Source organism: Kitasatospora sp. NPDC059160, from assembly GCF_042755465.1.
GTDB lineage: Bacteria > Actinomycetota > Actinomycetes > Streptomycetales > Streptomycetaceae > Kitasatospora.
This window is the reverse complement of sequence record NZ_JBHZCN010000076.1, coordinates 1-48,268: the sequence shown is the minus strand read 5'-3', so window position 1 is coordinate 48,268 and position 48,268 is coordinate 1. Positions and strand designations below refer to the sequence as shown.

At 75.2% G+C, this 48,268-nt stretch carries 42 protein-coding genes; 21 read left to right on the top strand and 21 right to left on the bottom strand.

Going from position 1 to position 48,268, the window contains the following annotated elements; translation table 11 throughout:
* Positions 1-201 precede the first annotated feature (201 nt).
* Complete coding sequence (locus ACFXOZ_RS28775) at positions 202-1,116, bottom strand: PfkB family carbohydrate kinase (protein ID WP_380593223.1); 915 nt, start codon at positions 1,114-1,116, stop codon at positions 202-204.
* Positions 1,117-1,529: 413 nt separating this feature from the next.
* Between ACFXOZ_RS28775 and ACFXOZ_RS28770 the strand changes: the two genes are divergently transcribed.
* Both ACFXOZ_RS28770 and ACFXOZ_RS28765 read left to right on the top strand, forming a co-directional pair.
* Positions 1,530-2,600 (top strand): NUDIX domain-containing protein, encoded by a 1,071-nt coding sequence (locus tag ACFXOZ_RS28770; protein ID WP_375892402.1) that lies wholly within the window; start codon positions 1,530-1,532, stop codon positions 2,598-2,600.
* 101 nt (positions 2,601-2,701) lie between these two features.
* Complete coding sequence (locus ACFXOZ_RS28765; RefSeq protein WP_380593222.1) at positions 2,702-3,556, top strand: DUF4184 family protein; 855 nt, start codon at positions 2,702-2,704, stop codon at positions 3,554-3,556.
* On the opposite strand, the gene ACFXOZ_RS28760 is transcribed toward ACFXOZ_RS28765, so the two are convergent.
* Positions 3,532-4,896, bottom strand: coding sequence for a dipeptidase (locus ACFXOZ_RS28760; RefSeq protein ID WP_380593221.1), 1,365 nt, complete (start codon positions 4,894-4,896; stop codon positions 3,532-3,534). The two genes, ACFXOZ_RS28765 and ACFXOZ_RS28760, sit on opposite strands and share 25 nt — an antisense overlap.
* Before the next feature lie 167 nt (positions 4,897-5,063).
* Here ACFXOZ_RS28760 and ACFXOZ_RS28755 point away from each other — a divergent pair, with 167 nt between their 5' ends.
* Positions 5,064-6,365 carry a geranylgeranyl reductase family protein gene (locus tag ACFXOZ_RS28755; protein ID WP_375892396.1) on the top strand — a complete coding sequence of 434 codons (1,302 nt, stop codon included), beginning with the start codon at positions 5,064-5,066 and terminating at the stop codon, positions 6,363-6,365.
* Between the two features lie 134 nt (positions 6,366-6,499).
* Here the strand turns inward: ACFXOZ_RS28755 and ACFXOZ_RS28750 are convergent, their stop codons facing one another.
* On the bottom strand, positions 6,500-8,770 hold the full coding sequence (locus tag ACFXOZ_RS28750; protein ID WP_380593220.1) for a glycosyl hydrolase family 18 protein: 2,271 nt from the start codon (positions 8,768-8,770) through the stop codon (positions 6,500-6,502).
* Between the two features lie 265 nt (positions 8,771-9,035).
* Positions 9,036-10,019, bottom strand: coding sequence for an ArsR/SmtB family transcription factor (locus ACFXOZ_RS28745; RefSeq protein WP_375892392.1), 984 nt, complete (start codon positions 10,017-10,019; stop codon positions 9,036-9,038).
* Positions 10,020-10,111: 92 nt separating this feature from the next.
* Here ACFXOZ_RS28745 and ACFXOZ_RS28740 point away from each other — a divergent pair, with 92 nt between their 5' ends.
* Positions 10,112-11,476 carry an MFS transporter gene (locus ACFXOZ_RS28740; protein WP_380593219.1) on the top strand — a complete coding sequence of 455 codons (1,365 nt, stop codon included), beginning with the start codon at positions 10,112-10,114 and terminating at the stop codon, positions 11,474-11,476.
* Positions 11,477-11,550: 74 nt separating this feature from the next.
* Here the strand turns inward: ACFXOZ_RS28740 and ACFXOZ_RS28735 are convergent, their stop codons facing one another.
* Positions 11,551-11,955, bottom strand: a complete 405-nt coding sequence (locus ACFXOZ_RS28735; RefSeq protein WP_375892389.1) for a RidA family protein — start codon at positions 11,953-11,955, stop codon at positions 11,551-11,553.
* A 64-nt stretch (positions 11,956-12,019) separates the two neighbouring features.
* Positions 12,020-12,817 carry an ATP-grasp domain-containing protein gene (locus tag ACFXOZ_RS28730; protein ID WP_380593218.1) on the bottom strand — a complete coding sequence of 266 codons (798 nt, stop codon included), beginning with the start codon at positions 12,815-12,817 and terminating at the stop codon, positions 12,020-12,022.
* A gap of 207 nt (positions 12,818-13,024) precedes the next feature.
* Between ACFXOZ_RS28730 and ACFXOZ_RS28725 the strand changes: the two genes are divergently transcribed.
* A complete protein-coding gene (locus ACFXOZ_RS28725) occupies positions 13,025-13,798 on the top strand; it encodes an enoyl-CoA hydratase family protein (RefSeq protein ID WP_380593217.1) in 774 nt (257 codons plus the stop codon).
* A gap of 101 nt (positions 13,799-13,899) precedes the next feature.
* On the opposite strand, the gene ACFXOZ_RS28720 is transcribed toward ACFXOZ_RS28725, so the two are convergent.
* On the bottom strand, positions 13,900-14,661 hold the full coding sequence (locus ACFXOZ_RS28720; protein WP_380525606.1) for a maleylpyruvate isomerase family mycothiol-dependent enzyme: 762 nt from the start codon (positions 14,659-14,661) through the stop codon (positions 13,900-13,902).
* Between the two features lie 188 nt (positions 14,662-14,849).
* On the opposite strand from ACFXOZ_RS28720, the gene ACFXOZ_RS28715 reads away from it, so the two are divergent.
* Positions 14,850-15,605 carry an acyltransferase gene (locus ACFXOZ_RS28715; RefSeq protein WP_380525607.1) on the top strand — a complete coding sequence of 252 codons (756 nt, stop codon included), beginning with the start codon at positions 14,850-14,852 and terminating at the stop codon, positions 15,603-15,605.
* Positions 15,606-15,734: 129 nt separating this feature from the next.
* Here the strand turns inward: ACFXOZ_RS28715 and ACFXOZ_RS28710 are convergent, their stop codons facing one another.
* Positions 15,735-17,180 carry a PucR family transcriptional regulator gene (locus tag ACFXOZ_RS28710; RefSeq protein ID WP_380593216.1) on the bottom strand — a complete coding sequence of 482 codons (1,446 nt, stop codon included), beginning with the start codon at positions 17,178-17,180 and terminating at the stop codon, positions 15,735-15,737.
* A 150-nt stretch (positions 17,181-17,330) separates the two neighbouring features.
* Between ACFXOZ_RS28710 and ACFXOZ_RS28705 the strand changes: the two genes are divergently transcribed.
* Complete coding sequence (locus ACFXOZ_RS28705; protein WP_380593224.1) at positions 17,331-18,248, top strand: esterase/lipase family protein; 918 nt, start codon at positions 17,331-17,333, stop codon at positions 18,246-18,248.
* A 62-nt stretch (positions 18,249-18,310) separates the two neighbouring features.
* Here the strand turns inward: ACFXOZ_RS28705 and ACFXOZ_RS28700 are convergent, their stop codons facing one another.
* Positions 18,311-18,901, bottom strand: a complete 591-nt coding sequence (locus tag ACFXOZ_RS28700; RefSeq protein ID WP_380593215.1) for a HutD family protein — start codon at positions 18,899-18,901, stop codon at positions 18,311-18,313.
* 133 nt (positions 18,902-19,034) lie between these two features.
* Complete coding sequence (locus ACFXOZ_RS28695; RefSeq protein WP_380593214.1) at positions 19,035-20,291, bottom strand: MFS transporter; 1,257 nt, start codon at positions 20,289-20,291, stop codon at positions 19,035-19,037.
* Between the two features lie 17 nt (positions 20,292-20,308).
* On the opposite strand from ACFXOZ_RS28695, the gene ACFXOZ_RS28690 reads away from it, so the two are divergent.
* Together ACFXOZ_RS28690 and ACFXOZ_RS28685 are read left to right on the top strand one after the other, a co-directional pair.
* Positions 20,309-21,583 (top strand): ROK family protein, encoded by a 1,275-nt coding sequence (locus ACFXOZ_RS28690; protein WP_375892374.1) that lies wholly within the window; start codon positions 20,309-20,311, stop codon positions 21,581-21,583.
* Between the two features lie 156 nt (positions 21,584-21,739).
* Complete coding sequence (locus tag ACFXOZ_RS28685) at positions 21,740-22,870, top strand: PLP-dependent cysteine synthase family protein (RefSeq protein WP_375892372.1); 1,131 nt, start codon at positions 21,740-21,742, stop codon at positions 22,868-22,870.
* A 101-nt stretch (positions 22,871-22,971) separates the two neighbouring features.
* Here the strand turns inward: ACFXOZ_RS28685 and ACFXOZ_RS28680 are convergent, their stop codons facing one another.
* The 5 genes from ACFXOZ_RS28680 to mscL form a co-directional block, all read right to left on the bottom strand.
* On the bottom strand, positions 22,972-23,277 hold the full coding sequence (locus tag ACFXOZ_RS28680; RefSeq protein ID WP_380525611.1) for a DUF6191 domain-containing protein: 306 nt from the start codon (positions 23,275-23,277) through the stop codon (positions 22,972-22,974).
* Between the two features lie 65 nt (positions 23,278-23,342).
* A complete protein-coding gene (locus tag ACFXOZ_RS28675; protein WP_380593213.1) occupies positions 23,343-25,796 on the bottom strand; it encodes a right-handed parallel beta-helix repeat-containing protein in 2,454 nt (817 codons plus the stop codon).
* 297 nt (positions 25,797-26,093) lie between these two features.
* Positions 26,094-26,969: an MOSC domain-containing protein gene (locus ACFXOZ_RS28670; protein ID WP_380593212.1), complete on the bottom strand. Its 876-nt coding sequence runs from the start codon at positions 26,967-26,969 to the stop codon at positions 26,094-26,096.
* Positions 26,970-27,231: 262 nt separating this feature from the next.
* On the bottom strand, positions 27,232-28,026 hold the full coding sequence (locus tag ACFXOZ_RS28665) for a DUF6643 family protein (protein ID WP_375892364.1): 795 nt from the start codon (positions 28,024-28,026) through the stop codon (positions 27,232-27,234).
* Between the two features lie 419 nt (positions 28,027-28,445).
* On the bottom strand, positions 28,446-28,892 hold the full coding sequence (gene mscL / locus ACFXOZ_RS28660) for a large conductance mechanosensitive channel protein MscL (RefSeq protein ID WP_375892363.1): 447 nt from the start codon (positions 28,890-28,892) through the stop codon (positions 28,446-28,448).
* A gap of 498 nt (positions 28,893-29,390) precedes the next feature.
* Here mscL and ACFXOZ_RS28655 point away from each other — a divergent pair, with 498 nt between their 5' ends.
* The 3 genes from ACFXOZ_RS28655 to ACFXOZ_RS28645 all read left to right on the top strand — a co-directional run bounded on the left by ACFXOZ_RS28655 (position 29,391) and on the right by ACFXOZ_RS28645 (position 32,313).
* A complete protein-coding gene (locus ACFXOZ_RS28655; RefSeq protein WP_375892362.1) occupies positions 29,391-30,587 on the top strand; it encodes a glycosyltransferase family 4 protein in 1,197 nt (398 codons plus the stop codon).
* Positions 30,588-30,679: 92 nt separating this feature from the next.
* The gene (locus tag ACFXOZ_RS28650; protein WP_380593211.1) at positions 30,680-31,372 is read left to right on the top strand and encodes a thiol:disulfide interchange protein DsbA/DsbL; all 693 of its coding nucleotides are present in this window, start codon (positions 30,680-30,682) and stop codon (positions 31,370-31,372) included.
* Between the two features lie 65 nt (positions 31,373-31,437).
* Complete coding sequence (locus ACFXOZ_RS28645; protein WP_380403432.1) at positions 31,438-32,313, top strand: alpha/beta fold hydrolase; 876 nt, start codon at positions 31,438-31,440, stop codon at positions 32,311-32,313.
* An 18-nt stretch (positions 32,314-32,331) separates the two neighbouring features.
* Here ACFXOZ_RS28645 and ACFXOZ_RS28640 read toward each other — a convergent pair whose 3' ends face one another.
* Together ACFXOZ_RS28640 and ACFXOZ_RS28635 are read right to left on the bottom strand one after the other, a co-directional pair.
* Complete coding sequence (locus ACFXOZ_RS28640) at positions 32,332-33,078, bottom strand: SAM-dependent methyltransferase (RefSeq protein ID WP_380593210.1); 747 nt, start codon at positions 33,076-33,078, stop codon at positions 32,332-32,334.
* A 92-nt stretch (positions 33,079-33,170) separates the two neighbouring features.
* Positions 33,171-34,319: a glycosyltransferase gene (locus ACFXOZ_RS28635; protein WP_380525616.1), complete on the bottom strand. Its 1,149-nt coding sequence runs from the start codon at positions 34,317-34,319 to the stop codon at positions 33,171-33,173.
* 57 nt (positions 34,320-34,376) lie between these two features.
* On the opposite strand from ACFXOZ_RS28635, the gene ACFXOZ_RS28630 reads away from it, so the two are divergent.
* A complete protein-coding gene (locus ACFXOZ_RS28630) occupies positions 34,377-35,147 on the top strand; it encodes a glutamate racemase (RefSeq protein WP_380525617.1) in 771 nt (256 codons plus the stop codon).
* Positions 35,148-35,706: 559 nt separating this feature from the next.
* Here ACFXOZ_RS28630 and ACFXOZ_RS28625 read toward each other — a convergent pair.
* Positions 35,707-36,897: a polysaccharide deacetylase family protein gene (locus tag ACFXOZ_RS28625; RefSeq protein ID WP_380525618.1), complete on the bottom strand. Its 1,191-nt coding sequence runs from the start codon at positions 36,895-36,897 to the stop codon at positions 35,707-35,709.
* Between the two features lie 341 nt (positions 36,898-37,238).
* Between ACFXOZ_RS28625 and ACFXOZ_RS28620 the strand changes: the two genes are divergently transcribed.
* Positions 37,239-37,508, top strand: a complete 270-nt coding sequence (locus tag ACFXOZ_RS28620; protein WP_375892349.1) for a hypothetical protein — start codon at positions 37,239-37,241, stop codon at positions 37,506-37,508.
* Between the two features lie 277 nt (positions 37,509-37,785).
* Positions 37,786-38,274 (top strand): NUDIX domain-containing protein, encoded by a 489-nt coding sequence (locus tag ACFXOZ_RS28615; protein WP_380593209.1) that lies wholly within the window; start codon positions 37,786-37,788, stop codon positions 38,272-38,274.
* Between the two features lie 53 nt (positions 38,275-38,327).
* Here the strand turns inward: ACFXOZ_RS28615 and ACFXOZ_RS28610 are convergent, their stop codons facing one another.
* Entirely contained in the window at positions 38,328-38,867 is a 540-nt protein-coding gene (locus ACFXOZ_RS28610; RefSeq protein WP_380525620.1) for a PTS-dependent dihydroxyacetone kinase phosphotransferase subunit DhaM, read from the bottom strand.
* A 412-nt stretch (positions 38,868-39,279) separates the two neighbouring features.
* Here ACFXOZ_RS28610 and ACFXOZ_RS28605 point away from each other — a divergent pair, with 412 nt between their 5' ends.
* The 4 genes from ACFXOZ_RS28605 (at position 39,280) to ACFXOZ_RS28590 (ending at position 42,487) form a co-directional block, all read left to right on the top strand.
* A complete protein-coding gene (locus ACFXOZ_RS28605; RefSeq protein ID WP_360243590.1) occupies positions 39,280-39,468 on the top strand; it encodes a DUF397 domain-containing protein in 189 nt (62 codons plus the stop codon).
* 792 nt (positions 39,469-40,260) lie between these two features.
* Positions 40,261-40,755: a hypothetical protein gene (locus ACFXOZ_RS28600; protein WP_375892343.1), complete on the top strand. Its 495-nt coding sequence runs from the start codon at positions 40,261-40,263 to the stop codon at positions 40,753-40,755.
* Positions 40,756-40,872: 117 nt separating this feature from the next.
* Positions 40,873-40,956: a putative leader peptide gene (locus ACFXOZ_RS28595; protein ID WP_375892426.1), complete on the top strand. Its 84-nt coding sequence runs from the start codon at positions 40,873-40,875 to the stop codon at positions 40,954-40,956.
* A 169-nt stretch (positions 40,957-41,125) separates the two neighbouring features.
* On the top strand, positions 41,126-42,487 hold the full coding sequence (locus ACFXOZ_RS28590) for an acyl-CoA dehydrogenase family protein (RefSeq protein WP_380593208.1): 1,362 nt from the start codon (positions 41,126-41,128) through the stop codon (positions 42,485-42,487).
* Between the two features lie 64 nt (positions 42,488-42,551).
* Here the strand turns inward: ACFXOZ_RS28590 and ACFXOZ_RS28585 are convergent, their stop codons facing one another.
* A complete protein-coding gene (locus ACFXOZ_RS28585; protein ID WP_375892338.1) occupies positions 42,552-43,763 on the bottom strand; it encodes a phosphotransferase in 1,212 nt (403 codons plus the stop codon).
* 469 nt (positions 43,764-44,232) lie between these two features.
* Here ACFXOZ_RS28585 and ACFXOZ_RS28580 point away from each other — a divergent pair, with 469 nt between their 5' ends.
* Entirely contained in the window at positions 44,233-45,714 is a 1,482-nt protein-coding gene (locus tag ACFXOZ_RS28580) for a hypothetical protein (protein WP_375892337.1), read from the top strand.
* Between the two features lie 132 nt (positions 45,715-45,846).
* Here ACFXOZ_RS28580 and ACFXOZ_RS28575 read toward each other — a convergent pair whose 3' ends face one another.
* Entirely contained in the window at positions 45,847-46,350 is a 504-nt protein-coding gene (locus tag ACFXOZ_RS28575) for a PAS domain-containing protein (RefSeq protein ID WP_380593207.1), read from the bottom strand.
* Between the two features lie 287 nt (positions 46,351-46,637).
* Here ACFXOZ_RS28575 and ACFXOZ_RS28570 point away from each other — a divergent pair, with 287 nt between their 5' ends.
* Positions 46,638-48,134, top strand: coding sequence for a HEAT repeat domain-containing protein (locus tag ACFXOZ_RS28570; RefSeq protein WP_380593206.1), 1,497 nt, complete (start codon positions 46,638-46,640; stop codon positions 48,132-48,134).
* The last annotated feature ends 134 nt before the right edge of the window (positions 48,135-48,268 follow it).

Here is a 48,268-nt window from a genome sequence, read left to right as displayed (position 1 = left end):
ACACTATCCCCCGTCCACTCGCCTACCCGCACGGTTGGGGGGTTTTTTTTTTTTTTTTTTGGGGGGGGGGGGGGGGGGGGGGGGGGGGCGCCCCCCCCCCCCCCCCCCCGCGCCCCGGTGACCTGGCTGTCCTGGTCTCCTGGCTGTCCCTCTCCTGGCTGTCCCCGGCCCGGGCGGCGGTGCGGTCCTGCCGACGCGCGGTCAGAGGTCGGCCGGGCGGGGGAGGGCGCCGCGGGCGCCGGGCGCGGTGACGGCGAAGGCCCCGGCGGCGACGGCGGTGGCGGCCGCGTCGGGCAGGTCGGCCAGCCGGGCGAGACCGGCGGCGAGCGCGCCGCAGAAGACGTCGCCAGCCCCCGTGGTGTCGACCACCCGGACGGTGGGCGCGGGCAGCCGGGTCAGTGCTCCGCCGACGGCGACCAGGGCGCCCCCGCCGCCGAGGGTGACCACCGCCCCCTCGCCCTGCCGGGCCAGCGCACGGGCCGCCGCCTCGGCGTCCGCGGCGCCGGTGAGCTGCCGGGCCTCGACGGCGTTGGCGACCACCAGTGGGCGGCGTCCGGTGGGCCCGGGGGCGGGCAGCGCACCGGCCGGGGCGGTGTCGTGCAGCCAGCGGGTGCCGCCGCGCGGGCCCGCGGCGGGCAGGGCCGCGGCGACGGCGCGGACGCACGCCGCGGGGACCTCGTTGCTGGTGAGGACGACGTCGACCGGGAGCAGGTGGAGCCGGGCCAGGGCCGCGCCGACCTCGTCCGCGGTCAGGTGGGCGTTCGCGCCGGGCACGACCACGATGCTGTTCTCCCCGGCGGGGTCGACCAGCACGATCGCCTGGCCGGTGGGCGCGTCGGGGTGGGTGTGGACGGCGCCCGTCTCCACGTTCGCGCCGCGCAGGTCGGCGAGCGCCGCCTCGCCCTCGGCGTCGCGTCCGACCTTGGCCACCAGGTGGGTGGCGGCCCCCATCCGGGCCGCGGCCACCGCCTGGTTGGCGCCCTTGCCACCGAAGCCCCGGGTGGCGTCGGTGGCCAGGACGGTCTCGCCGGGCGCGGGGAGCACGGGGCAGCGCAGGATCCGGTCGGTGTTGACCGAGCCGATGACGACGACCCGGCCGGCGGGGAGCAGCTTCATCGTTCCTCTGTACGCGGCGGGGCGCGGCCCGCGCAAGCGGTGCGCGTGAAGGCGCCGGGCGGGGCGGGCGCGGGGCGGTGAGGGTGCCGGGCGGGGGAGTGGGAGGGCGCAGGGAGGGCGCGAGCGGCGTACGGTCGGGGCGCGCACCGGAAGTCGGCCGGTCCGACTTCCGGTGCGAACGGTCTGGCGGCGGGGTGCGGCTTTGATGGCGGCCGGTCCGCATTTATCCGTACCGGGCCCGTGGCCTGGGCACATGCCGCTGTCAAGGGGCGGGCCGGGGCGCGCGGGCGGGCGCGGCGAGCAGTTTTGGGGAGCGGCGTGGCGCGGGTACCACCACGGGTGGCGCTGGTTCGGCCGACGGGGGCGCTGCCCGGTGCGAACGGCATCGGGGCAAGTCGAGGGCAGGGGACGTTGTGATCGTCTGGGTCAATGGCACATTCGGGGCGGGCAAGACGAGCGCCTGCCGCGAGCTGGTGGAACTGCTGCCCGGGAGCGTGCTCTTCGATCCCGAGCTGGTCGGCTTCGGACTGCGCCGGATGCTTCCGGCCGACCGGCTGGCCACGGTGTCCGACTTCCAGGACCTCGCGGCCTGGCGTCGGCTGGTGCCCGAGACGGCCGCCGCGCTGCTCGGCGAGGTGGGCGGGCCGTTGGTGGTGCCGATGACCCTGCTCAGAGAGGACTACCGGGACGAGATCTTCGGTGATCTCGCCGCGCACGGGATCACGGTGCACCACTTCGTCCTGGATCCAGAAGAAACGATCCTGCGAAACCGCATAGCCCAGCGCGAGGAATGCCCGGGCGACCCGGAGCGCAGCGAGCGGGTCCGCACCTGGTGCCTGGAGCACCTGCCGCACTACCGGGCGGCCCGCCGCTGGCTGGTCGGCGACGCCCGGATGATCGACAGCGGCGCGCTCACCCCGCGCGAGACCGCGCACCGGATCGCCGAACTCGTCCGGGTCGGCGCCGCGCGCTGCCCGATCGTCCAGGCCCCCGAGCCGACCGGCGACACCGTGGCCTCGGCCGTGCTGTTCTTCGACGAGCAGGACCGGGTGCTGCTCGTCGACCCGGTCTACAAGCCCGACTGGGACTTCCCCGGCGGCGTGGTCGAACGCGGCGAGGCCCCCACCGACGCCGCCCTGCGCGAGACCGCCGAGGAGCTCGGACTGCGCCTGGACCCCTCGGTGCTGCGGCTGCTCGCCGTCGACTGGGAACCGCGCACCGGCCCGCGCCGCGGCGGCCTGCGGCTGATGTACGACGGCGGCCTGCTCGACGACGCGGGCCGGCAGAACCTGCTGCTGCAACAGGAGGAGCTGCGCGGCTGCCGGTTCGTCACCCTGGACGAGTCGGCCGAGCTGCTGCCGCCGAGCCGCTACCGGCGCCTGGCCGCCGCGCTGGACGCCCGGCGCAGCGGGGAGCTGCGCTACCTGGAGGCGGGGTGCCGGGTGGCGCTCGGCCGCCTGGCCAGCACGGCGGACGCCGCATAGGACCGGGGGAGGGCGGGCCCGGGTGCCGGTCGGCGGCGCGGCCCCGGTCGGCGGCGCGCCCCGGTTGGTGGCGGGGCCGGTGCGGGGGTCAGGATGGGGGCATGCCGTTCACCCTGAGCCATCCCGCCGCCGTCCTGCCCCTGCTGCGTCACGCCGGGGAGCGCGGGCCGCTGGTGGCCTCGGCGCTGGTGGCCGGGTCGATGGCGCCCGACGTGCCGTTCTTCGCCGAGTCGCTGCTGCCCGGGGTGTACGGGCACGGCGGGCTGACCCACGCCTGGTGGGCGGTGCCGACGCTGGACGTGGCGATCGCCGGCGTGCTGGTGGCGGGGTGGCACGGGCTGCTGCGGGCGCCGCTGGTGGGCCTGCTGCCCGAACGGTGGGCGGGCGGCGCCGAGGCGTTGACGGTCCGCCGGGCCGCGGCGGCCGGTGCGGGCGGTACCGGCGGCTGCGGCGGTGCCGGGGGCCTGGGCGCGGACGCGGCCTGGTTCGTGGTCTCGGCGGCGGTCGGCGCGGCCACCCACGTCGGCTGGGACGCGTTCACCCACGGCGGCCGGCTGGGCGTGCGGCTGCTGCCCGTACTGGACCGGACGGTGGCCGGGGTCCCGGTCTACGAGGTGCTGCAGTACGGGAGTTCGGCGCTCGCGCTGGCCGCGCTGGGCGGCTGGGCTGCGCGCGCGGTGCGGGCCGTCGAACCGGTGCGCCCGGCTGTGCGGCCGGCGCCGCGGACCCGGCGGGCGGCCACCGCGGTGCTGGCCGCGGCGACCGTGGCCGGGGTGCTGCACCGGATCGGCCCGCTGCGCCGCAACCTCGTCCCGGAGGTGTGCTTCGGGGCCGGTGCCGGGCTCGCGGTGGGTGCGGTCGGCTACGCGGCGGTGGTCGCGGCCGCCCGCCGGTGGCGTGGCGGGCGGCCCGGGACCGGTGCGAACTCCCGTCAGACGGTGCGCAGTTCCGCGTAGCGGCGGAGGAAGAGGGCCTCGGTGAGGGCCATCCGCTCCAGCTCCTGCGGGTCGACGCTCTCGTTGACGGCGTGGATCTGGGTGGTCGGGTCCTCGACGCCGACCAGCACGATCTCGGCCTGCGGGTAGAGCGAGCGCAGGGTGTTGCAGAGCGGGATCGAGCCGCCCTCGCCGGCCGCGACCATCGCGGTGCCGAAGGCCTCGGCCATCGCCTCGCCCATCGCCTCGTAGGCCGGGCCGGTGGTGTCGGCGCGGAACGGCGCGCCGTTGCCGTGGCGCTGGAGGGTCAGCCGGGCTCCGAGCGGGACCTGCGCCTCCAGGTGGGCCACCAGGGCGTCCTGGGCGGCCCCGGTGTCGGTGCCCGGCGGGACGCGCAGGGAGATCAGCGCCTTGGCGGCGGCCTGCACCGAGGAGGTGGCGCCGATCACCGGCGGGGCGTCGATGCCCAGGACGGTGACGGACGGGCGGGCCCACAGGCGGTCGGAGATGCTGCCGGTGCCGGTCAGGGCGACGCCGTCGAGCACCTTGGCGTCGGCGCGGAACTGCTCCTCCGGGTACTGCACGCCCTCCCAGGTCTGGTCGGCGGCCAGCCCGGCGACCGCGACGTCGCCGTTCTCGTCGTGCAGCGAGGCGAGCACCTTGATCAGCGACTGCAGCGCGTCGGGGGCGGCGCCGCCGAAGGCACCGGAGTGCAGGTTGCCGGCCAGGGTGGTGACCGAGGCCTCGACCACCGTCATGCCGCGCAGCGAGGCGGTCACGGTCGGCAGGCCGGGGGCGAAGTTGCCGGTGTCGCCGATCACGATGGCGTCGGCGGCCAGCAGCCCGGGGTGGGCCTCGGCGTAGCGCTCCAGGCCGCCGGTGCCCTGCTCCTCCGAGCCCTCCACGATGATCTTCAGGCCGACCGGGTAGTCGTCGCCGTACACCTGGCGCAGCGCCCGCAGGGCGGTCAGGTGCATCAGGATGTTGCCCTTGCAGTCGGCGGCGCCGCGCCCGTACCAGCGGCCGTCGCGCTCGGTCAGCTCGAAGGCCGGGCTGTCCCAGCCGCTCTCGTCGAGCGGGGGCTGCACGTCGTAGTGCGAGTAGAGCAGGACGGTCGGGGCGCCCTCGGGGCCGGGCAGCTCGCCGTAGACGGACTGGGTGCCGTCCGGGGTGTCCAGCAGCCGGATGCCGGTCAGGCCCTCGGCGGCGAAGGCCTCGGCGACCCAGTGCGCGGCCTTCTGGCACTCCTCGACCGGGAACTGGCGCGGGTCGGCGACCGACTGGAAGGCGACCAGCTCGGCGAGGTCGGTGCGGGCACGGTCCATCAGGGACCGGACGGCGTCGGCCAGGGGCTGTGACATCGGGGCTCCGAAGGGGACGGGTCCGCCCGGGGGGTGGTGCGGGCGGAGGGGGTCGGTTGGGGTACCGCCGATCATAGGCGGAGCCGTCCGGGGGGCTTCGGGGAGCTTCCCCGTCGGGGGGTGGTGCGGCGTCCGGAAGGCCGGGCGGACGCATAGGATTGGTCGACGTGACTGACTCCGGAAGCCCTGATTCCCGTAGCCCGATCGACAGCCCGCCGGACGGCCCGTCGGACGAGGCGCTCGGCGTCCCGCTCGACGACGCGCTCGACGGGGCGCTCGACGAGGCGCCGCAGCCGCCCGACGGCGTCTGGGACGTCGTGGTGGTCGGCGCCGGACCGGCCGGGGCCTCGGCCGCGCACGCCGCCGCCGCGCAGGGCCGCCGGGTGCTGCTGCTCGACAAGGCCGAGCACCCCCGCTACAAGACCTGCGGTGGCGGCATCATCGGCCCGTCCCGGGACAGCCTGCCGCCGAACTTCGAACTGCCGCTGCAGGACCGGGTGTCGGCCGTCACCTTCGCCTACGACGGGCAGTACACCCGGACCCGGCGGTCCAAGCGGATGCTGTTCGGGCTGGTCAACCGGGACGAGTTCGACCTGCGGCTGGTCCAGTCCGCCAAGCAGGCCGGGGCGGTGCTGGTCACCGGAGTGACCGTCACCGGGGTCGAGCAGCGCGGCGGCGAGCACCGCACGGCCGTGGTCACGGCCGCCGACGGGCGCACCTTCGAGGCCCGGGCGGTGGTCGGCGCGGACGGCAGCGCGAGCCGGATCGCCCGGCACGTGGGCGTCACCTTCGACCAGATCGACCTCGGCCTGGAGGCCGAGATCCCCGTCCCGCCGCAGGTGGCCGCCGACTGGTCGGGCCGGATCCACCTCGACTGGGGCCCGCTGCCCGGCAGTTACGGCTGGGTGTTCCCGAAGACCGAGACCAGCAGCCTGACCGTGGGCGTCATCTCGGCGCGCGGCGACGGCGAGCGGACCAAGCAGTACCTCGCCGACTACATCCGGCGCCTGGGCCTGTCCGGCTTCCCGCCGCGGGTCGAGTCCGGGCACCTGACCCGCTGCCGGGCCGAGGACTCGCCGCTCTCCCGCGGCCGGGTCCTGGTGGCCGGGGACGCGGCCGGACTGCTGGAGCCGTGGACCCGCGAGGGCATCTCGTACGCGCTGCGCTCCGGCCGGCTGGCCGGGGAGTGGGCGGTGCGGATCGCGGAGGCGGGCGACGCGGGCACGGTGCGGCGCGAGGCGCTGAACTACGCGTTCGCGATCAAGGCCGGGCTGGGCGTGGAGATGCGCGCGGGCAAGCAGCTGCTGAGCGCCTTCGAGCGGCGGCCGTACCTGTTCCACACGGCGGTCACCACGGTGCCGGCGGCGTGGCGGGCGTTCGCCCGGACCACCCAGGGGCACACCACCTTCGCGCAGCTGCTGCGGCAGAACCGGGCGGCGCGCAAGCTGATGGCGATGGCCGCCCGGTAGCGGGATCCGGTTCGTGCGGCCGGGGCGGCGCCCCCCGGGGGGGGGCGGGGGGCGGCGGCGCCGCCCCCCCCGGGGGGGCCCCCCCCCCCCCGCCCCGGCCCGTGGTGCGGGGACGGTCGGCTAGGTGAGCCCGGTTATTTGAGCCCGGTGTCGAGGGCGGACATCAGGCTGCCCGCCGGGGTGTCGCCGGACATCTCCCAGATCATGCCGCCGAGCAGGTTCTTCGATTTGAGGTAGGCCGTCTTCTGGGCGATCGACCAGGCGTCGTCGAAGGTCCACCACTGCCCGTTCGCGCCCGTGTAGCCGTACGTGGCCACGGACTTGGGATCGTGGTAGACGGTGAGGCCCGGCACGCCGGTGACCAGGTTCTGGTACCCGCGGGTGCCGGCCTCCTCGGCGAACTGGCCGGGCGCCGCGCCGTTCGCGGACTGCCAGACGCCGTGGGCGCCGCCGTCCGCCACGCCCTGCCAGCCGCGCCCGTAGAACGGGAAGCCGATGGTCAGTTTGCGCGGGTTGACCCCGGCGGCGAGGTAGGTCTGGACGGCGCCGTCCACGCTGAAGTGGAAGGCGTAGGGGTCGTTCGGGTCGGGGTAGAGGTTGGAGGCCTGGCCGGTGCGGTTGGGCTCCCAGGAGTTGTCGCTGCCGGAGCCGTGGAAGTCGTAGCCCTGGACGTTGGCGATGTCGAGCGAGGTGAAGACCTTGCCGAGGTCCCAGCCGGCCGCGACCTTGGCCGGGTCGGCCGGGGTGAAGGCGGTGAGCAGCTTGTGCGGGCCGCCCAGCGCGTCGAGCTGCTTGCGGAACTCGGCGGCCAGCAGGGTCAGGTCGGTCTTGTCGTTCGCGCTCCAGTGGTTGCCCGGGTGGCCGTCGCCGGAGCCGGGCCACTCCCAGTCGAGATCGATGCCGTCGAAGATCCCGGCGGCCACGCCGTCACCGCCGGCGCCGTTGTAGGCGGGCAGGTTGCCCTTGATCCAGGTGTCCACGCAGGACTTGACGAACTTCTGCCGGGACGCGTCGGTGGCGGCGACGTCGGAGAAGTACTTGGAGTACGTCCAGCCGCCGAGCGAGACGACCACCTTGAGGTTCGGGTACTTGGCCTTGAGCTTCTTCAACTGGTTGAAGTTGCCCCGGAGTTTGCCCCAGCCGTCGTCGGCCACGCCGTCCACCGACTGGTCGGCGCTCATCGGGCGGGCGTAGTCGGCGTCGGCGTCACCGGCGCCGGTGCCCTGGTCCGGGTCCTCCGGGTTGGCGGTGGTGCCCTTGGTGACGCCCGCGAGGCAGGTCAGGTTGACCGGATCGATGTTCTCGAAGGCGTAGTTGACGATGTCGAGCTTGGCCGCGCTGCCCGAGGTGTCGAGGTTCTTGACGAAGTACTGGCGGCCGTAGATGCCCCACTGGACGAAGTAGCCGACCCGGGCGTACTTGCCGGCGCCGACGATGTCCGCGGTGGTCACGGCGAGCGGCGCGGAGGCGGGTGAGGCGTTGTCGGCGGGGTCGCGGGCCTTCACCGTGAAGGTGTAGGCGGTGGACGGCGAGAGGCTGCCGACGGACGCGGTCAGCGTGCCGCCGTCGACCGTCGTCACCAGGGTGGCGCCCTGGTAGACGTCGTACGCGGCGACCCGGACGTTGTCGGTGGCGGCGTTCCAGGCGAGCGTCACGTCGGAGGAACCGACCGACGTGGCACGGAGGTCGGTGGGCGCGGTCGGCGGGACGGTGTCCGTGGACGGGTCGAAGGTGCTGGCGGTCACGGGGGCGCTGAGCGGGCCGGTGTTGCCGCGGCTGTCCTTGGCCCGGACGGTCAGGGTGTACGAGGTGGCCGGGGTGAGCCTGGTGACCAGGGCGTTGGCGGTCGGGCCGGAGGCGAGCACGGTGGCGCCGTTCAGCACGTCGTAGGAGGCGACCGGGAAGTCGCCGCCGGTGGCGGCCGGCCAGCTCAGGGCGAGGGTGTGCGCGGTCGACCCGGTGACGGTGGGGGTGCCCGGCGCGGACGGCGGGACGTCGGCGGAGCCGTCGCACTTGTCGCCGTTGATGCGGCAGTTGAGCGGGGTGGAGACCGGGCCGGTGCCGACGAACCAGAAGCTGTACGGCTCGGTGGTGCTGTGGGCGTTGACGGTCGCGTTGTAGTAGGCGGCGGTGGCGGTGACGTGCCGGCCGTTGACGGTCGCGGTGCCGTTGCTGGTGTTGCCCAGGGTGACGCCGGTGGGCAGGTCGAAATCCAGGGTCCAGCCGGTGACGGCGGTGGCGTTGTCGTTGTGGACGATGTACGTGCCCTGCCACCAGGAGCCGTTGTCGGCGGTGGTGAAGGTGGCGGTGAGCTTGCCCGCCGCGAGCGCGGGGGCGGCGAGCGCGGTCAGGACGGCGAGTGGGAGGAGCAGGACGGACAGCAGTGCCAGCAGTCTGCTGCGCATGCGGGGACGTCCCGCCCGGGATCGAGCGGACATGGTTCTCCCTGTGGCTGTGGGGGTTGGACAGGGTGACGTAGAACCGGGGTGATCCGTGGGCGACCGGTGCCCGCGCCGTGGGGGGCGGGGGCATGGGCACTGTAGGAGGACTGGACCAATGCGTCAACAGGTCTGTACCAATGGGGAGTTGGGGAGGTCGCCGGGTGGCGGGGTGGCGGGGTGGCGGGGTGGCGGGGTGGCCGGGCGGCCGGTCGGCGGGCCGGCGGGGCGCTCACCGGCCGCCGGAGAGCTCGTCCCCGAGCGCGCTGCGCCGGTAGAGCACCGAACGGCCGTGCCGGGCCCGGCTGACCAGGCCGGTGGCGGCCAGCACGGACAGGTGCTGGCTGACCGCCCCCGGGGTGACGCCCAGGCGGTAGGCGAGCTCGGTGGTGGAGGCCGGCTCGGCGAGCAGGCCGAGCAGCCGGGCCTTCGGCGCGCCGACCAGGGCCTCCAGTGCGCGCGGCGGCACCGGCGGGCCCTGTCCGGCCATGGCGGCCTGGCCGCGCGCCGGGTAGCAGATCTGCGGGGCGCGGGTGCTGTCGATCATGGTGATCGCGCCCCGGACGAAGAAGGTCGGGCTGAGCACCAGCCCGCGCCCGTCCACGGCGGTCTCCACGTCCCCGTCCGTCCAGTGCCGGTTGATCGACAGCGCGCCGTCCGCCCACTCCAGGCGGTGGTCGAGGTCGGTGAACAGCGCCGTCGCGCCGTGCTGGGCCAGCACCCGGGCCCGGTACACCAGGTCGGCCTCCAGGACCGCGCGGGCCTGCGGCCACCAGGCGGGTGCGAGGCACGCCTCCCAGTACTCCTCCAGGGAGTCGCAGATCCGGCTCAACAGCCGGGCCGGATCCGCCAGTCCGGCGTCGAGCAGGGCGGGCAGCGGCTGCCCGTGCGGCCGGAAGGTCAGCTCCAGTTCGCCGCGCAGCTGCTCCGGCGGGAGGGCGCGGACGGTGGCGAGCTGGGTGCGGAACTCCGGTGCGGGGGAGGACGGTCGGGGGGTCAGGAAGTCGGGGACCCAGCGGTTCTCGGCGACCAGGGAGAGCAACAGCCGGGAGTCCAGGCGCGCGAACGAGGGGCCCAGCCGCTCGAAGGCCGGGCTCTGGAGCCGGTACCGGCCCGGGTGGGTCCACATCCGCAGGCTGAGCACGGCCTCCAGGATCGGGGAGTAGGCGAACCAGGTGCTGGCGAGGTCGGCCAGCCGGAGGGTGAAGCGGTGCACCGGGGTCCTCCCGTCGGCTGCCGGTCGTCGAGCTTTTAGCCAGAGCCTAAAGGAGTGTCGGGTGCGGCCCGCCCGACGGTGGAATCCTCGGCATGACCACCACACCGGCGGAGTCCTCCGCACCACCCTTCGGCGTGCCCGCGCACCAGCCGAACGGCCGCCTGCCCGGGGCCCTCCGGCGCCGCCTCCACCCCGATCCGACGGTCCGTCGACTGGCCGGGATCACCCTGGTCAACACGGTGGGCAACGGCCTCTCGCTGGCCGTCGCGGTGCTGTTCTTCACCCGGGTGCTCGGACTGAGCGCGGCCCAGCTGGGGTTCGGGATGACGGCCGCCGGTCTGTGCGGGGTCGCCGCCAGCGTGCCGGCCGGCCGGGCCGCCGACCGCTGGGGCGCCCGGCGGGTCCTGGTCGTGCTGGTCTCGATCGAGGCCGTGGGCACGGCCGGGTACGCGCTGGTGCACGGCTACGCCGCGTTCGTGGCCCTGGCCTGCGCCGTCTCCGCGGTGGACCGCGGCGCGGCCGCGGTGCGGAACGCGCTGTACGCCCAGGTGCTGCCCGCCGACCGCCGGGTGGCCGGCCGGGCGTATCTGCGGGTGGTGACCAACATCGGCATCTGCCTGGGGACCGGCCTCGGCGCGATCGCGCTCCAGTTCGACACCCGGCCGGTCTACCTGGCGGCGATCCTGGCCGACGCCGTCTCGTACGTGGCCGTCGCGCTGCTGATGTACCGGCTGCCGGCGGAGGCGGGCGCGGGGCCGGGTGCCTCCGCACCGGTTGCCGCCTCGGCCTCGGGCGGGGCGGGCGTCGGGCAGAGCGTCGGGCAGGGCGTCGGGCAGGGTCGGCGGCGCAACCCGGCGCTGCGCGACGGTCCGTTCCTGGTGGTGACCGCGCTGTGTTCCGTCCTCGGGCTGCAGTTCGCCGTCCTGGAGGTCGGCGTCCCGCTGTGGATCGTCCAGCAGACCGACGCGCCGCGGATCACCGTCGCCGGCGCTTTCATCGTCAACACCCTGATGGTGATCGCCCTCCAGGTGCGGGCCACCCGGGGCACCGAGGAGCGGACGGCCGCCGCCCGGGCCTGCCGGCGCGCCGGGCTGGTGCTGGCCGCCTCCTGCCTGGTCATCGCCATGGCGCACGGCCTGCCCGGGATCCTCGCCGCCGCCGTGGCACTGGTCGGGATCGGGTTGCAGTCGCTCGCCGAGGTGATGGGACAGGCGGGCGGCTGGGCGCTGAGCTACGACCTCGCGGGCGAGCACGAACACGGCGCCTACCAGGGGGTGTTCAACGCGGGCTCGGCGGCCGCGATGATGGCCGGACCGGCGGTGGTCAGCACCGCGGTGATCGGGTACGGGGTGGCCGGGTGGGCGGTGCTGGGCGCGGCGCTGCTGGCGGCGGGCCTGGCGATGGGGCCCGCCGTCCGGTGGGCCGGACGGCGGGAGGCGCGGCTGCGGGCGGCCTGAGGGGGCCGGAGCGAGGAGCTCTGGGGTGAGGAGCTCTGGGGTGAGGAGCTCTGGTGCGAGGGGGCGTACGGGCGTTACTCCGGGACGACCGCCGTCGCCTCGATCTCGATCAGCACGTCGGGCCGGAACAGCGCCGCGACCTGCATCGCCGAGGCCGCCGGGAGCGGCAGGTCGCCCAGGTACTCGTTCCGGGCGTCCCGGATCGCCGCGAGGTGGGCGATGTCGGTCATGAAGAAGGTGAACTTGACGACGTCCGAGAAGTCCGCGCCGGCGGCGGCCAGGCAGCGGCGCAGGTTCTCGAAGATCTGACGCGCCTGGGCCTTCGGGTCACCCGCGCCGACCAGGTCCCCGTGCTCGTCGAAGGCGACCTGCCCGGAGACCTGGACCAGTCGGCCGGTGCCGGTGACGACGTGGGTGTAGCCCTTCGCGGGGAAGACGCCCGGCGGCTGGGTGATGTGGGTGAGGTGCGTGGTGGTCATGGTGCCCGATCGTGCGCCACCGCAGGCCGGGACCGCAAGCGGCCGCCCCCGGTCAACCCGCCGGTCAGCGCACCACTTCGGGCAGCTCGCGCAGGAACGCCCGGTCGGTGCACGGCAGTTGGGCAGCGGGGCCGGAGGAGCGCAGCACCACGTCCAGGACCTCGCCCGGGTCGGCGGCGTAACCCCCGCTGGCCCAGGCGGCGTTGGCCTCCACCACCGCCCAGCCCCGGTCCGTCCGTCCGACGTCCACCACCACCGCGCTCGGCAACGCGGCGTGCGAGGCCGAGGCGGCCAGCACGTCGCGGGCGAAGGCCAGCACCTCGGGGCCGTCCGCCCCGAGCGGTGCGACGGCCAGGTCACCGTCCCGCGCGTAGCGCGAGCCCGTCCGCGCCGCGCCGTCCAGGACGAACAGCCGGTACTCCGTGCGGAACCGTACGACCTCGCTCACCAGCACCGGGGTGTCCCCGTCCAGCAGCCCGGGCCCGGGCAGCGCGCTGCCGTCGGGGTAGACCCGGGCGGCGAACAGCTTGTCCGCGGGCGGCTTCACGAAGGCCGGGCCGCCCAGCGCACGGGCCTCGGCCAGCGTGGTCGCGCAGATCCGTCGGCCGGTCAGCGCGAGCGGCAGTCGGGCGAGCCAGTCCTCGGCGGGCTCCAGCAGGGCGAGGCCGAGCTCCCGGCCGACCGCGTCCGCGAACAGCGGCCCGCCATACACGTGCACCGCGGCGCCGAGCAGTTCGCGCGGCGCCCGCCAGGAGGCGGCGGTGCACGCGCGCAGGCCGCGCAGCCCGGCGGCGGTGCGCAGCTGGAGGCCGGTCTCGTTGATGCGCGGGGCGAGCAGCAGGACCGGGGGGTCGGTGGTCATGGGCCCATGCTGACGGGCGGACCGGGGCTGCCACCAGCGGTTTTCGACCCGGCGGCCGGAGGGCGGCGGTCGGCTCGGGCCGAGGGGTGCCGGTCGGCTCTGGCCGAGGGGCGGGTGGGCGTGCCAGAGTCGTGCGGGCGCGGTCCGGGCACCCCGGGCCGCGCCCGCAGTCCGACCCACCCTCAGCCGGAAGGCAGGCCCACGCCGATGACCAGCGCAGAGCCCCTCGTCCGCGTCAGCACCGCGGACGCCGTCACCACGCTCACCCTCGACTCGCCGCACAACCGCAACGCGCTCTCCTCGCGCCTGATGTCCGAGCTGCACGCCGGACTGGCGGTGGCCGCGGCGAACCGGGACGTCCGCGCGGTGGTGCTCACCCACACCGGCAAGGTGTTCTGCGCGGGCGCGGACCTCTCCGAGGCGACCGGCGCGGACCCGACGGTGGGCCCGCGCGGCCTGGTCGAGCTGCAGAAGGCGATCGTGGACTGCACCAAGCCGGTCATCGCCGTGGTCGACGGGCACGCCCGGGCCGGCGGCCTCGGCCTGATCGGCGCGGCGGACCTCGCCGTCGCCGGACCGGCCGCGACCTTCGCCTTCACCGAGGTCCGGCTCGGCCTGGCGCCCGCCGTCATCTCGCTGCCGCTGCGCCCCAAGCTGGAGCCGCGCGCCGCCTCCCGCTACTACCTGACCGGCGAGGTCTTCGACGCCGCCGAGGCGGCCCGGATCGGTCTGATCACCCGGGCGGCCGAGTCCAGCGAGTCCACCGGGGTGCTGGTGAAGGGTCTGCTGGACGCGCTGCGCCAGGGCTCGCCGCAGGGGCTGGCGGAGTCCAAGCGGCTGGCCAACGCCGAGGTGGCGCGCTCCTTCGCGCGGGACGCGGACGAGCTGGTGCAGCTGTCGGCGCGGCTGTTCGGGTCGGCGGAGGCGCAGGAGGGGATGCGGTCGTTCCTGGAGAAGCGGCCGGCGGCCTGGGTGCGCTGAGCTCCTGGGCCGGGCCGGGCCGGGCCTGGCTGGGCCGAGTCGGGCTGGGCTGGGCTGGATCGAGCTGGGCCGGACCTGACTCCGGCCCGGCCCGACCGGGGTCAGATCGTCGCGGCGGTCCGCCAGTGGTCGAACAGGTCCTGGTCGCCGCTGAGCTCGACCCGCCCGGCCCGCTCGACGGTCAGCCGGTTCCAGAGCAGCGGGTAGAGCTCGGCCGCCGGACCGCTGACCGTCAGGTCGGCGGGCTCGGGGCGCTCCTCCGTGGTGACGGCGAGCGGCTCCCGGGAGAGCGTCAGGTGCCAGGAGCTGGCCCCGTCGGTCGGCCGGATCCGGATGGTGCGCGGGTCGTCGCTGTGCACCGTGGACCGGCCGCGGAGCAGGAAGCCGCGCAGCAGTTCGTCGATGCCGTCCAGGGCGAGCGTGCCGTCGACGCCCGGGCCCGGCGAACCGGCCGCCGCGTCGGCGTCGAAGCGGTGCACGGCGGTCTCGTGCGCCTGGCGCCGGGCCCAGAAGGCCAGCGGGCTGGGCGCGGGCAGGAAGGTCCAGCACTCGACGTCGGCGGGGGCCTCGGACAGCACGGTCAGCAGGGCGGCGTGGCCCTCCCGGTACCAGTCGAGCAGTGCGGCGTCGGAGGGGTCCGGGCCGACCACGGCCTGCCGGTCCGCGCCCTCCGGCGGGGCGCTCAGGCCCTTCGCCGGGAAGGCGGCGGCCCAGCGGTGGACCTGGCCGATGTGGCGCAGCAAGTCGCTCAACCGCCAGTCCGGGCAGGTCGGGACGGGCGTGGTGAGGTCGGTGCGGGCGGCGGCGTCGGCCAGCAGGGCGCCCTCGCGGCGGACTGCTTCGATGTGCTCGGAGATCTCCATGGGACGGAGTGTTCCACTGCCGACGGACATCGGTGGCGGATTTCGGACGGCCGCGGGGGACGGCCGCGGGGACGGTCCGGGAGTGGCCCGGGGCGGGCCCGGGGGTGGTGCTGAAGGGGGCGGTGGGGCCGGTGTGATGTCGGCCTCCCGGTCACCGGACGGACGCTACGGGCCGGTAACGTGAGCGCATGCCGATAACCCGTTCCCTCCTCTCCGCCGTCCGGGACGGCGGCCGCCGGGCCGCCGGGCGCCTCGTCCACCGGGGCTGGCGCTGGGTGCAGCGGACCGGCGCGGTCAGCAACCGGAACCCCGGTCCGTACCGGTTCGGCGAGCTGGGCGACGGCACCACCCTCGCCTTCCCGCTCGGGGCGGTGTTCAACGAACGGTGGATCACCATCGGGCCGTTCTCGATCATCGGCGAGCGGGTCACCATCAGCGCGGGCTTCCTGCCCGGGCTCGACCTCGGGCCGGAGCCGATCGTACGGATCGGCGGCGGCTGCGTGATCGGGCGGGACAGCCACATCGTCGGCCACCAGTCGATCGTGATCGGCGACGACGTCTGGACCGGTCCCGGGGTGTACGTCAGCGACCAGGCGCACGAGTACCGGGACACCGAGCTGCCGATCGGCAAGCAGTGGCCGCGCAACGAGCCGGTGGAGATCGGCGCCGGCAGCTGGATCGGCACCGGCGCGGTGATCATGCCGGGGGCGCGGATCGGCCGCAACGTGGTGGTCGCGGCCGGTGCGGTGGTGCGCGGCGAGGTGCCCGACCACAGCGTGGTCGCCGGGGCCCCGGCCAAGGTGGTCCGGCGCTGGACCGAGGAGGAGGGCTGGCAGCCGCCGCTGCGGCACGAACCGCCCCGGCCGCTGCCGGACGGGGTGACGGCGGAGCAGTTGCGGGCCCTGGTGGGGTGGGACCTGCGGCTGCCGGGGGAGCAGGACTGAGGTCGTTCTGTCGACCCTGAGCTGTCGACCTCGAGATGCTGGCCCCGAGCTGCTGACCTCGGGGCGTTGGCCTCGGGGCGTTGACTTCGGGACGGCGCCCGCGCCGTGGTCGGCGCGGGTGCCGTCGTTTCACGACCAGTGGGCCGGGGCCGACCGTTCGGCCGTCCGGGCCGCGATCGCGGCGGTGATCCGTAGGACGTCGGCCGGGCGCGCCGGGTCCAGCCCGGTGAGCACGGCGATCCGGCGCAGCCGGTAGTCGACGGTGTTGGGGTGCAGGTGCAGGGCGCTCGCGGTCTGTCGGCGGTTGAGGCCGCCGGCCAGGTGGATGCGCAGGGTGGTGAGCAACTCCCCGCCGTCGGCGAGGGGTTCGAGCAGGGCGGCGAGCCGGGCGCGGGCCTGGCTGGGCCGGGTGAGCTGGTACTCCAGCAGCACGTCGTCCAGCCGGTGCAGCCCGGGCGGTCGGCCGAACGCCCGGGCGACGTCCAGGACTTCACAGGCGAGGGCGGCGGCGCCGGGCACCTCTGCCGGCACCGCGGCGGCCGCTCCGGCCAGCACGGGCACCCCGGCGGCTCGGGCCGCGGCGGCGAGGGTGGCGCCGAGCCGGGGCCAGTCGGCCCCGTCCTCGGAGCTGTCGGTCGATCCGTTCTCGGAGCCGTCGGCGGGCCCGTCGGCCCGGTTGGTCGGGGACGGCAGCGGGAGGAGCAGCAGGCCGCCCGAGGGGGTGAGCGTGGAGAGCGCCGACTGCCGTGTGCGGTGGTCGAGTTCGGCGAGGAAGCGGCGCAGCTTGCGGCGGGCGGCGATGGCCGGGTCGATGCCGGGGGAGTGTTCGTCCGGGTGGTCGGCGAGGGACAGGCAGAGCACGGCGTAGCCGGCCGGCAGTTCGGTGCCGGCCCGGGCGGCCACCTCCTCGGCGGGGGTGCCGGCGAGCAGTGCGGTCAGGAGGGACTGCCGGGCGGTCGAGCTCCGGTCGCCGGCCGACTGCTGCCCGTCCAGGTAGCCGGCGCCGGCGGCGGTGGTGGCCCGGCGGAGCTGGTCGAGCAGCAGGCGGTTGAGCAGCACCAGGTCGGCGGCGTCCCCGGCGTGGGCGTCCCGGGTGAGGAACTCCCAGCAGACCTCCAGTCCGAGGTGGTGGGCGAGCAGGACGGCGTCCAGCGGCAGGCCCTCCTCGGCGCGGCGCGCTGCGGCCTCCCGTACGGCGGTGAACTCCTCGGCGGGGGCGGGGAGTCCGGTGCGGACGGCGTGGGCCAGGCCGCGGATGCGGCGCTCGGTGTCCCGGGTGAGTTCGCCGGTGAGCTGCTCGCGCGGGAGGCGGTGGTAGACCGGCACCCGTTCCAGCAGGGCGGTGACCACGACGGCGGCCAACGCGCGGGCGCCGCCGAGGAGTCTCTGGTCGGCCGGGAGTCCGCCGATCACCGGGACGCGCCACGGTGAGGGGTGGTCGGCGGAGCCGGTGGCCGTGGCGGTGGCCGTGTCGGTTGCGGTGGCCGTTTCGGCTGAGGCGTCGGCGGGCCGGTGCGCGGGGAGTTCGGCGGAGCGGCTGGTGGGGGTGCAGTGGGGCGCGTTGTGACCGGTCACAGAGAACACCGTCCAGGTCTGGGGGACGCCCAAGGGCCGGGCCGGAAGGGTGACCGCATCATTGAGCCACTCGGGTTACCTGTTGGTAACAAACTTCCGCTGTGGAGGCAACAGTTGAGAACCCCACTTCTCCGCTTCTCCGCAACTCCGTTGCGCCGCCGGTTCGGCGGAGCCTTCGGCGCGGCCGTCCTGGCGGGCGCGCTGCTGGTCGCCGCCGCGGCCCCCGCCGCGGCCGCCCCGGCCGCTGCCGCGGCCCCAGCCACGGCCGCGCTCCCGCCCGACGGTGACTCGGTGGCCTCGCCGCCCGGCGCCAACGACTGGAGCTGCCGGCCGTCCGCCGCCCACCCCGACCCGGTGGTGCTGGTGCACGGCACCTTCGCCAACCGCTACGAGAACTGGCTGGCGCTCTCCCCGCTGCTCAAGGGCCTCGGGTACTGCGTCTTCGCCCTCGACTACGGCACCGTTCCGGGCATCACCTCCACCGGCAGCGGGCTGCTGCTGCCGATCGGCGGCCTCGGTCCGGTGCCCGCCTCGGCGGCCCAACTCGCCCACTTTGTCGACCTGGTGAGGTCCGCGACCGGTGCGGCCAAGGTCGACATCGTCGGCCACTCCCAGGGCGGCATGCTGCCGAACTACTACCTCAAGTTCCTCGGCGGGGCCTCCAAGGTGGACAGGCTGATCGGCCTGGCGCCGTCCAACCACGGCACGACCCTCGACGGGATCACCAAGCTGGCGCCGTACTTCCCCGGCGTCGCCGACCTGATCTACACCGTCTGCCAGGCCTGCCGCGACCAGGCGGTGGGCTCCGCCTTCAATGCCACCATGGCCTCCCGGCCGGACACCGTGCCGGGCGTGCACTACACGGTGATCTCGACCGTGTACGACGAGGTCGTCACCCCGTGGCGGACCCAGTTCCTGAACGGGCCGGACGTGGACAACCAGGTGCTCCAGGACCACTGCCCGGTCACCCTCGCCGAACACGTCGCCATCGCGTTCTCGCCGACGGCGCTGCACCTGGTGACCAACGCGCTGGACCCGGCGCACGCCACGCCGGTGTTCTGCGGCTGACGCGGCCGGTGCCGCCGCTGCCCGTACCCCCGGTTCCGGCGGGGGTACGGGCAGCGGGCTGCTCAGTCGGTGGTGCGGAGTGCGGAGGTGCGGAAGGTGATCGCGGCGGTGACGCCGTCGGGCCGCAGCTCGTGGGTGCCCAGTGCGTCGAGTACTGCGGCGTCGTAGCGGCCGAGTTCGGTGCCGCCGTCGACGACGGCCGTACCGGCCAGGCAGACCAGCAGGACGGTCGACCCCTCCGGGACGGCGACACTGCCGGGCCCGGTCCGGAGCTCCACGACGGCGTCGGCCCGGCCGCGGCGGGTCATCACGTTGAAGTCCACCACCGGGCCGCCGAGCAGCCGGCAGTCGGTGGCGGCGTCGCCCGGGAAGGCGAACGGGCGGAACGGGGCGTCGACCAGCTGCTCGACGCCGTCCACGGCGAGCGCCATGCCGGCGCCCTCGACCAGGGTGATCACCCGGTCGATCCCGGGGAACGGCGAGAACGGGCCGGCCGAGGCGACATCGGCGAGGCTCACCCGCCAGTCGAAGTCGGCCATCCCGGCCCCGGCGGGGGACCCGGCGACCTCCCGGGTCACCCCGCCCCCGTTGAGCCACGGGGTGGCCGGGCGCTCGCTCGCCCGCAGTACCTGGATGCGTCCGGTGGTGGTCATGGGTCCGCATCCTGCCACTGCCGGGGCGGGTCCGTCAGCGCCGCCCGGCCGTCAGTGCCGTTCGACCGCGAGCCCCGCCCGGTCGCCCGGTCGCCCGGTCGCCCGGGCGCCCGGTTGCCCGGTCGCCCGGCCGTCAGTGCCGCCGGACCGTCAGCGGCAGCAGGGCCGCGGCGGTGGCCGCGACCGCGACCGTGGTCAGGGCGAGCGGCAGTCCGACCGCATCGGCGAGGAAGCCGATCGCCACGGGCCCGATCAGCATCCCGCCGTACCCGAGCGTCGAGGCGAGCGCGACGCCCTGCGGCCCGCCCGCCGCACCGGCGCGCGCGATGGCGAGCGGGAACAGGTTGGCCAGCCCGAGGCCGACCAGGACGAACCCGCCGATGGCCACCGGCACCGACGGGGCCAGGGCGGCGAGCAGCATGCCGGCCGCGGCGGTGAGTCCGCCGAGCAGCATCAGCCGGTTCTGGCCCAGCCGGATGGACAGCCAGGTGCCGCCCACCCGTCCGCTGGTCATGGCGAAGGCGTACGCGGCGTACCCGGCGGCGGCGGTGCCCGCGCCCGCGTGGACGTCGTCGGTGAGGTGGAGGGTGGTCCAGTCGGCGACGGCGCCCTCGCCGTACGCCGTGCACAGGGCGGTGAGGCCGAGCAGCAGGACCAGCAGGCGGACGTGCCTCCCGCCGGCCGGAGCGCCGGCCGGAACGCTGGTTGGAGCGTCGGCCGGGCCGGGGGTCCGGTCCGGGGCGACCATCGGCGCGGCCGGGCTGCGCAGCAGGCCGACGCCCGCGCCGACGGTCACGGCGAGTCCCAGCAGGCCGCCGAGCGCGAGCGCCCACGCGGTGGTCAGCCGCTCGGCGAGCAGTCCGCCGATGCCCGCGCCGAGCAGCCCGCCCAGGCTGTACCCGGCGTGGAAGCTGGGCATGACCGGCCGGCGCAGCTGGGCGACCAGGTCGACGGCGGCGCTGTTCATGGCGACGTTGGCGCCGCCGTACCCGGCGCCGAACAGCACCAGCACCCCGCCGAGCGAGTACACCGAATGGGTGTGCGCGGGCAGCGGGACGGCGAGGGCGAGCAGGGCCAGCGAGGCCACGGTGACCGGGCGCGAACCGTAGCGCAGGCAGAGCCGACCGACGGCCGGCATGGTGAGGACGGCGCCGACGGACAGGCAGAGCAGGGCCAGTCCGAGGGCGCTGTGCGAGGCGTTGACCTGGCTGCGGACGTCCGGGATGCGGACGACCCAGGCGGCGAACAGGAAGCCGTCGACGGCGAAGAAGGCGGTGAGCGCGAGCCGTGCGGCGCCCCAGGGGCTGTCCGCGACCGGGGGTGTGCTGCGAGACTGGGGGGAGGTCGGGTCCGCGTGGCGGTGGGAACTGATTTTGTTTCGAAGCGACACAAAGTCACAATAGGGGCGTGCAGCTCTCACCTTCAAGCCCGCGGCCCCGCTCCGGGACCGACGCCGACGCGCAGCGCGACGCCCACCGCCGCGCGGCACCCGACCGCGGTCGGACGCTGCTCGGCCCGGCGCTCTCGCTCATCCACACCGGCCAGACGCCCACCCGGTCCGCGCTGACCCGCGCGCTGGACGTCACCCGGGCCACCGCCGGCGCCGTCACGGCCGAACTGGAGGCGCTCGGCCTGATCACCGTCGACTCCCGCCCGGCCGGCGGCGGTCGCGGCCGTCCCTCGCACCGGCTGGCGATCGACCCGCAGGGCCCGGTCGTGGTCGCCGGCCAGATCCACGCCGACGGCCTGAGCGTCACCCTGGCCGGACTCGGCGGACTGCTCGACCCGCCCGTCCACCTGCCGCTGCCCGCCGCCACCGATCCGGTCCGGATGCTGCGCGCCGTCGCCCAGGCCGGCGCCGAGCTGGCCCGCGCGACCGACCGCCGCTGCCTGGCCGCCTCGCTCGCACTGCCCAACCCGGTCACCGAGCCGGACGGCACCGCGCTCGCCGCGCTGCACTTCGCCTGGCCCAGCGGCACCCCGGTCGCCGACCTCTACGACGTCGAGGTCGGCCGCGCCGACCACGGCCCGAAGGCCGTGCGGCCGCTGCCCGCCGTCATCGCCAACGACGCCAACCTCGCCGCCCTCGCCGAGTACCGGCATGGCGCCGGGCGCGGTGCCCGGCACCTGCTCTTCGTCACCTCCGGCCACCGCGGCGTCGGCGGCGCGCTGGTGATCGACGGGCACCTGCACACCGGCAGCGCCGGGCTCGCCCTGGAGGTCGGCCACCTCACCGTCGACCCGCAGGGCCGCCCCTGCGCGTGCGGCAACCGGGGCTGCCTGAACGCCGAGACCGACCCGGACGCGCTGTTCGCCGCCGCCGGCCTCACCCCGGAGCCCGGCCGCCCGCTGCTCGACCAGGCGCGCGAGCTGTGCTGGGCGGCCGCGACCGACGAGCGGGCGCGGGCCGCTGTGGAGCACGTGATCGACCGGCTCGGGCTCGGGCTGGCCGGGGTCGCCAACATCCTCAACCCGGACCGGGTGGTGCTCAGCGGCCTGCACCTCGACCTCCTGGAGGCCGCCCCCGACCGGCTGCGCGCGGTGGTCGCCGACCGCAGCCTGTGGGGGCGCAGCGGGCGGGTGCCGATCGTCGGCGCGGAGCTGGCGCACGGCGCGCTCGCGGGCGCCGCCGAGCTCGGCTGGGGGCCGTACCTCGCGGACCCGCAGTCGGTGCCGGTCTGAGGAGGCGGGCAGCGGGCAGCGGGTGGCGCGCGGCGGGCGGCGGGCGGGCCGCGAGGGGCGATAAGCGGAAGCTGGGCCTACGAAAACGGTCACTTATCGTAACTATCGTACACTCGTAGTGAGCAGCGGGGGGCCGCAAAGAGGGAGTACGTGACCATGAGCACCCAGTCCGGTGGGATCGTCGGCATCGAGCCGACCGTCGACGTCGACCGCTCCGACCAGCAGTACCGCGACTGGCTCAAGGAGGCGGTGCGCAAGGTCCACGCCGACGCCAACCGCTCCGCCGACACCCACCTGCTGCGCTTCCCGCTGCCCGCCGAGTGGGGGATCGACCTCTACCTCAAGGACGAGTCCACCCACCCGACCGGCTCGCTCAAGCACCGGCTGGCCCGCTCGCTCTTCCTCTACGGGCTCTGCAACGGCTGGATCCGCCCCGGAAAGCCGGTGATCGAGGCCTCCAGCGGCTCCACCGCCGTCTCCGAGGCGTACTTCGCCCAGCTCATCGGGGTGCCGTTCATCGCCGTCATGGCCAAGAGCACCAGCCAGGCCAAGATCGATCTGATCGAGTTCCACGGCGGCGAGTGCCACCTGGTCGAGCGCTCGGACGAGGTCTACGAGGCCTCCGCGCGGCTCGCCGAGGAGACCGGCGGGCACTACATGGACCAGTTCACCTACGCCGAGCGGGCCACCGACTGGCGCGGCAACAACAACATCGCCGAGTCGGTCTTCGCCCAGCTGCGCCTGGAGCCGCACCCGGAGCCGGCCTGGATCGTGGCCACCGCGGGCACCGGCGGCACCTCGGCGACCATCGCCCGGTACGTGCACTACATGCAGTACGACACCCGGATCTGCGTCGCGGACCCGGAGAACTCCTGCTTCTTCGAGGGCTGGGTGAACCACGACCCGGACGCCGTCTGCGCGAGCGGCTCCCGGATCGAGGGCATCGGGCGGCCCCGGATGGAGCCGAGCTTCGTGCCCGGGGCGGTCGACCGGATGATGAAGGTGCCCGACGCCGCCTCGATCGCCGCGGTGCGGCTGCTGGAGCAGGTGCTCGGGAAGAAGGCCGGTGCCTCCACCGGGACGGGACTGTGGAGCGCGCTGCGGATCGTCGCGGAGATGCGGGCGGCCGGCCGGACGGGCAGCGTGGTCGGCCTGATCTGCGACCCGGGGGACCGCTACCTGGACAAGTACTACTCGGACGACTGGCTGGCCGGTGAGCGGATCGACATCGCCCCGTACCGGTCCGCCCTGGAGGACTTCCTGGCGGGCGGCGCCTGGACGGGCTGACGGGTCGTCGGCTGGCGGGTGACGACTGACAACCGACGGATGACAACTGACAGATAACAGATTTCAAAATCTGTTATCTGTCAGTCGTCATCCGTCGTCCGTCACCCGCCCGCACCCCGTCGGATCACGGCCCGGCCGCCCGCGAGGTCGATCCCGGTGCGCTTCGGTGCGCCGTCGTGCTCGTCGTCCCGCAGCACCAGCTCGACCCGGCGCTGCTCCAGCTGTGCCCGCTTGCCCGGGTAGAGCAGCGCGTGCAGCTCCTCCGTCGCGGTCGCACCGGCGCCGCGCCCGACCGGGGCGGCGTGCCGACTGCGCAGTCGCCGTACCACCGCGCCGAGGAAGAACAGCACCACCAGCCCGGCCGGTAACAGCAGTCCGCCCGCGGCGCCCGTCAGAAGCGTTTCCATGACCGGCCCAACGCCCCGTCGCCGACGGGGAGTTCCCGCGCCGTCCCGCCGTCCCGCCGGCCGGCCTACGGCAGAGTTGCAGCCGGCAGGTCCGCCGGGACGAGCAGCTGCAGTTCCTCCGTGGACGGGTCGGCCAGCGAGGCCACCCGCACCGCGTGGCGCTCGACCATGGTCTCGAACACCTGCCGCGCGGTGCGCCCGTTGCCGAAGTTGGGGCCGCGCTCCAGCCCGCCGAAGTGGTCCAGCAGCGCGCCCTCGGCGGCCTCGGAGAGCGCGTACTCGTGCTCCGCGCACTGGGCCCGGGCGATCTCCAGGAGTTCGTCCGCCGTGTAGTCGGGAAAGGTGACGGTCCGTGAGAAGCGGGACGAGACACCGGGGTTGGCGGAGAGGAAGCGCTCCATCGCGGCGGTGTAGCCGGCCACGATGACGACCACCTCGTCCCGGTGGTCCTCCATCAGTTTGACCAGGGTGTCGATCGCCTCGCGCCCGAAGTCCCGGGCGCCGTCCTCGGGGGCGAGGGCGTACGCCTCGTCGATGAAGAGGACCCCGCCGCGGGCCCGGTCGAAGGCGGCGGCGGTGCGGATCGCGGTGGAGCCGATGTGCTCGCCGACGAGGTCGACCCGGGCCACCTCGACCAGGTGGCCGCGCTGGAGCACCCCGAGCGAGGCGAGGATCTCGCCGTACAGCCGGGCGACGGTGGTCTTGCCGGTGCCGGGGGCGCCGGTGAAGACCAGGTGGCGGCGGAGCGAGGGGGCCTTGAGGCCGGCCTGGCGGCGGCGCCGGCCGACCGAGATCAGGTCGATCAGCGTGCGCACCTCCTGCTTCACCGTGGCCAGGCCGACCAGCGAGTCCAGTTCGGCGAGCGCCTCGTCGGCCGGGCGGCAGTCCGGGATCGGCGCGATCGTGGCCGTCGCCGCGGCGGCGGAGCCCGCCACCGGAGAGGTCGAGAGGACGGTCGACACCGGTGCCGCCGTGGCGTGTTGGGCGGGCCTCGGGGCGGGCAGCTCGGGCCGTCCGGCGGTGCCCGGGCCGGCCGGGGCGGGCGGGGCCACGTCGTCCGAGGTGCACCCCTCCGCGACCGGTCCGGGCTCGGAGAACTCGAAGCCGGCCCGTTCGTTCTGCTCCGCCCGGCAGCGGGTGAGCTGGGTGCGGCACCCGTCGATGATGTGGAAGCCGAAGCCCTTGCCGTGCGAGACCCGGCAGTCCTCGAAGGTGCCGCGGCCCTGGGCCGAGACGTACACCCCGGCGTCCGTGCTGGCCCGTACCGTGCACTCGCGCAGCACCGGGTCGGCGCCCTTGGTGACGATCACCCCGGTGGCGACGTCGGAGATCTCGCAGTCGGTGAGCAGTCCGCCGCTGCCGTGGTCGCGGAACCAGAGCCCGGTCCCGGCCTCCTGCACCTGGCAGGAGGCGAGCGTGACGGTGGCCCCGCCGCTGACCGAGACGGCCGAGCTGCGGATCCGGCTGAACGAGCAGCCCCGGGCGACGGCCGCGGAGTCCCGGTCGAGGACGAACAGCGCGTCCGGCAGGTCGTACAGCGAGCAGTCGGTGAGGGTCAGCCGGGCGCCGTCGCTGACCCACAGCGCCGGGTACTCACCGGTGGAGCCGTGGATCCGGCAGGACTCGGCGATCGCCTCGGTGCCCTGGTCCCAGACCGAGAGCGCGCCGCGTCCGAAGTCCCGCACGGTGCTGTTGGAGAGGCGGAGTTTGGCGCGGCCGCGCAGGTCGGCGCCGTTCTCCGGCAGGTCGTGCACCCGGCAGCCGGTGAGCACCAGTTCGGCCTCGCCGTCCAGGGTCAGGCCGTTGCCGGTGACCCGGTGGATGTCGCAGTCGACCAGCCGCCCGCCGGCCTGGGCCTCGGCCTGCACGCCGCTGCCGCGGATCTCGTAGATCTCGCAGCCGGTGAGCTCCGCGGCGCTGCCCGGGTCGGAGAGCAGCACGCCGGCGCCGGAGGCGTGGTGGATCCGGCAGCGGTCGAGGGCGGCGGTCGCCCCGCCGAGCACGGCGAGCCCGGCCTGGCCGGCCGCGGCGACCTCGCAGTCCTCGAAGGCGGCGGCGGTGCCCTCGCCGCGCAGCCGCAGCCCGAGGCCGCCGGGGTTGGCGACCACGCAGCCGCGCAGGGTCGGGCGGGCGCCGCCGCCGATCTCGACCCCGGTGGCGGAGCGGGTCTCGATCCGGCAGCCGCTGAACGCGGGCGTCGCCTGCGCTCCGGTGACCAGGACGGCCGGGGCGGAGCTGTCGCCGCCCTCGACCACCAGGTCGCGCACGGTCGCGGCGGCGGTGACGGTGATCGCCACCCCGGAGGCCGGTTCGATCCGGACGGTGCCCGGGCCCTGGGCCGCAACGATCGTCACCGGCTTGTCCAGCAGCACGTTCTCCCGGAAGGTGCCGGGCCGGACGGTCACGGTGTCGCCCGGCTCGGCGGCGGCCAGGGCCTCCGCGAGCGTGTCGTACTCGCCCGCGCGGCGGCGCCAGCGGGATGCGCTGTCCTGGGTGACCCGGACCCTGTGCTCAGCCATGACGATCTGTCGTCCCCACCTTCGTCGTGCCGGCGATCAACGGGCCGTGGGCGCGGGGGTGCGCGGGCCGTCCGCCCACCGTAGCGCGCCCGGACGGGTGATCCGTCCGTCCGTCCGGACCGGCCGGTGCGCCCGGCCGGGGCCGCTCGGCACGGGCGGGCACCGGGGGCGCCCACCGCGGCCACAGGTTCCGACCACTTGCTTCAACGAGCGCGCACAGCCGGAGTTCCGTGCCGGCGGGCCGGAGGCCGCGCTCCGGGCAGGGCGCGGGAGTCGGGGCAGGGCGCGGTGGTGGCGTCAGCGCTGGTCGGGGGACCAGTGCGCCCCGTCCTCCAGGACCTCGACGTCGTCGCCGAGGCGCAGCGTCCCCAGCACGTCGCCCTCGACACCGGCCGGGCGCTCGGGGATCAGGTTCTGTCCGAACGCGGCCCTCCGCAGCAGCCGGTGGTGCCGGGCCAGGGTGCGCAGCGGCTCGGGGCCGCGCCGCTCGCCGCTCTCCTGGTCGGTGGTGGTGACCACGCAGCGGCCGCAGGGCTTGACCACCTGGAAGGTGAGCGCGCCGATCCGGATCCGGCGCCAGCCGTCCTCGGCCCAGGGCTCGGAGCCGGCGACCACCACGTTGGGGCGGAAACGTTCCATCGGCAGGGTCTCGTGGCCGTCCGGGTGCTCGGCGGCGATCAGTTCGTTGAGCCGCTCCAGCGAGCCGGTGGTGGTGAGCAGCAGCGGGAAGCCGTCGGCCATCGAGACGGTGTCGCCGGGCCGGCCGTACTCCGGGTCGACGGGCCGGGCGCGCGGGTCGTCCAGGTGCACCAGGCGGTAGTCGCCGAGGCGGTCGGCGATCCACTCGTGGGCGTCCTTGGCGGCCTCGACGGCGCGGAAGCGGGTGCCCCAGACCTCGACCTCGGCGATCGGGTCGCCGGCGTCGGCGGCGGGCGCGGCGACCTCGATCCGGGAGCCGTCGGGGGCGGTCAGCGCGAGTGCGCCGTCCGGCAGCAGGTCGACCCGGACCTGTCCGAGGGCGGCGTTCTCGCGCTGGCTGACGAAGCGTCCGGTGGGGTCGGCGAGCATCCAGCGGCGGTCTCCGGCCAGACCCCAGGGATGGACCGCGGCGCTGTCGGGGCTCAGGCGGTACATCGACTTGACGGGGTAGGCGTGGAGTCCGGTGAGGTGCATCCCTCCATCCTGCCAGCAGCGATCGGGGCGGACGCGGCTGCCCCGGGGCGCTTCGCGACCGCTGCGGACCGGTGGGGGAGCACCGGTCCGGGACCTCTCCCGGCCCCCGTACGCGCACGGACCGCCCGGTACGCCGTGGGGGGCGTTCCGGGCGGTCCGTGGATGACCCGTTCTCCGTTCGCCCGGCGTTCGGGGGGCGCCGGGTGGTGCTCAGGTGGTGCGGGTGGTGGCCGGTGGGGGCGGCCCCGTGGTGTGCTCGGGCTCAGTAACCCTGGCCCTGCGGCTGGTAGCCGCCCTGCTGGTAGCCGCCGGGCTCGCCGTACGGGCCGGGGCGCTGCGGCTGCATCGGGCGGACCGGCGCGACCGGCGCCATGGCCGGGCGCAGCTGGGCGCCGCCGAAGCTCTGGTCGCCGCCCTGGCCCTGGAAGCCGGGGCCGGCCGGGTTCTGGCCGCCGAAGGACTGCTGGCCGCCGAAGCCCTGCGGACCGCCCTGCGGGCCGCCGGGCTGGCCCTGGCCGAAACCGGCCGGTCCGCCGGTCGGCTGCGCGCCGAAGGTCTGCTGCCCGCCCTGGCCGATGAAGGTGTTCTGGCCGCCGAAGCTCTGGCCGCCGGTCGGCTGGTAGCCACCGCCGGCGGTCTGCGCGAAGGTCGGGGCGGCGGGCTGCGGTCGCTGGTACGGCTGGGGGGCGCCGTAACCGGGGACGGGCGGCTGCGGCGCGGAGGCGTACGCGGGCGCGGGCTGCGCCGGGATGTACGCCGTGGCCGGGCCGGCGGAGGGGCCGCTGCTCGGGCCGGGGCCCAGGGCGAGGCGGGCGGGCGGCAGCGCGGGGAGGTTGCTGCCGGCACTCTCGTACCCGTTGCCGTACCGGTTCTCGTAGGACTGGCCGAGGCCGGATCCGTAACCGGAGGACAGTGCCGGGGGCAGGGCCGCCGGCACGTTGATGGGTGCGATCTGGGGGACGCCGCGCTCAGCCACGAGGCTGTCGTAGATCGGCGTGCCGGAGGAGAAGGACGGAGAGGGGTAGCCGACTCCGTCGTAGGAGCGGGGCGAGGTCATGGGGCATACGGTAAGCCCACAATGCGCCTGCTGAGGAGAGCGGGAGGGGGAGCAGTTCGAGTGTTTACACAGTCTTCGCCCGCACAAAGGTTTCGAAAGTAGGAAGAACGGACATACCGGCGTTCAGTTCCGGACAGTCCTGGCACCCCGTCAGTGATCGAACAGCACCCGGACGCAGCCCCCGCAAGGCCTTGCGGTGACGGGCCGATGGCCGTTCGGGGACGCTGTGGAGAAACTTTTGCGGACAGGGCGTGCGCCGGCGCATTCGAGCCCCCGCCGACGGTCCGGCGGAGGCTCGTGAATGTTTGGGGAATAAATTTCCCGTCAGCGCCCACAGCGGGCGTTCCGGGCGCGGTCCGGTACCGGTTTGGGCGCGGTCCGGTAGCGGTCCGACCGCCGTCCGGATGCCATCCGGGGCGTCAGTGCGACTGCAGCGCCTGGGACTGCGCGGGCAGACCGGGTCGGGCGGCCACCTCGCTGGTGCAGAAGGAGCAGCGGGTCGCGGCGGCCGGGATCGAGCTCAGGCACTCCGGGCAGTCGGCCTTGGCGGCCGGCGCCGAGGCCTTCTCGAAGCGGTCCTGCAGCTTGCCGACCGGCACCACCACGGCGAAGTAGATGAGCGCGCTGACCAGCACGAACCCGATCAGCGCGTTGACGAAGAGGCCGTACGGGAACTTGGTGCCGCCCACCTCGAAGGTCTTCTGGGTGAAGTCGCCGACCGCGCCGGTGGCGACCCCGATCAGCGGGGTGAGGAAGGCGCTGACGAACCCGGTGACGACGGCGGTGAAGGCCGCGCCGATCACGATGCCGACCGCGAGGTCCACCACGTTGCCGCGCAGCAGGAAGCTGCGGAATCCCTTGAACACCGGGTGACTCCAAATCCGAACGGGGAAGGGGGAGATGGGGCAGAACGGCGGGCGCCCCGGCCGGACATCCTGCCGACCGGCGCGTGCCGAGGTCCAACCGCGTTCACCCGATCCGCGTAACCGGTCGGCGGCCCGGAGCGGGCACGCCCGGGCGGGGCACGGGCCCTGCGCGTACCGGCCGTCCGGCCGCCCGCGGCCCGAGGTTGACCCGTTGGGGTGACGCTTGGGTGCGCGCCGCTGCCGTGACCGCCGGTGCGGCCCCCGGTGCGGCCCCCGACGCGGCGCCGGCGGCGTGAGCCGGTCCCCGACGCGGCGTGCGGGGGAGCGGAGGGCGGCCCTGCGGAGCGGCGGGGGGCGAGGCGGGGCGCACGGCGGTCGCAACCGGCGCACGACGGCGGGTCCTCAGCGCACACCGGGTGTACGGGCGCGGGCGCACGGGCCACCACCAGGTTGCGCGAAGGGGCTGTACCGCGCCGGGCGCTGTGCCAAGGTCGGTCCATGCCCGACCCTACGGCGGCCGATTCGGCCGGAGCCCGCCCGCGCGTCCTGCACCTGATCAGCGACGAACGCCGTGGCGGCGCCCAGAACTTCGCCCGTGACCTCCACCGGGAACTGCGCCGCCGGGGCCAGGCCTCCGCGCTGTGCGCGCTCGCCCCGCACCCGGCCGTACCACCCGCCCGGCCGGGCGCGGCCGGGGTGTGCACCGCGGGGACGGTCGTCCCGGGGACCTGCGGCGAGGGCTGCCCCGACACCGCCCGGCCGCGCGCCGCCGCCGTGCTCGGCCCCGGCCGCCTGCGCCCGAGCACCCTGTGGGCGCTGCGCTCCGCCGCCCGCGCCGCCGACGTGGTGCTCGCCCACGGCTCCGACACCCTGGCCGCCTGCGCCCTCGCCCTGGCCGGCACCCCCACCCCCTTCGTCTACGTCTCGGTCGGCCACCCCCGCTACTGGACCGCCAACCGGCTGCGCAGACTGCGCGGGGGCGCCCTGATGCACCGTGCCGCGGCCGTCACCACGCTCACCGACGAGGCGCGCGAGGTGCTGGAGGGACAGTTCGAACTGCCCGGCGGCAAGGTCCGGGTGATCCCCAACTCCCGTGCGGCCGAGAGCTATCCGCCCGCCGACGGCCGTGACGACCGGCGTGCCGCCCGGCACGCCCTGGGCCTGCCCGCCGACGTCCTGCTGGTCGCCTGGATCGGTGCGATAGCTCCCGAGAAGCGGCTCGACCTCGCCCTCGACGTGCTCGACCGGCTGCCCGACGTCCGGATGGCCGTCGCCGGGGACGGCCCGCTGCTGGAGGCCCTGGCGCGCCACCCGGCCGCCGCCCGCGCCCACTTCCTCGGCCCGCTGCCCGACCCGGCCCCGCTCTACCGGGCCGCGGACGCACTGCTGCTCACCAGCGACAGCGAGGGAGTGCCCGGGGCGCTGATCGAGGCGGCGCTGGCCGGGGTGCCCGCCGTGGCCACCGACGTCGGCTGGGTGCGCGAGGTGGTCCGGGACGGTGCCACCGGAGCGCTGGTCGCCCCCGGGGACCCGCTCGCGCTGGCCGAGGCGCTGGCCAAGGTGCTGGCCTGCAACCGTGCGGGCCTCGGCGCGGCCGCCCGGGCGCACGCGCTGGAGCACTTCGAACTGGGCGCGGTGGTGGACGACTGGCAGCGGCTGGTCGCCGAGGTGTGGGCGGGCGGCCCGCCGAGCTGAGCCGCGGCCCGGCTACGCCGTTCGGGCGAATCCGGGCCCGCCGCCCCGTACCGACTCGCCGGTAACGGGGCGTCGGCACCACACTGCCCGGTGTGAACTCGAAGTCGCTGCTGCGGTCCGCCGTCCTGCTCGCCATCGCCGCCGGGATCGCCGTGTCGCCCGTCCAGGCCGGTGCGGTGGCCCACCGATCCCCCTCCGAGGGAGCGCAGTTCGTCAAGCTCGACCACCCGCAGCCGGTGCGCGAGGACACCCGCACCGAGGCGGTCGAGTTCTTCTGGTACGACTGCGGCCACTCCCAGGCGCTGGAGCAGCCGCTGGAGGCCTGGGCCGAGAAGCACCGCTCCGACGTCGCGCTCCGCCGGGTCCCGGCGATCTGGCCGGGCGGTTCGGACGAGGGCGTGCAGCGCGCCCACGCCCGGCTGTACTACACCGTGGAGCGCCTCGGGCTGGTCGACCGGCTCCAGGTCAGCGCGTTCCGCTCGATCCACACCGACCACGCCGACCTCACCACCGAGGCCGCCGCCACCGACTGGGCGGTGCGCCACGGCGTCGACGCCCAGCGCTTCCGTACGGCCTACCGCTCCGCCGAGGTGGGGCGGTCGGTGGACGACGCGGCCGCCCAGTTCGTCCGTTACGGCATCAACGAGCTCCCGACGGTGGTCGTCCAGGGCGAGTACCGGACCTCGCCGACCAAGGCCGGCGGCGTCGAGGCGATGCCCGAGGTGCTCGACTACCTGGTGCAGCAGGAGCAGGTGAAGAGCCACCGGACCCCGATCGGCGGGTGACTTCTGGTCAGCTCGCTCCCGCACAGGCCTATGCCTAACCGTTTAGATGCGCTTTAATGGTTAGCATGAGCGAGCTGACGATCCCCCAGGTCCACCACCGCCACGTCGACCTCGACGGTCTGCGCGTCTTCTACCGCGAAACCGGCCCGGCCGACGCCCCCGTCCTCCTGCTGCTGCACGGCTTCCCCTCCGCCTCCCACCAGTACGCCCGGCTGCTCGACGCGCTCGGCACCCGCTACCGCCTGATAGCCCCCGACTACCCCGGCTTCGGTCACAGCGACAGCCCCTCGCCGGAGACCTTCCCGTACCGCTTCGACACCCTCGCCGACGTCATCGAGCGCTTCTGCCTCGCCCTCGGCCTGGACCGCTTCGCGCTCTACGTCTTCGACTTCGGCGCCCCCGTCGGCCTGCGGCTGGCCACCCGCCGACCGGAGTGGATCACCGGCCTGGTGGTCCAGAACGGCAACGCCTACGAGGAGGGACTCTCCGACCAGGCAAAGGGGTTCATCGCCAACCGGCGCGGCGTCCCCGGCGCCGAGGAGGCCGCCCGCTCGATCCTCACCCTGGACGTCACCCGCAGCCAGTACGAGGGCGGCACCACCGACCCGAGCCTGGTCGCCCCCGACGGCTGGACCCTCGACCAGCACTTCCTCGACCTGCCCGGCCGCAAGGACATCCAGGTCGAGCTCGCCCTCGACTACTTCTCCAACGTCGAGCTCTACCCGGCCTGGCAGGCCTGGCTGCGCGCCGAGCAGCCGCCCACGCTGGTGATCTGGGGGCGCAACGACCCGTTCTTCATCGAGGCCGGCGCCCGCGCCTACCTGCGCGACCTGCCCGGGGCCGAACTGCACGTCCTGGACACCGGGCACTTCGCCCTGGAGGAGAAGCTGCCCGAAATCGCCCCGCTGATCGACGACTTCCTCGCCCGGACGCAGAAGTAGCCCCTTCGGCGGGGGAGTTCAGTCCCGGCGCAGCAGGTAGCTGACGAAGCCTAGCGTCCCCCGGTAGCCGTGCAGCCATCCGGTGCGGTGCGCGTCCGCGGCCTCGCGGGCGGCCGCCGCGTCCGGGTCCTCCGGGTGATCCAGTGCCCACTCGGCCAGCGAACCCGTCCAGGAGAACTCGTAGTCGTCCCACTCGCGCACCGAGCTGACGTGCCCGTACACCGGTGTCCAACCCGCCGCGAGCACCCGGTCGGTGGTCGTCGCGAGGTCCGCGAAGTCCTCCGGGACGGCGCCCAGTCCGTCCAGCGCGGCCCGGGACGGCTCCCGCTCCCAGAACCCCTCGCCGACCAGCAACCGCCCACCGGGAGCGAGCAGTTCGCGGGCCGCCGCGAGCGTGGGCAGCAGTCCGTCGAAGGCGTGGGTGGAGCCCACGCACAGCACCAGGTCGAAGGGCTCGCGGTCGGTGAACTCCCGGGCGTCCCGGTGGTGCAGGCCGATCCGGCGCACCACGCCGAGCGCCGTCGCCGCCTCCCTCGCCCGGGTCAGCGCCGCGGCGTCCACGTCCACCCCCACCGCCCGCCAGCCCGGCCGCGCGGCCAGCGCCCGCAGCAGCCAGGCGCCCTCCCCGCAGCCGAGGTCCAGCACCCGGCCGCTGTCCTGCCCGCCCAGCGCGCGCTCCAGCAGCCGGGACACCGAGCCGTCCGACAGGGGCGCCGCGATCGGGCGGTGGGCATGGGCGAGCCGGGAGATCCGCTGACGGTCCATCCGAGCAGTATGGGCCCCGACCGGCCCGCCGCGCCGCCCTTTTCCGCCTCGGGGATCGCCTCGGGAATCGCCTCTGTGCTCACCTCCGCGGCTCACCTCCCGGAGTACGTCCGGCCCTTCCAGGCCGCGCCCCGGCCGCGCCAGTGCTGCACCGCCGAGTCCACCGTCATCAGCAGGTACAGCGAAGCGGTGAACGGCAGCAGCAGCACGGCCACGGCCGGCTGCCCGTAGTACCGGACCATCGGCAGATAGGTGCCCGCCATCAACGCCCAGGCCGCCCCGCCCGCCGCCGCCACCCACGGCGCCCCCGCCACCAGCCCGGCCACCAGCGCCACCGGCGGCACCAGGTACACCAGCGCCAGCCCCAGCACCGTCCCCAGCAGCAACAGCGGCGAGTGCCGCAACTGGGCGTACGCGCTGCGCGACACCATCCGCCACAACTGCTCCAGCCGCGGGTACGGGCGGACGCTGTCCACCTCCTCGGCCAGGCCCAGCCAGGTGCGCCCGCCCGAGGACTTCACCGACCGGGCCAGCGAGACGTCGTCGATCACCGCGCCCCGGATGCCCGCCACCCCGCCCGCCCGCTCCAGCGCCTCCCGCCGCACCAGCGAACAGCCGCCCGCCGCGGCCGCCGTCCGCGCACCCGGGCGGTTGCTCCGGCGAAAGGGGTACAGCTGGGCGAAGAAGTACACGAAGGCCGGCACGACCAGCCGCTCCCAGCCGGTCTCCACCCGCAGCCGGGCCATCTGCGACACCAGGTCCAGCCCGTTCGACTCGGCCGCGGCCACCAGCTCGGCCAGCGAGTCCGGGCCGTGCGCGATGTCCGCGTCCGTCAGCAGCAGGTACTGGACGTCCGGGCCGGCCAGCTCCACCCCGTGCCGCAGCGCCCACAGCTTGCCCGTCCAGCCCTCGGGCAGCGGGGGAGGGGTGGTGACCGTCAGCTCCAGTCCGTCCAGCGTCCGCAGCTCCGCCGCCACCGCGCCGGTGCCGTCCGAACTGTGGTCGTCCACCAGGATCACCCGCGCCCGACCCGGGTACTTCTGCGCCAGCAGCGTCGGCAGGCTCACCGGCAGCACGGCCGCCTCGTCCCGGGCCGGCACCACGATCGCCGCCTCCGGCCAGCGGGCCGGCGGACGGCGCGGCGGCAGCCGGACGTCGGTGCGCCAGAACGAACCGTGGCAGCACGCCAGCCAGAGCCAGACCAGCAGGGAGAACGCGGCGATCCACAGCAGCACGGTCACCCCGGCAGTCTGCCGCAGAACCGGCGGCGAGGGGTGGATCGACTAAAGTCTTGCCTCGTGAAGATCGCACTGATGGACTCCGGAATCGGCCTGCTGGCCGCCGCCGCCGCGATCCGGGAGCTGCGCCCGGACGCCGACCTGGTGCTGTCCTCCAACCCGGCCTCGATGCCGTGGGGGCCCCGCACGCCCGAAGAGGTCACCGAGCTGGCCCTCGGCTGCTGCCGGGCCGCGGCCGCCCTCGGCCCCGACGCCCTGGTGATCGCCTGCAACACGGCCTCGGTCCACGCCCTCGACACGCTGCGCGCCGAACTCGAACCCGGACTGCCCGTCATCGGCACCGTCCCGGCGATCAAGCCCGCCGCCGCCCTCGGCGGCCGGGTCGCGATCTGGGCCACCCCCGCCACCACCGGCAGCGCCTACCAGCGCGGGCTGATCCGTGACTTCGGCGGCACCGCCGAGGTCACCGAGGTCGCCTGCCCCGGCCTGGCGGACGCGGTCGAGCACGGCGACGACGCCGCCATCACCGCGGCCGTCGCCGACGCGGCCGCCCGCACCCCGGAGGGCACCGACGTGGTGGTGCTCGGCTGCACCCACTACGAACTGGTGGCCGACCGCATCCGCGCGGCCGTCGCCCCCACCGCCGCCCCGGGCCTGATCCTCCACGGCTCCGCCGAGGCCGTCGCCGCCCAGGCCCTCCGCCGCGTCGCCGACCCCACCCGCATCGGCAGCGGCACCCTCACCGTCCTCCACGCCGGCGCCCCCGCCACCCTCCCCCCCGCCGCCACCCTCTACCCCCAGGGCCTCACCCTCACCCCGGTCCCCGCCTGACCCCAGCGCCCCGGGGACCGCACCCGGTGACCCACCCCCGCGCGGCCCCTGCGGCGCTCCCGCGCACGGAAAGTCGGCCCGTCCGACTTCCCGCTCCGCAGCGCCCTGGCCCGAATCCGAGTGTCGGGGTGGCAATTCCATCCCGCCGGCGCCCGGCATGTCTCGATCCGATCCGTTGCTGCGCCGCCCATCGGCACCCCGTACAGGAAGTCGGTCGGGCCGACTTCTCTTGCGTCAGGGCCTGCCGGTGAGGGGGCCGGGGCGAATACTGGTGCGGTCCCGTGCTCCAAGGCGCCAAGCCCCCCACGATCGCGTGCCCCACGGAAGGTCGGCCTGGCCGACTTCTCATGGGGAGGAGGGCCCGACCTCGAGGAGTCAGGGCGGGCAGAGACCCTTCCTCCTGGCGTAGCAAGTCGGCCTGGCCGACTTCCGGTGCGTGGGGTGGTGCCGTTCGGGCAGGGAGCCTGCCTGGGAGGCAGGGCGGGGTGCGTCCCGGAGCCCCGCGCCGCGCCGCGCGGGGAGTCGCCCGGGTCGACCTCCCGCGCGGCGGTGTCGCCGGTCAGGCCACCTCTTGGCGGCGCCAGCGGCGGTAGGCGGGTTCGAGGCCGGAGAGGATGGTGTCGAAGCGGCGGATGCTGGTGGTGGAGTCGACCTGGAGGCGGCTGATCTGGAGCGGGTGGGAGGGGAGCCGGGGGCCGAGGCGGTGGTCGGAGAGGAAGCCGAGCCGGTAGCCGAGCTCCTGCAGGACGGTTTCGGCACGGGGGTCGTGGCCGCCGTCGGGGTAGGCGAAGGCGGTGGGGGGTTCGCCGAGCCAGTGGGTCAGGGCTTCGTGGGCGCCGGTGATCTCGGCGCGGACGGTGGCGTCGTCGCAGCGGCCGAGGCACGGGTGCCCCTGGGTGTGGTTGCCGATGGCGACCCCGCCGTCCCGCAGGGCGAGCAGGTCGGCCGGGGTGAGCTGTTCCTGGCGGGGCGGCCGGCGGTCGGCACTGACCCGTAGTTCGTGCAGGCTGCGGCGCCGGTCCGGGTCGGGCATGGCCTTGAGCCGGGGGAGCAGCTGGGAGGGGTGGCCGCAGTCGAGTGAGCGGGCGCGGCCGCCGTGGCGGGCGAGGAAGTCGGCCTCGTGCCACCAGAAGGGGCGTTCGGTGCCGATGAGTTCGGAGATGACGAAGGCGGTGGCGGGGATGCCACGGGCGTCGAGGGCGGGCAGGGCGTGGGTGAGGACGCTCCGGTCGGCGTCGTCGAAGGTGACCAGGACGCTGCGCGGCGGCAGCGGCCGCCGCTCCGTGACGGCCTGGAGGACGGCCTCCAGTGAGACGGGGGTGGCGAGCCGTCGGAGCCGGTCGAGCTGGGCGCCGAAGGAGCGGTGGTCGGTCACCCCGTGGTAGGCGAGGACGGCGAGGCGCTGGGCGGCCCGGGCCCGGAACAGCGGTTGTACGGGGGCGAACCGCAGCCATTCGCCCCGTGCGTCCTGCTGTTCCTTCGCGGTGTGCTGTGCGTCTGCCTGCTTCGTCTCCAGGTGTTGGGTGTCGAGGCGTCTGGCGGCGAGCCGGGTCGGGTCGAGCAGGGTCGGGTCGATCCGCACCGTTTCGAGTCGACCCGCGTCGAGGCGCTTGGTCTCGACGGCCGGTCGGGGTCGGCCGGCGCCGTGGTGGTCGGACGCGCAGCCGGTGGTGGGTGGGAGGGGGCGCAGGCCGGGCCGGGGCCTGGCGCGTGCAGTGGCGGTCGATGGGGTGGACTGGGTCTGCGGCAACGGTTCCCCCTTGGTCGCCGAGCGGCGTGGCGGTACCGCCGGAGGACGGAGCCCGGCCTCCGGCTCCAGGGGGCGGCGGCTCCGCTCCCTGGGTATTCCGGTTCTCGGTGGGGGTTTCTCGCCCGTCCCGTGAACGGCTCCTGGATCACTCGATGCCATTGAGACCGCTGCACCGGACGGATGGTTGTACCGGGGGGACGAGGATTTTTCGTGGACTGATTGTGGAGCCCGTACACGCGTGACCAGGCCAGGGGCACCCCCGCGGGGCTGCTCGCGCAGGGTGTCCGGACCCTCACTCCCTGCGGGCTGCCTCGGGGGCCCGCCCGGGGTACCTTGGGCTCATGGCAGATGCGGACCGTGATCACTTCCACCTGCACGGCGCGACCCGTTGGAACCGCGCGTGCAGCGGCGGAGCCCTGGTCACCCACCGGATTCCGCTGACGGCGGCGGGTGTGGCCTGTCTCGTGCTGGGCATCGTGGTGGCCGTGATCGTTCCGGACAGTGACGGTCCGGCGTGGGCGATGGCGGTGGCCGGCTGCTTGGCGGCGGGGGTCCTGCTGCTCGGCCGGATCGCCTTCGGGGTGGTCCGGCGGCGGGGTGCCGCGCTCTGACCGGAGCCCTCGGGGTCACTCCGTCGGACGTCCGATCGGATGGTCCGGCGTGAGCCGATCAACTTTTCAACAGATGTATTAACAGATAGAGCGAATTTGGTCAGAACGACCGAATTTCATCTCATCGGACAATCCCGCACCCCCTTCTCCCGCAATTCCGGGCGACACCCCCTTCCCCCCTCTCCGGTGAATGCGTTCCCGCGGCCCCGACCGCCCCGAGCAGCTGGTGGCGGTGACGGCCGGAGGCCCGAGCGGCGGGCTGGATAGGCTGCGTCGCATGGCGATCCCTCCCTTCCTCCTCGAACTCCGCTCCCTCGTGGGCCACCGTCCGCTCTGGCTGAGCGCCGTCGCCGCCGTCGTCGTGGACGACCGGGGGCAGGTGCTGCTCGCCCGCCGGGCCGACGACGGCCGGTGGGCGTCGGTCGGCGGCATCCTCGATCCCGGCGAGCAGCCCGCCGACGGCGTGGTGCGCGAGTGCCTGGAGGAGACCGGCGTGGAGGTCGTGCCCGAGCTGCTCGCCTCGACCACGGTCACCCCTCCGGTCCACTACCCGAACGGTGACGTGACCCAGTACCTGGTGCTGACCTTCCGCTGCCGGGCCGTCGGCGGCGAGGCCCGGGTGAACGACGACGAGTCGCTGGAGGTGGGCTGGTTCGGGCTGGACGAGCTGCCGCCGATGCTCGACTTCGAGCACGACCGGCTGCGCCACGCGCTGGAGTGCCAAGGCCCGGCGGTCTTCACCTGGGAGGGCCGGGAGCGCCCGTAGCGGGCCCGGCGGCGCTCCGTCCCGGTGGCGGCTCTCAGCCCACCCTACGGATCTCAGCCTTTGTGCTGCCGGTAGGCCTCCTCCGCGGCGTCGAGCACCGCGGCCAGGTCCCCGCCCGCCGTGGCGGTCGCGGTGGCGGCCACCGCGCCCTCCACGAACGGCGCGTTCGCGAAGCGGACCGGGAACGGCAGGCCGTGCTCGTCGGCGTCCGAGAGCAGGGCCCGCACGGTGGTGACGGCTCCGCCCAGGTCGGCGAGCACCACCACGCCGTGGCCCTGGTCGACCCGCCGGGTGGCGGCGGCCACCAGGACCGCGCTGATGCCCGGTCCGTCCGCCGGGTCGCCGCCCGTCGCGGCGACCGGCGCGGGGGAGTCGGATCCGGTCAGCGCGAGTGCCAGGGAGCGTACGGCGGTGGCCAGTTCCTGGCTGTGCGAGACCAGGACGATCCCGACCCGGCCGTGCGCGGCCGTCCGCGCCGGGGTGGGGCGGGGCAGCGGGGTGGGCGAGGGCGGGGTGCGGGGGGCCGGCGGGTGGGCCGAGGGAGCGTCGGAGATGGGGATGACGTCGGCGCGGGTGCCGTCCCGGCGGCTCATCGGCTGCTCCCTGGGGCGAGGTGGAGGTTGGGGTGGTGAAACGGGGCGCGGGCGGGACCGTACGCGCCCTGGCAGCACTCTGGCAGCTGCCCGCGGCCCGGTCCGGCGGGACACGCCCCACCGGGCCCCGACCGCTCCTCCGCGGGCCCTTCGCCGATCCACCGGCCCCGCGCGGCGGAGGCGCGGCAGAACACGCGGTCGAGGCATGGCAGGAGACCCGGCCGAGGCGTGGCGCAGACGTGGGGGTGACCTCGCCAACCCGCTGACCGGGGCCGGTGGCTGTGGTTAGGCTGGCGCTGGAATGCCGTCGGGAGGAGATCGGTCAGTGGCAGTCAACAGCGGTACGGACACCGGGGCGAGCACCGGGACGGTCGGCGCCGAGCCGGAGCTCGCGCGGAACGGGAAGCCGAAGGTGGACTTCACCGGGGCCGAGTGGCTGTGCAGCAGCCAGGGCGTCGGGGACGTCCAGATCGCGTTCGTGGACGGGTACATCGGGATGCGGGACGGCCGTCAGGAGGACGGGCCGGTCCTGGTCTTCACCCCGGCCGAGTGGCGGGCCTTCGTGCTCGGCGCCCGGGACGGCGAGTTCGACCTCACCTGATCGTCCGCGCCGTCCGGGCGCACCCGCGGAGCGGTCCGAGCTGCAGGGAGAAGTGCGGCGTCCGGGTCCGCTCCGTCGGTGCGTCCGGGGCGGGCGGGTCGGGTGGGTCGCTGATTCCGGTACCGAACATCACAACTGATGATCTTTTGAGCGTGCCCCGTCAGAATTTCTGTTGACTGTTAGACAAACGCAGCTCAGAGTATGAGCACAGGCAGACGCCGTGCCCACCGCCCCCACGCGGCCAGACACGGCGCCTGCTGTTGCGGCCCGGCAGCACTGCCAGGCCATACCTCCCAGTCATCCCCTGCGCACCGGGGTGCGTCGGCCGGTCCCGGCCCACGAGGGGCCGGCAGTCGCCGGGAGGCTGGCACCACCGCCGAGAGCGACTCGACGGACGGCACCGTTTGCTCGGGACCCGCACGCCCCCACGCGGCGGCGTCCCGAGCAGATCCACGGGAGCGACGGGCCGGGGCCCCGCGGATCTGGCTCTTGTTGCACGGAACTGCAGTGGAACTGTTGGCTTGTGTGTTCGTGCTGTGTGCGACGACGAAGCTGGGTGCTCGGCAGTTCGGCACGACGAGTGCACAGTGAGGGATACGCGTGTAGGGCCGCGTTGCGACATGCCGTCCCCCCGGAGGGTGAAACCCAGAACGGCTGTCGTGCTGAACCGAACGTAGCCCGGACGGTTGCTCAGAGTCAACATTGGTCTCTGAGCGTCGACCTCCCGCCCGCCCCCCGTCGGCGTCCCACCCGCCTCGCGAGTGTGGTGTGCCGGACACGTACGATGTTCCCATGTCTTTTCTCCGCCGTCGCTCCGGACAGCCCGCCGGCCCGGACTTCGACGTGCTCGCGATGGACCCGGGTGACTGGCCCGGTGACTTCGGTGCGGCCATGATGACCGGCCCGGACGGCTCCTGCCAGGGGATTTTCCTGCGCTACGACCTGTTCGGCGGCAGAGGCCCGGCGATGTTCATCGGCAACCTCCCCGAGGGTTCGCCCGCCCGGGACACCGGCGACGAGGTGCCCTTCGAGGTGCGGCAGCTGCTCGCGGCGCTGGAGAACGACGAGCCGGTCGAGTTCGCCTCGGCCGAGGACTTCCCGGTGATGCTCGGGGACGACCTGCTGATCGTGAAGAAGGTCAAGGTCAGCGAGGAGCGCGTGTTCTGCGCCCAGTTCGGCCGCAGCGACGGGGTGCTCGTCACCATCGCGTCGTGGGACCGACCGATTTCGGACGACCTGTATCAGCTGTTGAAGCCGCTGCCGGCCGACATGTTCCAGCAGGGCTGATTCCGGCGGGGCCGATTCCGGCACGGCCGACCGTGCCCGCCCGCGGCCCGGTCGGGGCCCGGTCAGGGCTCGGACGCTGCTTGACGGTATCGATCACCGGTTCGTACAGTCGCGAACATGCCGTGCCGTCTCCCGCTGTTGACCCGTCGCAGGCATCTGGACCTGTGCCGGACTGCCGGCGCGGTGTGTCCGGGCCGCTGAGGGGGGATCTCGCCCCCGTGGCGGCGGGTGGCCGACCGGACCGGGTCGGCGCCGAGACCGGGGGGCGGGCCGCGGGCCGGCCTCCGGGGCCGCCGGCCCGTTCGCGCGCCCGTACGGCGTGCCGTCCGCACCCGCTGAGCCCATGCTGCCGCCCGGAGGCACCAGCCCCATGACGACCATCGCCGCCAACGATCGTTCACCGAACGATCGTCCCCGAACCGATTCGTCGGATTCCGGCCATCCCGCCCCTTCCGCCCCGCCCGCGCGCCCGGCGTCCCCCGCCCGGCCCTCCCGCCCCGCGGCGCCCGCGGCACCCGTCCCGCCCGCTCCCGCCGCTGCCACCCCTCCCACCGCGACCGCCGCCACCGCCGAGCCCGACCGCTCGGCGGTCGAGGCCGCGCTGGCCGGCCTGCCCCGGGTGGTCGACCTGCTCGCCGCCCGCGCCGAGGAGCACGACCGCGACGCGACCTTCCCGTACCAGGGCATCGAGGCGGTCCACGAGGCCGGGCTGCTCACCCTGACGGTCTCCCAGCGGTACGGCGGACCGGGCGGGACGCTCGCCGACACCGTCCGGGTGCTGGCCCAACTCGGCCGCGGGGACGCCTCGGTGGCCGTGGTCACCGCCTTCACCCTGCTCCAGCACGCCGAGCAGGCCCGCCGCGCGAGCTGGCCGGCGGCCGGCTACCGGCGGCTGCTGACCGAGTCCCGGCGAGGGCCCGCGCTGGTCAACACGCTGCGGGCGGAGCCCGGCGGCCGGCCGGACGAGCCGCTCGGGACGGTGGCCCGACGGGACGACGAGGGCTGGCTGCTGACCGGCCGCAAGACGTACTGCACCGGCGCCGAGGCACTCGCCTGGATGGCCGTCACCGCGCGGACCGACGAACCCGAGCCGCGGGTCGGCACCTTCCTGGTCCGCGGGGAGAGCGAGGGCCTGGAGATCGACCCCACCTGGGACCAGCTCGGCCTGCGGGCCAGCGCCAGCCACGACGTCGTCCTCGACGCGGTGCGGGTCCCGCTCGAACTCGGGCTCGGGCTGCGCACGCCCGGCCGGGAGGACGCGCAGGAGGCCGAACTCGCCCGCGCCTGGCACGACCTGGCCCTCGCCGCGGTGGCGGTCGGGGTCGCCCGGGCCGCCGAGGCCTGGCTGGTCCGCTTCCTGAACCAGCGGACTCCGGCCAATCTCACCGAGCCGCTCGGCACCCTGCCGCGCTACCGCGCCGGGCTCGGCGAGATCGACGCCCAGCTGATCGGCGCCGAGGAACTGCTGCACGGCCTTGCCCCCCGGGTGGACCGGGGCGAGGCGGACGCGGTGGCCCGGACCGGACCGGCCCACCTGCTGGCCACCCGGGCCGCCACCGCGGCCGTCCAGCAGGCCGTCGCGCTCACCGGCAACCCGGGACTGAGCCGGCGTCACCCGCTGGAGCGCTACCTGCGGGACGTGCTCAGCAGCCGGGTGCACCTGGCGCCCGAGGAGGCGGTGCTGGACGCCGCCGGCCGGGCCGCCCTGGCGCAGCAGGGCGGCCGGGCATAGCGTCACCGGCCGGGGCGCCGTGCGCCAGGGCCGGTGACGGGGGGCGGGGGGTCGGCGGAGGTGGTCAGCGGGTACCGACCGCCGCCCGGACCGCGCGGCGGGCCAGCGCGGCGTCGTCGTAGAGCCGGCGGATCATGATCCGCTGCTCCTCGCCGGCGCCCGGCACGTCGTACAGCCGGATCTCCCGCATCAGCACCAGCACCAGGTTGACCAGGAACGCGTCCCGGGCCATGGTGCCGCCGCTCTGGGCGAGTTGGCTGATCTGGCGGCGGGCGGCGGTGTCGCCGGAGAGCACGCCCCAGAGCACCGCCAGGTCGTAGCCCGGCAGGTACCAGCCGGCCTGCTCCCAGTCGACCAGCACCGGCCCGGACGGCGCCAGCAGCATGTTGCTGAGCAGCGCGTCGCCGTGGCACAGCTGCAGCGGGGTGTTGCCCAGGCCGTGCAGCAGGCCGCGCAGGTCGCCGGCGTCCCGGTCGGTGAGCTGGCCCACCGAGTGGTAGCGGGCGATCTCCAACTGGTAGTCCAGGCGCGGCTGGAACACGTCGCTCGGCGGCCGCCAGAGGTTCAGCGTCCGGACCGCGCCGAGCAGCGCGCGGACCTCGCCCGGGGTGGGCGCGTTGACCGGGTGGCGCTCCCGGGCGGCCGGGCGGCCGGGGATCCGCTCCATGACCAGCACGCACCGGTCGTGGTCGGCCGCGACCAGCCGGGGCAGCCGCACCGGCGGGCGGTGCCGGACGAACGCCCGGTAGACCGCGACCTCGTGGTGGAAGTCGGCCACCAGCTGCTCGAAGTACTCACTCCGCACCGCCTGCGGCGCCAGGCACTTGGCGACCACCGGTGCCCGCCCGATGGTGCCCGCCACCAGGATGTGGCGGCTGCCCTCGCGCAGGACCTGGCGCGGGGTGAACGCCGGACATATCCGCGCGATGCTCCCCAGCGCGGCCCGCACCGACGGGGTCTGCAGCGCCGCCGGGTCGATCCGCTCGGGCCCGAGCGGCTGGCCGGGGCGCCGGGTGCGCAGCACCTGGCCGTCGGCCTGCCGGGCCAGCGGGAGGCGGTGGCCGGCCGGGGGGGCGGCCTCGGGGGTGCGCAGTCCCAGCGCCGTGCGGCCGACCGGGACGCGGGCGTCCGCGGCCCGGCCCTCGGTGCCCCGCGGGGCCACCGGACGGCTCGCCGGGGGCACCTGCCGGGGCCCCGGACGGCCGGTGGCTGCGGTGGGGGGGCGCAGCGCGGTGCGGCTCGCGGTCGGCGTGGGGGTCGTCGCTGAGGAGTACATGGGCTGAGGGTGGTCCCTTCCGGTCCGTCTGCGGGTTCGCCCCGCGGGGCGGGGGAGGGCTGGTGCCGCGTGCTTCCTGGCGTGACGGCGGCCCTGCTTCGGTGGGTGGTGCGCGGGCGCCGGGCACGGACGAGGGGTCAGGAACCCCTGTTCGACGGCGTCCCGGTCGTCCGCACCCTGGGGAATGCGGTCGGCCGGACTGCCGCGGCCGTGCCCGGCGCCCCCGCGCCACCCGGCCGCGCCACCCCCTCGGGTGAGGACCGGGAGCGTCCCGTGCCACGGTCGGGGGACTGCCCCGACGCTGGTGGGACGCCGCCCGACCCGAGGGGCGAGGTGGCGCATCCCTACAACACACCCGTCGGGCACTGGCTTAGTAGTCTGGCGGGCCCTGGCGAACGGTGGCGAATGCTCGCCTGGCACTTGCCGGAGCCTCTAGCCTCGGAGGTGCCGAGGAACCTGGGGGCTTCATTTGAGCAGGGAACCCAACACCCGACTCGCCGATCTGTTCGTCCTGACCGGATGGTCCAAGGGCGAACTGGCCCGGCTGGTCAACCGTCGGGGTGCCGCGATGGGTCAGCAGCAGCTGTCCACCGACACGTCGAGGGTACGGCGGTGGATCGAGCAGGGGGAGATCCCGCGCGATCCGGTGCCGAGGGTGCTGGCGGCCGTGTTCACGGAGCGGCTCGGACGTGTCGTCACCACTGAGGACCTCGGTCTGGAACGACACCGGCCCACCAGGTCCGGAGCGGAGCCGTCCGCAGCAGTCCCGTGGTCGCCGGATCGAACAGCCGCGGTCCTCACCGAGTTCACGGGAATGGACCTCATGCTGAACCGACGTGGATTGGTGGGCGCCGGAGCCGCGCTCACGGCCGGGGCGGTCGTCGCCGACTCCCTCAAGGGCTGGCTGGGCGGGGACGCGGTCGCGTACGCGGCCTCCCTGCCGGGCCCGCGCCAGGTGGTCACCGGGGGCGGCGCGCGCCCGGTGGTCGACGTGTACGACGCGGGCCCGGTCGGGCTCGACGAGGTGGAGTCGCTGGAGCGCTCGGTGCAGGTGTTCCGGGCCTGGGACGCCGCGCGCGGCGGCGGGCTCCAGCGCAAGGCGGTGGTCGGCCAGCTCAACGAGGTCGGCGGCCTGTTGACGCACCGGCACGCCCCGGTGGTGGAGCAGCGGTTGTGGCTGGTCGCGGCCAACCTGGCGGTGCTGGCCGGCTGGATGTCGCACGACGTGGGCCTGGAGCCCACCGCCCAGAAGTACTTCATGATGGCGGCCGAGGCCGCCAAGGAGGCCGGTGACCGGCCGCGGGCCGGCGAGGCGATCTCCCGGGCGGCCCGGCAGATGGTGCACCTCGGCCGGGCCGACGACGCGATCGAACTGATGTCGGCGGCCAAGGCGGGCGGCGGCCTGCTGCTGCCCAGAGCGCGGGCGATGTTCAACACCGTCGAGGCCTGGGCGCACGCCTCGATCGGGCACTCCCAGGACACCTACCGGCTGCTCGGCGAGGCGGAGGACCTCTTCACCGAGGACGCGCCGGAGCCGCCGCCGACCTGGATGCAGGTCTTCGACGAGGCCGAGCTGCGCGGCATGCAGGCGCTGGTGCTGCGCACCCTGGCCGAGCACGACCCGGCGGCGGCCCCGCGGGCCCGGCGGCACGCGGAGCGGGTGATCACCCTGCGGGAGGGCACCGGGCAGCTGCGGTCGGCGCTGTTCGACCGGATCACCCTGGCCTCGGTGCACTGGATCACCGGGGAGCCGGACGCGGCGGAGTTCCAGGCCAAGATGGTGATGAACCTGATCGGCCAGAACTCCTCGCACCGGACCTGGGACCGGCTGCGGGAGATGTACCGGCTGACCGCCCGGTACCGGGGGCTGCCGGTGGTGGACGAGCTGCGGGCGCAGCTCGGGCGGGAGCTGCGGGCGGCGGACGCGAAGAACCGGCCGCGGCCGTCGTGAGACGGGCGGCCGGTCCGGGGTCGGAGCGGCACGGGGCCGGTCGGGCAGGGCGCGAGCGGGCAGGGCGCGAGCGGGCAGGGCGCGAGCGGGCAGGGCGCGAGCGGGAGAGGCCCGGCCGGGAAGGCCCGGGGTTCAGGTCGGCGGGGCCGGCCGGAGCAGCATCCGCAGCGCGGTGACGGTGCCGTCGGCGTCGAGCACGGGCTCGCCCGCGCACTCGACGTGGTCGTGCCGTCCGCCGGGGCGTCGGATCCGCAGGGTGCCGGCGGCCGGACGGCCGTGCACCAGGGCGTCGGTCATCATCCGCCGCAGCAGCGGCCGGTCCGCCTCGGGGAGGCGGTCGGGCAGCCGGTCCAGGCTGAGCGGGCCGCGGCCAGGGTCGCAGCCGAGGAGGAGGTAGGTCGCCTGGTCCCAGCGGACTCCGTCGGTCAGCAGGTCCCACTCGGCCGAGCCGACGGGCCGGTCCTCGCCGGGGCCGCCGCCGAGGTGGGGCCCGGACGGCTCCTGCGCCGTGCCGTCCACTCTGCCGTCCGTTCCGCTGTCGGAGCCGTCGTCGGCGTTGCCGTCCGCGCCCGCCCGGGCGCCGTCCACCACCGTGGCGGTGTCCGGCGGGCGGGCGGTGCCTGAGGACATGTTCATGACGGGTCCATCGCTCGGTGTGTCCCCCCGTGTGCGGGGTGTCGTGGTGGTGAGAAGACTGTCGCACAGCGTTCCGGGCGGTGTGGGCGATTTGGACAGAACGCAGGCAAAGTTCCCCTGGCATATGCCACTGTGGCAGCGGCCTTCGTCGCCCTGTGTGCGGAAGGGGGTCCGAGGCGGTAACCTTCGGTGATTCCGGCGCCCGGGCGCCCACCGCAGTACCGACCAGAGACCCCGGCGACGGAAATCCCGTTGCCACTACGACCGCCGCAACGGATGCTGACCTCATGTTCGAGCCAGTGATAGCACCTAGCGCCAGCCTCCTTGGCCTCCTGCAACGAGGCCGTGGTGACGGGCAGCTCCATGCGCTGGCCGCCGACCGTGCCGAGGCCATCGCCGCGCTGGAGGAATGCGTCACCAGGGATCCGCGGGCCGACTGGCAGGTCGAGAGCCGCTCCCTCTACTACGCACGCCTCTACATGGAGCTGGAGGCCTCCCTCGAGGGCATCGAGGACCACCTCCACTCCGCCGAGGACCTCGTCAGCGACGACGAGAGCCGCACCGGCCTCGCCCTCTCCGTCCTGGGCCACCTCGCCGCCTACGGCCGGCGCGACGCGCTGCTGATGCTGCGCGAGTACGCCGCCACGGGCGCCAACTGGGCCTGGGCCCTCGACGAACTCGCCCTGCGCGACGACGACCGGGGCCTGCTGCTGCTCGGGACGGCCGTGCTGGACCGGTTCCCGCCGGGCCCGGAGGGCGACGCCGAGCTGCGCGACTTCATCCGCAACGCCTACGAACCCAGGCCCTGGCGGCTCTGGGCGGCCTACCACCCGAGAGTGGCCGCCGCCGCCGAGCAGTCGCCCTTCGACCTCTGGCAGCGCCAGCTCAACCGCGGTGGCGTCACCCCGGGCTGGTCCACCGCCGACGTCCTGGCCTGGGCCGACCAGGGCCAGCTGGGCGATCTCGGCGCCGGTGCCTTCCTGAGCCGCCCCGAGCCCGTGCGCACCGACGAGGACCGCTCCGGCCCCGACGCGGTGGACCGCCGGGCCGCCGCGGCCGCCCGCTGTCTGACCGCCGTGGTCCGCCCCGAGGACCGTCCGCTCCTGCTGGAGGCCGCCCGGGACGGCCTGCCCGGCGCCCGGCGGGCCGCCCTGCGCTACCTGGTCGACCAGCGCGACGGGGCCGCCCTCGAACTGATCGAGGCCGCCGCAGCTGACGTGGACGACCGGATCGTCCGGGCCGCGTTGGAGCTGCTCGGCCGGATGCGCGGCCCCGAGGTGCTGGCGCAGGCCCGCCGCTGGGCCGACCCGGCCAGCGGGGGCGCCGACAGCGCGCTGGGCGAGACCGCCGTGCGCCTGCTCGCCGACGCGGGCGAGCCGGCCGACGCCCCGCTGGTGGTCGCCGGTCTGCGCCGCTGGATCTCCGTGCACGGGGTCAGCGGTACCGGGCTCGGGTCCCTGGTCGACGGTGCGGGGCGGCTGGCCGCCGCCGACGCCGTCCCGGTCCTGCGCCACGTCTACGGGGAGGCCGCCTCCTCCGAACTGCGCGGCCGCGCCGCCCGGGCGCTCGCCGTGACCGATGTGCGCTTCCCCGAGGGGCCCGCCGTCGAGTGCCTCTGGGACTGCGAGGAGTCCACCCGCGAGCTCGCCGCGCGCCATGTCGCCACCACCGGCGACGCGCGTGTGCTGGAGCGACTGCGCAGGCTCGCCGCCGACCCGGCCGAGGAGGCCGAGGTCCACGCCGCCGTCCGCGGCCGGCTGACCGCCCGGGAGCCCGGGCGGTAGGTCCGTCCGGCACCGGGTGGGGCCGGGGCCCCGGGGGGGGCCCCCGCCCCCCGCGCCCCCCGCGGGCCCCCCCGGCGGGCCCCGCGCCGCGTTCCGGGCCCTCCCGGGCGGAGCCCGCTGTGACGCATCAGCCA

Coding starts and splice junctions, on each gene's coding strand:
- ACFXOZ_RS28615 (WP_380593209.1), top strand. CDS start 37,786: ATGGCGATCCCTCCCTTCCTCCTCGAACTCCGCTCCCTCGTGGGCCAC.
- ACFXOZ_RS28645 (WP_380403432.1), top strand. CDS start 31,438: ATGAGCGAGCTGACGATCCCCCAGGTCCACCACCGCCACGTCGACCTC.
- ACFXOZ_RS28680 (WP_380525611.1), bottom strand. CDS start 23,277: ATGGAAACGCTTCTGACGGGCGCCGCGGGCGGACTGCTGTTACCGGCC.
- ACFXOZ_RS28730 (WP_380593218.1), bottom strand. CDS start 12,817: ATGACCACCGACCCCCCGGTCCTGCTGCTCGCCCCGCGCATCAACGAG.
- ACFXOZ_RS28740 (WP_380593219.1), top strand. CDS start 10,112: ATGACCACCACACCGGCGGAGTCCTCCGCACCACCCTTCGGCGTGCCC.
- ACFXOZ_RS28665 (WP_375892364.1), bottom strand. CDS start 28,026: ATGACCTCGCCCCGCTCCTACGACGGAGTCGGCTACCCCTCTCCGTCC.
- ACFXOZ_RS28610 (WP_380525620.1), bottom strand. CDS start 38,867: ATGAGCCGCCGGGACGGCACCCGCGCCGACGTCATCCCCATCTCCGAC.
- ACFXOZ_RS28590 (WP_380593208.1), top strand. CDS start 41,126: ATGACGACCATCGCCGCCAACGATCGTTCACCGAACGATCGTCCCCGA.
- ACFXOZ_RS28765 (WP_380593222.1), top strand. CDS start 2,702: ATGCCGTTCACCCTGAGCCATCCCGCCGCCGTCCTGCCCCTGCTGCGT.
- ACFXOZ_RS28700 (WP_380593215.1), bottom strand. CDS start 18,901: ATGACCACCACCGGACGCATCCAGGTACTGCGGGCGAGCGAGCGCCCG.
- ACFXOZ_RS28575 (WP_380593207.1), bottom strand. CDS start 46,350: ATGAACATGTCCTCAGGCACCGCCCGCCCGCCGGACACCGCCACGGTG.
- ACFXOZ_RS28775 (WP_380593223.1), bottom strand. CDS start 1,116: ATGAAGCTGCTCCCCGCCGGCCGGGTCGTCGTCATCGGCTCGGTCAAC.
- ACFXOZ_RS28570 (WP_380593206.1), top strand. CDS start 46,638: ATGTTCGAGCCAGTGATAGCACCTAGCGCCAGCCTCCTTGGCCTCCTG.
- ACFXOZ_RS28600 (WP_375892343.1), top strand. CDS start 40,261: ATGTCTTTTCTCCGCCGTCGCTCCGGACAGCCCGCCGGCCCGGACTTC.
- ACFXOZ_RS28595 (WP_375892426.1), top strand. CDS start 40,873: ATGCCGTGCCGTCTCCCGCTGTTGACCCGTCGCAGGCATCTGGACCTG.
- ACFXOZ_RS28620 (WP_375892349.1), top strand. CDS start 37,239: ATGGCAGATGCGGACCGTGATCACTTCCACCTGCACGGCGCGACCCGT.
- ACFXOZ_RS28760 (WP_380593221.1), bottom strand. CDS start 4,896: ATGTCACAGCCCCTGGCCGACGCCGTCCGGTCCCTGATGGACCGTGCC.
- ACFXOZ_RS28585 (WP_375892338.1), bottom strand. CDS start 43,763: ATGTACTCCTCAGCGACGACCCCCACGCCGACCGCGAGCCGCACCGCG.
- ACFXOZ_RS28750 (WP_380593220.1), bottom strand. CDS start 8,770: ATGCGCAGCAGACTGCTGGCACTGCTGTCCGTCCTGCTCCTCCCACTC.
- ACFXOZ_RS28685 (WP_375892372.1), top strand. CDS start 21,740: ATGAGCACCCAGTCCGGTGGGATCGTCGGCATCGAGCCGACCGTCGAC.
- ACFXOZ_RS28675 (WP_380593213.1), bottom strand. CDS start 25,796: ATGGCTGAGCACAGGGTCCGGGTCACCCAGGACAGCGCATCCCGCTGG.
- ACFXOZ_RS28720 (WP_380525606.1), bottom strand. CDS start 14,661: ATGGAGATCTCCGAGCACATCGAAGCAGTCCGCCGCGAGGGCGCCCTG.
- ACFXOZ_RS28715 (WP_380525607.1), top strand. CDS start 14,850: ATGCCGATAACCCGTTCCCTCCTCTCCGCCGTCCGGGACGGCGGCCGC.
- ACFXOZ_RS28735 (WP_375892389.1), bottom strand. CDS start 11,955: ATGACCACCACGCACCTCACCCACATCACCCAGCCGCCGGGCGTCTTC.
- ACFXOZ_RS28725 (WP_380593217.1), top strand. CDS start 13,025: ATGACCAGCGCAGAGCCCCTCGTCCGCGTCAGCACCGCGGACGCCGTC.
- ACFXOZ_RS28655 (WP_375892362.1), top strand. CDS start 29,391: ATGCCCGACCCTACGGCGGCCGATTCGGCCGGAGCCCGCCCGCGCGTC.
- ACFXOZ_RS28670 (WP_380593212.1), bottom strand. CDS start 26,969: ATGCACCTCACCGGACTCCACGCCTACCCCGTCAAGTCGATGTACCGC.
- ACFXOZ_RS28640 (WP_380593210.1), bottom strand. CDS start 33,078: ATGGACCGTCAGCGGATCTCCCGGCTCGCCCATGCCCACCGCCCGATC.